At 65.7% G+C, this 55832-nt stretch carries 53 protein-coding genes (1 of these 53 only partly in view); 24 read left to right on the top strand and 29 right to left on the bottom strand.

Annotation, left to right across the window (positions count from 1 at the left end):
• The 8 genes from AC25M7_RS18390 to AC25M7_RS18355 form a co-directional block, all read right to left on the bottom strand.
• Positions 1–526, bottom strand: partial view of a sulfotransferase gene (locus AC25M7_RS18390; protein ID WP_028692048.1) — the 5' portion only. The gene continues 458 nt to the left of window position 1, outside the view; 526 of the gene's 984 nt are visible here — the first part of the coding sequence; its start codon is at positions 524–526; its stop codon lies beyond the left edge, outside the window.
• On the bottom strand, positions 514–1314 hold the full coding sequence (locus tag AC25M7_RS18385; protein WP_028692049.1) for an aspartyl/asparaginyl beta-hydroxylase domain-containing protein: 801 nt from the start codon (positions 1312–1314) through the stop codon (positions 514–516). Before AC25M7_RS18385 ends, AC25M7_RS18390 begins: the two co-directional genes overlap by 13 nt.
• Before the next feature lie 25 nt (positions 1315–1339).
• Positions 1340–3436: a site-2 protease family protein gene (locus tag AC25M7_RS18380; RefSeq protein WP_486971344.1), complete on the bottom strand. Its 2097-nt coding sequence runs from the start codon at positions 3434–3436 to the stop codon at positions 1340–1342.
• Positions 3433–4752: an efflux RND transporter periplasmic adaptor subunit gene (locus AC25M7_RS18375; protein WP_486971343.1), complete on the bottom strand. Its 1320-nt coding sequence runs from the start codon at positions 4750–4752 to the stop codon at positions 3433–3435. The genes AC25M7_RS18380 and AC25M7_RS18375 overlap by 4 nt, the downstream gene beginning before the upstream one ends.
• Positions 4749–5525, bottom strand: a complete 777-nt coding sequence (locus tag AC25M7_RS18370) for an efflux RND transporter periplasmic adaptor subunit (RefSeq protein WP_182323797.1) — start codon at positions 5523–5525, stop codon at positions 4749–4751. Before AC25M7_RS18370 ends, AC25M7_RS18375 begins: the two co-directional genes overlap by 4 nt.
• A gap of 141 nt (positions 5526–5666) precedes the next feature.
• A complete protein-coding gene (gene gabP, locus AC25M7_RS18365; protein WP_028692053.1) occupies positions 5667–7061 on the bottom strand; it encodes a GABA permease in 1395 nt (464 codons plus the stop codon).
• A gap of 352 nt (positions 7062–7413) precedes the next feature.
• Positions 7414–8430 carry a magnesium transporter CorA family protein gene (locus AC25M7_RS18360; protein WP_028692054.1) on the bottom strand — a complete coding sequence of 339 codons (1017 nt, stop codon included), beginning with the start codon at positions 8428–8430 and terminating at the stop codon, positions 7414–7416.
• Positions 8431–8442: 12 nt separating this feature from the next.
• Positions 8443–10029: a RimK family protein gene (locus AC25M7_RS18355; RefSeq protein WP_028692055.1), complete on the bottom strand. Its 1587-nt coding sequence runs from the start codon at positions 10027–10029 to the stop codon at positions 8443–8445.
• Between the two features lie 92 nt (positions 10030–10121).
• Between AC25M7_RS18355 and rimI the strand changes: the two genes are divergently transcribed.
• Positions 10122–11228, top strand: coding sequence for a ribosomal protein S18-alanine N-acetyltransferase (gene rimI, locus AC25M7_RS18350; RefSeq protein ID WP_028692056.1), 1107 nt, complete (start codon positions 10122–10124; stop codon positions 11226–11228).
• 139 nt (positions 11229–11367) lie between these two features.
• Positions 11368–12261, top strand: a complete 894-nt coding sequence (locus tag AC25M7_RS18345) for a GNAT family N-acetyltransferase (RefSeq protein ID WP_158216157.1) — start codon at positions 11368–11370, stop codon at positions 12259–12261.
• 90 nt (positions 12262–12351) lie between these two features.
• On the opposite strand, the gene AC25M7_RS18340 is transcribed toward AC25M7_RS18345, so the two are convergent.
• From AC25M7_RS18340 to AC25M7_RS18325, 4 genes are all read right to left on the bottom strand, one after another.
• A complete protein-coding gene (locus tag AC25M7_RS18340) occupies positions 12352–13362 on the bottom strand; it encodes a zinc-dependent alcohol dehydrogenase family protein (protein ID WP_486971342.1) in 1011 nt (336 codons plus the stop codon).
• A 94-nt stretch (positions 13363–13456) separates the two neighbouring features.
• Complete coding sequence (locus AC25M7_RS18335; protein ID WP_028692059.1) at positions 13457–14047, bottom strand: HAD family hydrolase; 591 nt, start codon at positions 14045–14047, stop codon at positions 13457–13459.
• Entirely contained in the window at positions 14044–14913 is an 870-nt protein-coding gene (gene tesB / locus AC25M7_RS18330; RefSeq protein ID WP_062361994.1) for an acyl-CoA thioesterase II, read from the bottom strand. The genes AC25M7_RS18335 and tesB overlap by 4 nt, the downstream gene beginning before the upstream one ends.
• A 91-nt stretch (positions 14914–15004) precedes the next feature.
• The gene (locus AC25M7_RS18325; RefSeq protein ID WP_028692061.1) at positions 15005–15574 is read right to left on the bottom strand and encodes a GNAT family N-acetyltransferase; all 570 of its coding nucleotides are present in this window, start codon (positions 15572–15574) and stop codon (positions 15005–15007) included.
• A 167-nt stretch (positions 15575–15741) separates the two neighbouring features.
• On the opposite strand from AC25M7_RS18325, the gene pmrG reads away from it, so the two are divergent.
• The 3 genes from pmrG (at position 15742) to AC25M7_RS18310 (ending at position 18816) form a co-directional block, all read left to right on the top strand.
• Positions 15742–16428 carry a lipopolysaccharide core heptose(II)-phosphate phosphatase PmrG gene (gene pmrG / locus AC25M7_RS18320; RefSeq protein WP_062361992.1) on the top strand — a complete coding sequence of 229 codons (687 nt, stop codon included), beginning with the start codon at positions 15742–15744 and terminating at the stop codon, positions 16426–16428.
• 82 nt (positions 16429–16510) lie between these two features.
• Positions 16511–17425, top strand: coding sequence for a histone deacetylase family protein (locus AC25M7_RS18315; protein WP_028692063.1), 915 nt, complete (start codon positions 16511–16513; stop codon positions 17423–17425).
• Between the two features lie 149 nt (positions 17426–17574).
• Positions 17575–18816 carry a TIGR03862 family flavoprotein gene (locus tag AC25M7_RS18310; protein ID WP_241411447.1) on the top strand — a complete coding sequence of 414 codons (1242 nt, stop codon included), beginning with the start codon at positions 17575–17577 and terminating at the stop codon, positions 18814–18816.
• Positions 18817–18850: 34 nt separating this feature from the next.
• Here the strand turns inward: AC25M7_RS18310 and rhlE1 are convergent, their stop codons facing one another.
• Together rhlE1 and yedA are read right to left on the bottom strand one after the other, a co-directional pair.
• Positions 18851–20182 carry an RNA helicase RhlE1 gene (gene rhlE1, locus AC25M7_RS18305; protein WP_062361989.1) on the bottom strand — a complete coding sequence of 444 codons (1332 nt, stop codon included), beginning with the start codon at positions 20180–20182 and terminating at the stop codon, positions 18851–18853.
• Between the two features lie 64 nt (positions 20183–20246).
• Positions 20247–21167, bottom strand: coding sequence for a drug/metabolite exporter YedA (yedA, locus tag AC25M7_RS18300; protein WP_028692066.1), 921 nt, complete (start codon positions 21165–21167; stop codon positions 20247–20249).
• A gap of 153 nt (positions 21168–21320) precedes the next feature.
• On the opposite strand from yedA, the gene AC25M7_RS18295 reads away from it, so the two are divergent.
• Positions 21321–21779: an Lrp/AsnC family transcriptional regulator gene (locus AC25M7_RS18295; protein WP_028692067.1), complete on the top strand. Its 459-nt coding sequence runs from the start codon at positions 21321–21323 to the stop codon at positions 21777–21779.
• 41 nt (positions 21780–21820) lie between these two features.
• Here the strand turns inward: AC25M7_RS18295 and AC25M7_RS18290 are convergent, their stop codons facing one another.
• Both AC25M7_RS18290 and AC25M7_RS18285 read right to left on the bottom strand, forming a co-directional pair.
• Positions 21821–22300 carry an NYN domain-containing protein gene (locus tag AC25M7_RS18290; protein WP_028692068.1) on the bottom strand — a complete coding sequence of 160 codons (480 nt, stop codon included), beginning with the start codon at positions 22298–22300 and terminating at the stop codon, positions 21821–21823.
• Between the two features lie 108 nt (positions 22301–22408).
• On the bottom strand, positions 22409–23134 hold the full coding sequence (locus AC25M7_RS18285; RefSeq protein ID WP_028692069.1) for a DUF2076 domain-containing protein: 726 nt from the start codon (positions 23132–23134) through the stop codon (positions 22409–22411).
• Positions 23135–23291: 157 nt separating this feature from the next.
• Here AC25M7_RS18285 and AC25M7_RS18280 point away from each other — a divergent pair, with 157 nt between their 5' ends.
• Positions 23292–23948, top strand: a complete 657-nt coding sequence (locus tag AC25M7_RS18280; protein ID WP_028692070.1) for a YciC family protein — start codon at positions 23292–23294, stop codon at positions 23946–23948.
• 19 nt (positions 23949–23967) lie between these two features.
• Here the strand turns inward: AC25M7_RS18280 and hrpB are convergent, their stop codons facing one another.
• Complete coding sequence (gene hrpB, locus AC25M7_RS18275) at positions 23968–26496, bottom strand: ATP-dependent helicase HrpB (protein WP_486971341.1); 2529 nt, start codon at positions 26494–26496, stop codon at positions 23968–23970.
• A gap of 119 nt (positions 26497–26615) precedes the next feature.
• Here hrpB and AC25M7_RS18270 point away from each other — a divergent pair, with 119 nt between their 5' ends.
• Together AC25M7_RS18270 and AC25M7_RS18265 are read left to right on the top strand one after the other, a co-directional pair.
• Positions 26616–27035 (top strand): hypothetical protein, encoded by a 420-nt coding sequence (locus AC25M7_RS18270; protein WP_028690416.1) that lies wholly within the window; start codon positions 26616–26618, stop codon positions 27033–27035.
• 24 nt (positions 27036–27059) lie between these two features.
• Positions 27060–27929: a cation diffusion facilitator family transporter gene (locus AC25M7_RS18265; protein ID WP_486971340.1), complete on the top strand. Its 870-nt coding sequence runs from the start codon at positions 27060–27062 to the stop codon at positions 27927–27929.
• Positions 27930–27950: 21 nt separating this feature from the next.
• Here AC25M7_RS18265 and AC25M7_RS18260 read toward each other — a convergent pair whose 3' ends face one another.
• On the bottom strand, positions 27951–28787 hold the full coding sequence (locus AC25M7_RS18260; RefSeq protein ID WP_028690414.1) for a DUF6515 family protein: 837 nt from the start codon (positions 28785–28787) through the stop codon (positions 27951–27953).
• Between the two features lie 471 nt (positions 28788–29258).
• Between AC25M7_RS18260 and AC25M7_RS18255 the strand changes: the two genes are divergently transcribed.
• Both AC25M7_RS18255 and AC25M7_RS18250 read left to right on the top strand, forming a co-directional pair.
• A complete protein-coding gene (locus AC25M7_RS18255) occupies positions 29259–29735 on the top strand; it encodes an Lrp/AsnC family transcriptional regulator (RefSeq protein WP_011535815.1) in 477 nt (158 codons plus the stop codon).
• 52 nt (positions 29736–29787) lie between these two features.
• Positions 29788–29991 (top strand): DUF2788 domain-containing protein, encoded by a 204-nt coding sequence (locus tag AC25M7_RS18250; RefSeq protein WP_028690413.1) that lies wholly within the window; start codon positions 29788–29790, stop codon positions 29989–29991.
• 109 nt (positions 29992–30100) lie between these two features.
• Here the strand turns inward: AC25M7_RS18250 and AC25M7_RS18245 are convergent, their stop codons facing one another.
• The 4 genes from AC25M7_RS18245 to AC25M7_RS18230 form a co-directional block, all read right to left on the bottom strand.
• Positions 30101–30730, bottom strand: a complete 630-nt coding sequence (locus tag AC25M7_RS18245) for a pseudouridine synthase (RefSeq protein ID WP_069016277.1) — start codon at positions 30728–30730, stop codon at positions 30101–30103.
• Positions 30731–30736: 6 nt separating this feature from the next.
• A complete protein-coding gene (gene amn / locus AC25M7_RS18240) occupies positions 30737–32200 on the bottom strand; it encodes an AMP nucleosidase (RefSeq protein WP_028690411.1) in 1464 nt (487 codons plus the stop codon).
• 77 nt (positions 32201–32277) lie between these two features.
• The gene (locus tag AC25M7_RS18235) at positions 32278–33930 is read right to left on the bottom strand and encodes an acyl-CoA dehydrogenase family protein (RefSeq protein ID WP_486971339.1); all 1653 of its coding nucleotides are present in this window, start codon (positions 33928–33930) and stop codon (positions 32278–32280) included.
• A 138-nt stretch (positions 33931–34068) separates the two neighbouring features.
• Positions 34069–36060: a sensor histidine kinase gene (locus AC25M7_RS18230; RefSeq protein WP_486971338.1), complete on the bottom strand. Its 1992-nt coding sequence runs from the start codon at positions 36058–36060 to the stop codon at positions 34069–34071.
• Positions 36061–36325: 265 nt separating this feature from the next.
• Here AC25M7_RS18230 and AC25M7_RS18225 point away from each other — a divergent pair, with 265 nt between their 5' ends.
• From AC25M7_RS18225 to lnt, 8 genes are all read left to right on the top strand, one after another.
• Complete coding sequence (locus tag AC25M7_RS18225; RefSeq protein WP_028690408.1) at positions 36326–37123, top strand: hydroxymethylpyrimidine/phosphomethylpyrimidine kinase; 798 nt, start codon at positions 36326–36328, stop codon at positions 37121–37123.
• A gap of 14 nt (positions 37124–37137) precedes the next feature.
• Positions 37138–37761: a thiamine phosphate synthase gene (thiE, locus tag AC25M7_RS18220; protein WP_028690407.1), complete on the top strand. Its 624-nt coding sequence runs from the start codon at positions 37138–37140 to the stop codon at positions 37759–37761.
• A 17-nt stretch (positions 37762–37778) separates the two neighbouring features.
• The gene (gene hemL / locus AC25M7_RS18215) at positions 37779–39062 is read left to right on the top strand and encodes a glutamate-1-semialdehyde 2,1-aminomutase (protein WP_028690406.1); all 1284 of its coding nucleotides are present in this window, start codon (positions 37779–37781) and stop codon (positions 39060–39062) included.
• Positions 39063–39259: 197 nt separating this feature from the next.
• Positions 39260–39805, top strand: a complete 546-nt coding sequence (locus AC25M7_RS18210) for a tetratricopeptide repeat protein (RefSeq protein ID WP_050707046.1) — start codon at positions 39260–39262, stop codon at positions 39803–39805.
• 179 nt (positions 39806–39984) lie between these two features.
• Complete coding sequence (locus tag AC25M7_RS18205) at positions 39985–40983, top strand: PhoH family protein (protein WP_028690404.1); 999 nt, start codon at positions 39985–39987, stop codon at positions 40981–40983.
• The gene (gene ybeY / locus AC25M7_RS18200; protein ID WP_069016282.1) at positions 40976–41449 is read left to right on the top strand and encodes an rRNA maturation RNase YbeY; all 474 of its coding nucleotides are present in this window, start codon (positions 40976–40978) and stop codon (positions 41447–41449) included. The genes AC25M7_RS18205 and ybeY overlap by 8 nt, the downstream gene beginning before the upstream one ends.
• A gap of 26 nt (positions 41450–41475) precedes the next feature.
• Positions 41476–42315 (top strand): CorC family transporter, encoded by an 840-nt coding sequence (locus AC25M7_RS18195; protein WP_028690402.1) that lies wholly within the window; start codon positions 41476–41478, stop codon positions 42313–42315.
• 8 nt (positions 42316–42323) lie between these two features.
• Positions 42324–43841, top strand: coding sequence for an apolipoprotein N-acyltransferase (lnt, locus tag AC25M7_RS18190; RefSeq protein WP_486971337.1), 1518 nt, complete (start codon positions 42324–42326; stop codon positions 43839–43841).
• A gap of 145 nt (positions 43842–43986) precedes the next feature.
• Here lnt and AC25M7_RS18185 read toward each other — a convergent pair whose 3' ends face one another.
• Positions 43987–44748 carry a YdcF family protein gene (locus AC25M7_RS18185; RefSeq protein WP_236180008.1) on the bottom strand — a complete coding sequence of 254 codons (762 nt, stop codon included), beginning with the start codon at positions 44746–44748 and terminating at the stop codon, positions 43987–43989.
• A gap of 126 nt (positions 44749–44874) precedes the next feature.
• Positions 44875–45189: a hypothetical protein gene (locus AC25M7_RS18180; protein WP_028690399.1), complete on the bottom strand. Its 315-nt coding sequence runs from the start codon at positions 45187–45189 to the stop codon at positions 44875–44877.
• A gap of 240 nt (positions 45190–45429) precedes the next feature.
• On the opposite strand from AC25M7_RS18180, the gene leuS reads away from it, so the two are divergent.
• From leuS to AC25M7_RS18155, 5 genes are all read left to right on the top strand, one after another.
• The gene (gene leuS / locus AC25M7_RS18175) at positions 45430–48036 is read left to right on the top strand and encodes a leucine--tRNA ligase (RefSeq protein WP_028690398.1); all 2607 of its coding nucleotides are present in this window, start codon (positions 45430–45432) and stop codon (positions 48034–48036) included.
• A 62-nt stretch (positions 48037–48098) separates the two neighbouring features.
• Positions 48099–48704 (top strand): LPS-assembly lipoprotein LptE, encoded by a 606-nt coding sequence (locus AC25M7_RS18170; RefSeq protein ID WP_069016288.1) that lies wholly within the window; start codon positions 48099–48101, stop codon positions 48702–48704.
• A gap of 37 nt (positions 48705–48741) precedes the next feature.
• Complete coding sequence (gene holA / locus AC25M7_RS18165; protein WP_486971336.1) at positions 48742–49779, top strand: DNA polymerase III subunit delta; 1038 nt, start codon at positions 48742–48744, stop codon at positions 49777–49779.
• A gap of 102 nt (positions 49780–49881) precedes the next feature.
• Positions 49882–50046 (top strand): alternative ribosome rescue factor ArfA, encoded by a 165-nt coding sequence (arfA, locus tag AC25M7_RS18160; protein ID WP_028690395.1) that lies wholly within the window; start codon positions 49882–49884, stop codon positions 50044–50046.
• Positions 50047–50107: 61 nt separating this feature from the next.
• The gene (locus AC25M7_RS18155) at positions 50108–51421 is read left to right on the top strand and encodes a lytic murein transglycosylase (RefSeq protein WP_028690394.1); all 1314 of its coding nucleotides are present in this window, start codon (positions 50108–50110) and stop codon (positions 51419–51421) included.
• A 72-nt stretch (positions 51422–51493) separates the two neighbouring features.
• Here the strand turns inward: AC25M7_RS18155 and AC25M7_RS18150 are convergent, their stop codons facing one another.
• From AC25M7_RS18150 to AC25M7_RS18130, 5 genes are all read right to left on the bottom strand, one after another.
• On the bottom strand, positions 51494–52432 hold the full coding sequence (locus AC25M7_RS18150) for a S66 peptidase family protein (protein ID WP_028690393.1): 939 nt from the start codon (positions 52430–52432) through the stop codon (positions 51494–51496).
• A gap of 102 nt (positions 52433–52534) precedes the next feature.
• A complete protein-coding gene (gene lipA / locus AC25M7_RS18145; RefSeq protein ID WP_028690392.1) occupies positions 52535–53551 on the bottom strand; it encodes a lipoyl synthase in 1017 nt (338 codons plus the stop codon).
• A 2-nt stretch (positions 53552–53553) separates the two neighbouring features.
• Positions 53554–54201, bottom strand: a complete 648-nt coding sequence (gene lipB / locus AC25M7_RS18140; RefSeq protein ID WP_028690391.1) for a lipoyl(octanoyl) transferase LipB — start codon at positions 54199–54201, stop codon at positions 53554–53556.
• Entirely contained in the window at positions 54201–54476 is a 276-nt protein-coding gene (locus tag AC25M7_RS18135; protein ID WP_011535839.1) for a DUF493 domain-containing protein, read from the bottom strand. Before AC25M7_RS18135 ends, lipB begins: the two co-directional genes overlap by 1 nt.
• A gap of 73 nt (positions 54477–54549) precedes the next feature.
• Positions 54550–55710: a D-alanyl-D-alanine carboxypeptidase family protein gene (locus AC25M7_RS18130; RefSeq protein ID WP_062361950.1), complete on the bottom strand. Its 1161-nt coding sequence runs from the start codon at positions 55708–55710 to the stop codon at positions 54550–54552.
• Positions 55711–55832 lie beyond the last annotated feature (122 nt).

Below are 55832 nucleotides of genomic sequence, written 5' to 3'. Positions count from 1 at the left end.
GGGCCGCATCGGGATACAGCGCCGTCAGCAGCGGTGCGTCGAAGATGTTCCAGGCGTCGAGCTTGATCAGCAGTTGCTGCTCGTCACCCTGGCGGCGTTGGCCATAGGCCGAGCACAGTGCGCGCAGGGCCTCGGCTTGCCAGCTTGCAGCGGCTGGATCCTGGCGCGCGGCGCGCAGCAGGTTGTCCAGCGGCGCAGGTTCGGACAGCACGATGTTACGGGGCTGGCTGGCCAGCAACTGAGCGACCAGGGTCGAACCACAACGTGAAGCGTGGAACAGCAGGGCCGTGGGGCTCAGGCCCGGACTGCGTGCATACCCGTCGAGCAGCGCCTGGACATCGGTTTCACGGCGCATCGCCTGGTTGAACGGCAGGCGCAGCGCCAGGTCGACATCGTCGCGGAAGAATGGCCGGGTCAGGCGCCGCTCGCCAAACCAGCACCAGTCCACCCGCCAGCCGGCGTCGCCTTGCCAGAGGCGAATGGGCAGCCAGCCCTGGAAGTCCAGCGGAGTATTCATACGCGCCATTGATCGCTCCATGCCTGCTTGCCCCGGCGCATGGCGGCCAAGACCTCTGCGTCGGAAAAAAACTGCCCATGCTCGGCGCCCAATCGCACGGCCTCGGCGACGAATGCTCGAGGGTCCTCAAGTGCCTGCAGGCGTGCGGCCAACGCCGCAGACTCGGCCACCTGCTGACGGAACCGTTCGAATGCCTGCCCCGCCCTGCCCACCTGCAACGTTGGCGTGCGCGCCAGCCCCTCCTCGATCAGTGCCAGCAGCCAAGGGGCTGGCGTGCAGTCGAGCACCAGGTGGATGCGTTCGCCGGGCCCGGGGTTGTTGACTCGGTGAGGTCGCGACAGGTCGATGAACCAGCATTCGCCGGGGCACATCGGCACCTGCAGGTCGTCCACCAGAAATTCAACGCCGGGCGGGCTGATCAAAGGAATGTGCAGGCGCAGGCAGCCGCCGGGGCGCCCCAGGTCGGGGTCGCGGTGCTCGTGGATCCTGGCACCCTCCCCCAGGCGCAGCAGACGGGCGGCGCGCAGCGAGGACTGGAACGGCGCCAGCACTGCTTGCCAGGCTGCTTCGCCCTGCCACCAGATCAGGTCTTTAGGAGCGCCCAGGCCAGGAGCCAGTGGCACCGAGGCATCCTCGGCGGTGACCAAGGCCACACCACTCCAGTCCCCCTCGTGATACCCCCTGTTGAAATGCGCCTGCCAGGCCTCGGCCCGTACCCGGGCCAATGCCTGCAGCAATGCCGGCAAGTCCGTGGCCAAAGCCAGTCGGGAACAACGCGGCAACGTGACCTCACTCATGCAGCGCCCTCGCAGTGAATGCTTACTAGAAACCGCTCTCGCGCACGCCCAATGCCGCCAGCCGACGCCAGGCGCTGCCCAGCAGCGACTCCCGGGCCCCATCGAGCACCACCACCCCGCGCAGTGGCTGGTTCACGTCGGGCATCTCGGCCAGCGGGCTCAAGCGTACGCCGTATTGCGCCTGCACCGGCTCCGCGCGCTGCTGGGCATCGCGACGCACGGCCACCGGCCCATGGCGATCGGACGCCAGCGCCTCAAGCTCCAGCACCGCCACGCCAGTGGCATCGACCTGCTCGACGCGCACCGGCAACGCCGGCCGCCCCGGGTCATCGGCGATGAAACGTCCCTCGCTGCCAACCGCCACGCGCCACAGATCGGCCTCGGCCAGATAGCCCCGCAGGCGCAGGCCTGGCTCGACCACACGGCCGAGTGTCTGTGCCGGGCTGACCCATTGTCCTGGGGCCAGGTCGGTCGGCAGGTCACGCAGTACCCCCGCACGCGGCGCCCGCAGCTGTAGGCGCTCACGCTGGGCCGCCAGCCCGCGGTATTCGGCTACGGCCTCGGCCAACTGCTGCTCAAGCACGCCGGCATCGCCCGCCGTCTCGCTGCGGCCGGCCTGACGCCGCAACAGCAACTGCAGGATGTCGATCTCGCGACGCACGATGGACTGGCGCGAAGCCAGGTCGGGTGACTCCAGCTCCAGTAGTAACTCCCCCTGGGCGACCACCTGCCCTTCACGCACCGGCAGACGCTTCACCCGAGCCGCCACGGGCGCGTGCAAGGCGCTGACCCGGGACGCCTCGAGCATCGCCGGCACGTCCACCGCGCCGCGCCAGGGCACCACCAGCACGGCCAGTAGCAGCGCCAGCACGGCGGCGCCCCGCAATGCCTTGCCCGGCGCCGCCTGACCACGGCGCAGCCACCACTGCTGCAGCTCCTTCCACACTGGCAGGCCGATGAACCACACCAGTTCCACCAGCATCAGGAAGATGCCCAACACCTTGAAGAACAGGTGATACACCGCCAGGGCGATACCGAAGAACAAGACCGCGCGCCATAGCCAGGCGCCATACCCCCAGACCAGCAATCGCCGGCGCATCACCGGCGGCCAGGCTTCTGGAGCCGGCTCGCCATAGCCGAACAGGGCCTCGCGCAGACGCCAGCGACACAGGGCGAAGGCGCGCTGCTGCAGGTTCTCGACACCCCACAGGTCACTCACCAGGAAGTAGCCATCGAAGCGCATGAACGGGTTGAGGTTGACCAGCAAGGTGGTGATCCAGGTGGCACTGGCCAGCATGAATGCCGCCGTACGCGCCGGGCCGTCGGGCAACAGCGACCAGGCCAGCAGCGCCAAAACCGCCAGCACCAGCTCGGCGAACACCCCGCCGGCGTCGATCAGCAGCCGCGAACGGCGGTCACGCACCCGCCAGGCATCGCTGACATCGGTATAGAACATCGGCAGCAGCACCATGAACGCCAGCCCCATGCTCTGCACCCGGCAGCCGGCACGCTTGGCCATGAACGCATGGCCGAACTCGTGGCAGAGCTTGGCGAACCCCAGCGCCACGCCGAAGGCGAGGATGCCGCCCAGGCTGAATAGGTGCGGGAAGGTGGCGATGAAGCGCGACCAGTCGCGCGCCACCAGGAACACGCCCAACGCCAGCAGCAGCGGCAGGGCCACGCGCACCATCCAGCCGCCGTGACGTTCGAGTACCGGCCAGGCACGATTGAGGAAAGCATCCGGACGCCACAACGGAATCCGGAAGAACAGGTACTGGTGCAGCACGCGCGTCCACAGGCTCTGGCGGGTCGCGGCGGCCTTGGTCGCATAGCTGTCGCGCTGGCGGGCGTCCTCGGCGCTGATCAGATCGTGCTGGCCGAGGAACAGCAACAGTTCTTCCAGCGCCTGCTGGTCGACGGCCAGGCCGGGTTCGGCATTGGCCGCCGCCAGCACATGCTGCGGGTCGCCCAGACGCCAGTGTTGCAGCAAGCGCACGGCATTGGCACCGAGTTTGAAGTAGCGCCCGCGCAACGGGTCGGCGAGGGTCCACTGGGGCGCGCCATCGTGGCCGGGCGCCGCCGCGGACAGTTGCAGGTCGGCCCGCAGCGGCGGCAGGTTCATAGCCCTAGCCCCTGGCGCAATGCCGCCAGTGGTCGACGCAGCAGGTAGTAGACCAGCGGCGCGCGCTCGCCATACAGCTTGGCGGTCCCGCGCAGGCCGATCCGCGGCGGCGCCTCCTCGAAACCGGCATCAAGCCGGTAGGCGAGCTGTCCGGCGGCAGTCGCCTGGGCCTCGTAGGCGGCGCGCTGCAGACGAGCACCATGGCGATGCAGCGGATCGCTGTCGAGAAACAGCGCCACCTCGGCGCCAGGCTGCAAGGCGATGGCATCGCCCACCGGCAGTTCCAGGCGCAGCTCGGCCTGCTGCGGATCAGCCAGTTGCATCAGCCGCTCGCCGGTCTGCACCGGCTTGCCGGTCCAGCGCTCGGCATCGGCGAACACCGCGATCCCCGCGCGCTCGGCGCGGATCTCGCTGCGGCCGAGGAGCTGGCGGGCGTAATCCAGCTCGGCACGCTTCTGCTCCACACGAGCAGCCAGCAGATCAAGGCGTGCGTTGGACTCGGCGTCGCTGAAGGCGCGCTGGGTGCTGGCCTTGAGCTCAGCCTCGGCCACGCCAAGGGCGCGCCCGGCGACGTCGGCCTGGGCCTTGAGCGTGGTGGCATCGAAACGCACCAGCACGTCGCCAACGGCGACCGTCTGGTTGGGCTTGACCAGAAAATCGGCGATCACCCCGTCCAGCGGCGCGGCGACCACCCGTCCCGCCCGTGGCACGACCTCGGCCGGTGCCAGCACCGACTGGCGCACCGGCACCAGCAATACCAGCAACAGTGCTGCGGCCACCGTCAGCAGACGCCGCCGTGGCCAGCGCAGGCGCCAGGGGCGGACCGGGTGCAGGGCCAGCCAGGCATGGGCGTAGGTATCGCCCAACTGGTTGAGCAGGGCCTGCTCGGCGGGGGTGAAGGCTTGATCACGGGCCAGCCACAGGCCACCGAACACGTCGCCGTTGCGGTCGAGCAGCGGCAACCAATAGGCATGAGCGGCCGACAATGATTGCCAGTCGGCCAGCGCCTGGTCATCCAGCCTGGCCGGGTCTACCACGGCGGCCTGAGCAGCCAATCCAGCCCTTTGCAAACGGTGAGCGGCGCGCTCGACGAACGCCACGAACGGCGCATGGGGCTCCACCACGCTGATGCCGGTCAGCGCCCGAACCTTGCCAGCGATCAGCAGCGCGGCATGACGAAAGCCGAACAACGCCTGGCCGTCATTGACCATGCTGTAAGCCAACTGCTCGGTGCTGGCGGCCTGGCGCGCCTGGCGCTGCAAACCGAGAAAGTGGGCGAAGGCATGCTCGGCCACACCTGCGGCAGCGGCGGTCATGGCTGTTGCGCGAAGTGGGCGGTACCGCTCATGCCGGCCAGCAGCCCTTGGCTGTCGCTGGGCAGTTCACCGATCAGTTGCAGGGTCTGGCTGCCTTCGTCGATCCGCGCGCCGACACGCTTGACCTGCGCCTGCAGCGGCCTGCCGGTTTCATCCGGAACGAATTCGAACGGCTGACCGGGCTTGAGCCGCCCCAACCACCGTGAGGGTACCAGCAGGTGGATTTCCAGCGAGCGATTGTCCACCACCTCGATCAACGGCGCACCGCTGGGCACGCTTTCATGGGGCTGGGCTCGGCGCTGCACAACCCGCCCGTCGAACGGCGCGCTGACCACGCAGCGTTTGATCTGCACCTGGTACACCTGAGCTTCGGCCTGGGCCTGGGCCTGCTTGGCCTCGGCCAGCGACACTTCGAACTGGCCGACTGACTTCAGGGCAGCCAACTGGCGGTTGTGCCTGAGTTCCTCACTGGCGGCACGCACGGCGGCCTGGGCGGCGTTGAGCTGGGCTTGATAGGCGCTGCAATCGAAGCGGGCCAGGGTGCTGCCCTTTTTGAAGTCCTGGCCATCGGCGAAAGGCATTTCGACGATGCGCCCGGCCAGTTCACTGGACAACACGGCCTGGTCACGGGCCCGCAGCACGCCACGGGGATTCTGTTCGGCGCTGCTGCTGGAGGCGGTGTCGAGCAAGGGGTCGGCAGGCGACTCGTCGGCATGCGCCAGCGGCAGGTGCAACACACACAAGATCAAAGCCAGACGGATACCGTGAAGCATGTTGCGCACTCCCTTGCGAGCTGGTTGCCGGGAGTGTAAGGCAAAAAATGATGGCACGGATACATCACCTGGATGAAGAACCGGGCGACTCGAAGGATCCGGCAAATCCTCCGAGTGGCGGTCAACGCCGTCGCAATGACCTCAACCCAGCGAACGCGCTCCCACGGCCCTGCGGGAATGTCCACGGGTGGTGACGATCCCCAGGAACGAGATCACGATCGCCAGGCTCAAGGTGGCGGTCACCTCGGCGCGGTGCTCCTCGGTGAACATCATCACGGCCAGGGCACCGCTGATGAACAGGATCACCGCCCAGGTCAGCCAGGGGAACAGCCACATGCGGAACTTGAGGTTGGCGTTCTCGCGCTCCAGCCGACCACGCATGCGCAGTTGTGAAATGGCGATCACCAGGTACACCAGCAGCGCGATGGCGCCGGAGCTGGCGAGCAGGAACTCGAACACGCCCTTGGGTGCAAAGTAGTTGAGGATGGCGATGGCTGCGCCGATCAGGGTGCTGCCGAATACCGCGGCGCGCGGTACACCCACCTTGGACGTGTGCTTCAGCAAGGCAGGGGCATCGCCACGCTTGGCCAGCGAGTACATCATCCGCGAAGCGATATAGATCGATGAGTTCATGCAGCTGGTCACCGCGATCAATACCACGATGTCGACCATCAGCGCCGCGTTCGGGATGTTCATGATTTCCAGCGCACGCTGGTAGGAACCCACTACCGCCAGTTGCGGGTCATTCCACGGCACCACCGAGATGATCACGAAGATCGACAATATATAGAACGTACTGATACGCCAGATCACCGAACGGGTGGCCTTGGCGATGTTGCGTGCCGGGTCGCTGGACTCGGAGGCGGCGATGGTCACCGCCTCGGTGCCGATGAAGCTGAACATCACGGTGATGAAGGCACCGACCACCGCGGACCAGCCCTTGGGCGCGAAACCGCCGTGCTCGTCCATCAGCGTGCTCAGCCCACTGACCTCGCGCTCAGGCAACCAGCCCAGCAGCGCGGCGAAGCCCAGGCCGATGAAGCCGAGGATGGCGGTGACCTTGAGAATGGCGAACCAGAACTCGAACTCACCGTACTTGGCCACGCTGAACAGGTTGGTGCAGGCCAGCAGCAGCACCGAGGCCAGGGCGAAGATCCAGCTGTCCACCTGGGGGAACCAGGCGTTGAGCACATGCCCGGCGGCCAGCGCCTCGATGGGGATCACCAGTACCCAGAACCACCAGTACAGCCAGCCGATGGTGTAGCCGGCCCAACGACCGATGGCCTGGTCGGCGTAGGTGGAAAACGAGCCGGTGTCGGGGTGGGCCACGGCCATTTCGCCGAGCATGCGCATGACCAGCACCACCAGGGTGCCGGCCACGAAATAGGAGAGGATGGTGGCCGGGCCGGCCGCCGCGATGGCGTGCCCGGAGCCGACGAAGAGCCCCGCGCCGATGATGCCGGCGATGGACAGCATCGTTACGTGACGTGGCTTGAAACCTTGAGCAAGGTTGCCATCAGTTCCCACGGTGTTCATTGGTCTTGTTCTCTTTTTGCTGACACAAGGAAGGGACGGGCAGGGGCAGGCGAAACGGTCTCCTCGGCAAAGGGCGAAGTACGTTGCGCACGCTCTGTTACGGCCTTCTCACGCGCCCGGGCAACGCACCGTGGGGATGCGGGCTTCACTTTAAGCCGGGCGCGGCGCGAGCAAAATGCTCGAAAACGTCAGACAACTGTTCGATCACGACACCGCGTGCCCACGCACGTCAGTCAAGCCCCCGGACGTGCCTGTTTGCGTCAGTCGCGGTCACGCCGGTAGTGCCAGTAGAAGTTCACCACCGCGAACACCACGATCACCGTGACGATCATCAGGCCGATCTGCAGATTGCTCATGGTGTTCTCCAACTGGCGATTCCAGGGAATGAAGGGGTGGGCCGCACAGCAGGGCGCTCGGTTTGCGCAGGGGACGCGACAGGGCGACGCCCCCGGGCCAGACGCTTGAGCGCCAGCACCATGAGCACGCCCAGCAGCACCATCGCCAGCACCAGCAAGGCATAGGCCAGCCACCAGGGCACGCCCGCGGTCATCATGCTGAACTCGGACATGCCGCCAATGCTGGCGATCAGGTTCAGCGGCAGGAACACCACGTTGATCAGGGTGAGCTTGCGCAGAGTCTCGTTCATCGCGTTGTTGGCCAGGTTGCCCCGGGCGTCCATCAAGCCCGCGAACACCGTCGAGTAGATCTCGGCCTGCTTGTGGCACTGGTCGTTCTCGATGACCAGGTCGTCGATCAGCGCCAGCACCTCAGGGTTGAAATGGCGCTTCTCGCCATGGGCGCGCAGGCGCGAAAGCACCGCGCCATTGCTGTGGATGGCGTTGATGTAGTGAATCAGGCTCTCGCTGAGGTTGAACATCTGCATCAGGTGGTGGTTCTCCAGCGATTGCTCGAAGCGTTGCTGCAGCTCGCGGGCGACCATCTTGATCACCTTCAGGTGCCCCAGGTAGTGATGCAGGTTGTCCAGCAGGATGGCCAGCAGCACATCCATCGGATCGTGCAGCGCATGGCGCTGCCCGAGGCCATCGAGCAGGGAGGCATCCGGGGCGATCAGCACCAGGTGGCCGTCGACCATCAGCATGCCGAACGAGGACACCTGGAAGGCGAAGCTGTCGCCACCGGTGTAGCTCTGCGGACGCTTCCAGATCAGGAACAGGCCATCGCGATGCAATTCGATGCGCGACACCTCGTCCGGATCCAGCGCCGAAGCCAGGGCATGGGCATCCAGGTGGAACCAGGCCTGCAGCAGCTCACGCTCGGCACTGTCCGGTTCGACGAACAGCAGCACCTCGCGATCGAGCCCCTCGCGCTTGCGCAACTGACCATGGGCCAGGCTGTAGCTTTCGATCATGCCAGCACCTCGTTACCAGGCTTGCCCCCGGCGCTTCTGCTCCAGGCGGCGGATGAATTCCTCCAGCACCAGGGTGTAGAGGTCGTCGTGCAGGTAGGCGTCCTCGATGCCGGCGTCGAGGTTGGGGTTGTCGTTGACCTCGATCACCACCACCCGGTCACCGACCTGCTTGAGGTCGACGCCGTACAGGCCATCGCCGATCAGATTGGCGGCCTTCACCGCCAGATCCACCACCGCGCGTGGCGCTTCGTGCACAGCCAGAGTGCGGCATTCGCCGTTGACCTCGTCGCGCTGGGCCTGATGGTTGAAGATCTGCCAGTGGCCCTTGGACATGAAGTACTGGCAGGCGAAGATCGGCTTGCGGTTGAGCACGCCGATGCGCCAGTCGTATTCGGTGTAGAGGTATTCCTGGGCCAGTAGCAGCACCGAGTGCTCGAACAGTTCGGCGGTGGCGGCCTGAAGTTCGGCGGCGTCCTTGACCTTGATCACGCCCCGCGAGAAACAGCCGTCAGGGATCTTCAGCACCAGTGGAAAGCCCAGCCGCTCGCCAATACCTTCCAGCGCCTGGGGGTTGTCGCGGTAGAGGATTTCGCTGGCCGGCATGGCCAGGCGATGACTGCGCAACAGGTCGGTCAGGTAGACCTTGTTGGTGCAGCGCAGGATCGACGCCGGGTCGTCCATCACCACCAGCCCTTCGCTCTCGGCCTTCTTGGCAAAGCGATAGGTGTGGTTGTCGACGCTGGTGGTCTCGCGGATCAGCAGCGCGTCGTATTCGGCCAGGCGGGCGTAGTCCTTCTTGCCGATCAGCTCGACGTCGACCCCGAGCTGGCGACCGGCGCGAATGAAGTGCTCCAGCGCCTTGGGGTTCGACGGCGGCAGCGCCTCATCAGGGTCGTGGAGGATCGCCAGGTCGTAGCGCGCCACCCGCCGCGAGCGCGGTTGACGCCAGATCCGCCGGCTGAAGCCATCGAGGGCATTGGCGAAGGGGTCCTGCTGGTCTTCACGCAACTTGTGCAGCGCGCCGACCTTGACCCCGGCGATATGCCAGGTGCTGGTCTTGCGGAACTCCACCAGCAGGATCGGGCACGGGAAGCTTTCGAACAGCTGGCGGGCAATGTCTTGCAGCGGTTCCAGATCGGTACGGCCGAAATACAGGGTCAGGGTGAACCCTTCGGTTTCGCCGTAGGGGTGATTGGCCAGGGCACTTTCCAAGCTGCGCGCCATGTCGTCCAGGGCCAATCCATATAACGACTTGCGGGTCAATTCACTGATACTTCTGACCGAAGGAATGACTTTATGTCCGCGCGCCTCGGCCAACAACGAACAATAATAACCGTGGCCTAGATACTTATAATTACGGCATAGGTTTATTACCTGGACACGCTTGCCGTTATCGGCTTCGCGTGGCGCCTCCAGGTATTCCTGGGCCGTCACGACATCCTCGCTGGGCAGGTACGAAGCCCAGTCCTCACGCCGCTCCACGATGATAACCAGCTGACTTGACTTGTTATCCAGGGTCAGTGGATAAATAACACCAGCCGTACGTGAGTGTGAACTTTCCCCGGGCCAGCCAGGTAAGGGTTCCTGAAACGATGACATATTTGAAGCCCTGTGTTGGGTAGACACGGTTTCTATTAAGCACGAAGTTTTTCGAATGTCCCGTTTCATTACGCAACTTTTACGGCGGCCCTATGCACATCGAATTTCGCCTGGCAACTGTTGACGACCTGCCGGCCCTGCTGGCGCTGGAGAACCAGTGCTTCGCGCTCGACCGGCTGACCCCGCGCAGCTTTCGCTGGATGCTGTCCCACGCCAACGCCAGCCTGCTGGTGGCGCAACGCGACGGCCAGTTGATGGGTTATGCGCTGTTACTCTTCCACCGTGGCACCTCGCTGGCCCGGCTGTATTCCATCGCCATTGCCGAACAGGCGCGTGGCCATGGCCTTGGTGCCAGGCTGCTGGAACAGGCCGAGCGCTGCGCCCTGGAGCATGACCGTGCCTACCTGCGTCTTGAGGTACGCACCGACAACCCCAAGGCCATCGCCCTGTATGAACGCCATGGCTATCGCCGCTTTGCCCTGGTCGATGACTACTACGAGGACCACACCAGCGCCCTGCGTTACGAGAAGCGCATCCTCCCGCACCCGGCGGGCGAGACGCGCTTGGTCCCCTACTACGCCCAGACCACCGACTTCACCTGCGGCCCGGCCTGCCTGCTGATGGCCATGGCCGCCCTGCAACCGCTGCGCCCGCCAAGCCGGCGCGAGGAACTGCGCCTGTGGCGCGAGGCGACCACCGTGTTCATGACCTCCGGTCACGGCGGTTGCAGCCCCCATGGCCTGGCCCTGGCCGCCTGGCGCCGGGGCTTTCGCGTACGGCTGCTGCTCAATACCGAAGGGCCGCTGTTTCTCGACGGTGTGCGCCAGCCCGGCAAGAAGGAGGTCATGCGCCTGGTCCATGAGGACTTCTGCGCCGAGTTGCAGGACAGCGACGTGGTCATCGCGCGGCAGGCGCCCAACCTGCCTCGGGTGCTGGCCGAAGGCGGCCTGGCGCTGGTGCTGATCAGCAACTACCGGCTGACCGGCAGCAAGGCACCGCACTGGGTGCTGGTCACCGCCTGCGACGACGACTTCGTCTACCTGCACGATCCCGACACCGACCACGCTCGTCACCGCCAGGCCCTGGACTGCCAGCACCTGCCGGTCAGCCACCAGGCGTTCCAGCGCATGAGCCTGTTCGGCGGGCGCAAGTTGCGGGCGGCGGTGGTGGTGTATGCAGGGGGTGAAACTGCGGTGTAAACAGAGACCACCCCCTGACCTCGGTGCGGGCGGCCACCTTTCCGCGCCTGCCGCCGACCGCGATGGCACAAACCCTTACAACTTTTCATCCGCGCAACGGTTAACGTTCACCCTCAAATTACGGACAGGTATGGACGCCATGGCACTCCTCGCCGACGACCCCTCCCTCGCGCAAGTCGAGCACTATCGCGACGACCCGCACCTGCGCGCCGAACTCAATGCCCTCACCCGTCAGACCTACGGCTTCGACTTCGAAGATTGGTACCAGGCTGGCTTCTGGCAAGAAGACAACCAGCCGTGCTCACTGGTTCGCAGCGGGAAAATGCTGGCCAACGCCTCGGCCAACCTGCTCGACTTCACCCTCGATGGCCAGCCTCTGCGTTGTGTCCAGATCGGCACGGTGATGACAGCGCCTGCGGCACAAGGCCGTGGCTACAGCCGCTACCTGATGGAAGTGCTTGTAGAGCGCTGGGCAGGTAAATGTGACCTGTTGTACCTGTTCGCCAATAGCACCGTGCTGGATCTCTATCCCCGGTTCGGCTTCCGCCGGGTGATCGAACACGAATATTTCCAAGCCAGGTCGACGCCCCCTGAAGTCAGCACGTTCCATCCTGTGGATCTTGGCGACAGCACACAACGTGAACACTTCATGGCAGCGGTAATGAAGAGTTGCCCACAGGCACGGTTGAGCCTCGTGCCGAATGTACCGTTGACAATGTTCTACTGTGACGGCCCCTACCGAGAAGCCTTGTTCCATTCCTCAAGACACGAGGCATACGTGGTGGTGGAGCACGACGGCGAGCGGATGGTGCTGGTGGATGTATTCTGCGAGCGCGAACTGGTGCTGGCCGATGTGGTGGCCGAACTGGTCAGGGCAACGACCCGGGAGGTGCTGCTGGGGTTTGCGCCGCTGAGCAGCGAGGGCTTCGCGGCGCGGGTTGTGGATAACGATGATGCACTGTTCGTCTGGGGTGCATCGAAAACCTATGTCGATGGACAGGTGCTGATGTTTCCGCTGCTGTCCCACACCTGAATGGGTACTGGGGCTGCGTGGGAGCATCGGCGCGCCCCCGCCCCCACACCAAACCAGGCGCTTGCTCACTCCAACACCTTGGGGAGAGCGTCACCAGGTGAGGCAGATCTTGCCGAAATGCCTGTTGCTCTCCTGGTACTTGAAGGCCTCGACCATCTGCTCCAGCTCGAAATGCTTGTCCACCACCGGCCGCAGGCCATTGGCGTCGATAGCGCGAACCATCGCCTGCTGCTGAGCGCGGCTGCCTACCAGCACGCCCTGCAGGCGAATCTGCCGCACCAGCGCCTGCACCAGCGGCAACTGCCCGGCCACGCCGGTGAGGATGCCGATCAGCGACACATGCCCGCCGATCCGGGCGGCAACCATCGACTGCTCCAGCGTGGCCGGGCCGCCGACTTCGATCACATGGTCCACACCGCGTCCGCCGGTCAGCGCACGAACCTTCTCGCCCCAGGCGGGCGTGGTCTTGTAGTTGATCAGGTGATCCGCGCCCAGCGCCTTGAGACGCTCCAGCTTGGCATCGCTGGACGAGGTGGCGATCACCATGGCGCCGGCCAGCTTGGCGAATTGCAGGGCGAAGATCGACACGCCGCCGGTACCCTGCACCAGCACGCTGTCGCCGGGCTTGAGGTGGTCATCGCCCATCAGGGCGCGCCAGGCGGTGAGGCCGGCGGTGGTCAGGGTCGCCGACTCGGCATGGCTGTAGCCCCTGGGCGCAAGGGTGAAGGAGCTGGCCCGGGCGGTCACCTGTTCACGGGCATAGCCGTCGATGCCGTCGCCCGGCACGCTGGCAAAACCCTCGACCAGTGCCTGACCATCGAGCCAGTCGGGGAAGAAGGTGCTGACCACTGCATCGCCGACCTGAAACTCGCTGACCCCGGCGCCCACCGCGACCACTTCGCCGGCACCGTCAGCCATGGGAATGCGCCGCTCGCTCGGCCCCCACATGCCGCTGACCACGGCGAAATCGTGATAGTTGAGGGAGCTGGCATGCAGGCGCACGGAGATCTCGCCGGCCTTGGGCGCGGCGGTTTCGCAAGTGCCGACCTGGACCTTGTCGTAGCCGCCGCCGGGCAGGACATAAAGGGCCTTGGTGTTCATGGGTGAGGTCTCCATCGTGGCAAAAGGTGCAGTGCAGCTTAGCCCTTTCGCGGCACAAGGCCGCTCAGAGGGAGCGCGCAGGGCATGAGGGATGTCAGCCGAGCAACGCCCTCAGCGCCCGGCAATCGGCCGCATGCCAGTCGGCCAACTGCGGCCATGGGTTGTCCGGCAGGTTGACCAATACAGTGCGGGTGCCTGCGGCCCGGCCGCAGTCCAGGTCGAAGCGGTAGTCACCGACCATCACCATCTCAGCGGGGCTCACGCCCCAGGCCCTGGCGATCTGCAGCAGCCCGTCAGGGCTGGGCTTGGGCGCCGCCTCGTCGCGCCCCAGAATATGCTCGACCGGGAAGCAGTCAGCCAGGCCGATGGCCTCGAGGGTGACATGGGCCAGTTCGCGGGCATTGCGGGTGAGGATGGCCAGCCGGCAGTCACGCCCGGCCAACTCACGCACCAACTCCACCGCGCCGTGCGCGGCCTTGGAGGCGATCGCCAGATCGCGTTCGTGCTCCAGCAGCCAGGCATGCTTGGCCGCCGCCTCCTCCGCCGGCAAGGCGGCCAGGTGGGTGAGGATGTCGTGGTCGGACGGAATGTCGAGCGCCTCGCGGATGGCCGCGAAGTCATGCACGGCGACCGTCAGGGTGCCATCCATGTCGAATACCCAGTGGCGAATATCCCGGAGGCTCATGCCCAGTCCTTGCGATGGCGGATCAGGCCTTCCTGGGTGGACGAGGCCACCAGTTGCCCGGCGCGGTTGAAGATGCTGCCACGGCAGAAGCCACGGGCATTGCCGGCCCAAGGGCTGTCGGTGGCGTACAGCAGCCACTCGTCGGCGCGCAGGTTGCGGTGGAACCACAGCGAATGGTCGAGGCTGGCGATCTGCATGTCCTTGCGCCACACCGACTTGCCATGGGGCAGCAGGGAGGTGGTCAGCAGGCCGAAGTCCGAGGCGTAGGCCAGCAGGTACTTGTGCAGCGCCGGGATGTCCGGGAGGTTGCCGTCGGCACGGAACCAGGCGTACTTGATCGGCTCGCCGGGCTTGGGATCGAACGGATCGCGCTCGGTGACCGGGCGGATCTCGATGGGCTTGGCGCACAGCACCTTTTCGCGGATGCGCTCGGGCAGCTTGTCGGCCATGGCGCTGGCCAGCTCGACTTCGCTGGGCAGGTTTTCCGGGCCTACAACGTCCGGCATCTGCGCCTGATGCTCGAAACCCTCCTCGTCGTACTGGAACGACGCGCTGCAGGTGAAGATCGGCTGGCCCTTCTGGATCGCCGTGACCCGCCGGGTGCTGAAGCTGCCGCCGTCGCGCACACGGTCCACCGAATAGACCACCGGCATGCTGGCATCGCCCGGGCGCAGGAAGTAACCGTGCAGCGAATGCACATGGCGGGCGTCCTCGACCGTCTGGCTGGCCGCCGACAGCGACTGGCCGAGCACCTGGCCACCGTACAGCTGGCGGAAGCCCAGGTCCTGGCTGCGTCCGCGGAACAGGTTCTCCTCGATGGACTCGAGGCTCAGCAAGTCGACCAGATCGTCGAGTACATGGCTCATGGGGTTCTCCTGGCAAGGCAATACGGCGCGGTTATACCGGCGAATGATACAGGGTTTTGCCGTTCGTCCCGTCGTACGAATGGCGACCTATTCAGCCGCGCAGGTTCTGTTGCCAGCGATCACGGTCGATGCGGTACAGCACATGGGGGCGCAGTGGATCGCCGACGGGCAGGCGCGGATGCTCGAAGCTGCCCGCCAGGTCCTGGACCATGCCAATGGCTTGCATCACCTTCTGCGACGGCAGATTGCCCTCGGTGGTGAACGACACCACCTCGTCCAGGTGCAACTGGGCGAAGGCACAGCGCAGGCAGGCCCAGGCCGCCTCGCTGGCGAAGCCCAGCCCCCAGTGGCGGCGGGCCAGGCGCCAGCCGATCTCGACCGCCGGGCCGAACGGGGCGTCGAAGTTGACGTGGAGCAGGCCGGTCATGCCGATGAAGGCGCCGCTGTCCTTGCGCTCCAGGGCCCACAGGCCAAAGCCGTACTCGTTGAAATGGCCACGGATCCGGCCAATCAGCGCCGCCGCCTCGACCCGGGTCATCGGCGCGGGGAAGTAGCGCATCACCTGCGGGTCGGCGCACAGGGCAGCGAACTCGCGCAGGTCGTCGTCCTGCCATTGGCGCAACACCAGGCGCGGACTTTCCAGTTCGAGAAGGGGGGTCATGGGCACGGCTCCGAAATCACGGTCTGGCAGTGTACAGCGTAGGCCGCGCGCATCAGTCAACCGATGCTTTTTTCACATCGGCTTCACCGCCCCCCGACAGGCCGCTTCGCACAATGCCGGCACATACCGCGGCCTTCGTCGACGCCGCACTGCCATCGGAGTGACGCATGCACCCCAGCAACACCCTGCACAATCCGGCCCTGCTGGCCCCCCGCAAACGCCGCCGCTCGCGCACCGCGGTCGGCGCCGCCATCGGCCTGCTCCTGGCACTGGCCGGGGCCAGCACCTGGCTAGCGACGAGGACGCACATCGTGAACCTTGGCAACGAGCAACAGTTGAGCGACAGCGGCCTGCTGCAGGATTGGAAGGAAGGTGCGGTGATCGTGATGATCCGCCACGCCGAACGCTGCGACAGTGCCCCTGGGCCGTGCCTGGACGATCCGACCGGCATCACCGTGTCCGGCAGCCAGGCGGCGCAACGGGTCGGCCAGGGCCTGCAGCAACTGGGGTTGGCCGGCGCCGACCTGCTTAGCAGCCCGAAGCTGCGCACCCGCCAGACCGCGCACTTCATCCTCGGCCAGGCCGTGACCAGCGAAGACTGGCTGGAGCGCTGCGAGCACCCGTTCCCGGCCGAGGCCATGGCCCGCAAACGGCCCGGGCACAACCTGGTGCTGGTGACTCACAACGGTTGCATCGATCACTTCGCCCGCCAGCAGCATGTACCGGGCGGCGAACGGGAGAGCGGCTACGTCAGTGCGCTGTTCGTGTCGGTGGATGGCAACGGCAAGGCGCGGATCCTCGGGCGGATGAACGAGCCGGACTGGCAGAGGGTGCTGGCATCGGCAGGTCAATGAGCGAATAGCAGGCCCAGATTCGGTTGGCATCGGAGCCACCAAAGCTGGCAAGATCGGTGCTCGCCCCCATCGCGTCGACACCATGCCCCTGCCGCTGATCTACCACGACGACTACAGCCCGGAGTTCCCGCCGGACCATCGCTTCCCGATGGACAAGTTCCGCCTGTTGCGCGACCACTTGGTGGACAGCGGCCTGACCACCGACGCCGCCTTGCTGCGCCCGGAGATCTGCCCCAACGACATCCTCGCCCTGGCCCATGACCGCGACTACATCGAGCGCTACATGAACGGCGAATTGTCCCGCGAGGACCAGCGCCGCCTCGGCCTGCCCTGGAGCGAAGCCCTGGCCCGGCGCACCGTGCGCGCCGTGGGCGGTTCGCTGTTGACCGCCGAGCAGGCGCTGCAACACGGCATCGCCTGCCACCTGGCCGGCGGCACCCATCACGCCCACTATGACCACCCGGCCGGTTTCTGCATCTTCAACGACCTGGCGGTGATCAGCCGTTATTTGCTGGAGGCCGGTCGCGTGCACCGGGTGCTGATCTTCGACTGCGACGTGCACCAGGGCGACGGTACCGCGCGCATGCTCCAGGACACCCCGGAAGCGATCACCGTGTCGCTGCACTGCGAGCAGAACTTCCCGGCACGCAAGGCCCAGAGCGACTGGGACATCCCCCTGCCCCGCGGCATGCACGACAGCGCCTACCTCAAGGTGGTCGAGGACGCGCTGAACTACCTGCTGCCGCTGTACCAGCCCGACCTGGTGCTGTACGACGCCGGCGTCGATGTGCACAAGGACGACGCCCTGGGCTATCTGAACCTGACCGACGCAGGCCTGGCCGCCCGCGACGAACACGTGTTGCGCCAGTGCCTGGGCCGCGACATCCCGGTGGTGGGCGTGATCGGCGGCGGCTACAGCAAGGACCGCGAAGCCCTCGCCCGGCGCCACGGTATCCTCCACCACAGCGCGGCGCGGGTGCTCGGTTGTTCACAATGACTGTGGAACCGCTTGTGGATAACCTGCGGGAAAGCCGCTCCAGCCCTTTAGCTTCCTGAGCTGCAGAGAATTGATCGTTTTTTGAGCTGTGTCGTGGCAGGCCCCGCTGAGGTAGAATGCGCGGCCTTTTCCACAGCCTGTCGCCCGCCATGAACGATCCCCGCCCCGCTTCCAGCCCCCTTGTCGCCGTGATCGGCGGCGGCCCTGCCGGCCTGATGGCCGCCGAGACCCTGGCCCGGCGCGGGATGGCGGTGCAAGTGTTCGACGCCATGCCCTCGGTGGGCCGCAAGTTCCTGCTGGCCGGCGTCGGTGGCATGAACATCACCCATTCCGAGCCCTACCCCGCCTTCGTCGGCCGCTACGGCGCGCGCCAGGGCGAGATCGACACCCTCCTGCGCGACTTCGATGGCCAGGCCCTGCGCCAGTGGATTCACGGCCTGGGCATCGAAACCTTCGTCGGCACCTCGGGCCGCGTGTTCCCTCGCGACATGAAGGCCGCGCCACTGCTGCGCGCCTGGCTCAAGCGCCTGCGCGAGTCCCGCGTGGTTATCCACACCCGGCACCGCTGGCTGGGCTGGACAGCCGAAGGCGCCCTGCGGATGAGTTATCCACAAGGCGAGCTGCAGGTACGGGCCGATGCCGTGATACTGGCCCTGGGTGGCGGCAGCTGGGCGCGCCTGGGCTCGGACGGCGCCTGGGTGCCGCTGCTGGCTGAGCGGGGTGTGGATATCTCTGCGCTGCGGGCGAGCAACTGCGGTTTCGAGGTCGAGGGTTGGAGCGATCTGCTCAAGGACAAGTTCGCCGGCGCCCCGCTGAAGAACATCGCCCTCGGCATGCCCGGCACCGCCTCGCGCAAGGGCGAATTCATCCTCACCGCCCAAGGGGTGGAGGGCAGCCTGGTGTATGCCTGGTCGGCGGCGCTGCGCGAAGCGATCGAACGCGACGGGCGGGCGACGCTGCTGCTCGACCTGCTGCCGGACCGGCCTGTGGACAAGATTGCACAGGCCCTGGCCAAGCCCAGGGGATCGCGCTCGATGGCCAAGCACCTGCACGGCCAGCTGGGGATCGACGGTGTAAAGGCGGCCTTGTTGCGCGAGCTGACCGACCAGGCGACCTTTGCCGACCCCGAGCGCCTGGCGGCGGCGATCAAGGCGTTGCCGATCATGCTGGTGCGGACCCGGCCATTGGACGAGGCGATCAGCAGTGCCGGTGGCGTGCGCTTCGAAGGGTTGGATGAAGGGCTGATGGTGCGCAACCTGCCTGGGGTCTTCTGCGCGGGCGAGATGCTGGATTGGGAAGCGCCGACGGGTGGCTACCTGCTGACGGCGTGTTTCGCCAGTGGTTTGCGGGCGGGAAATGCGGCGGCGGATTGGCTGGCGCGCCTGGCCTGAGCAATGCCGGGGCTGCTACGCAGCCCCGGTGACTTCAAGGTTTGCGCTTGCCAGGCTTGCCGCCAAAGCTCGGCACCTTGCGCACCGCCTTGACCGCCGGAGCCGAAGCCCCCGCCTCCTCGCTGTCCATCCAACGCCCCAGGCCGCGCTTGGCACTGTTCTCTTTCGGCTTCTTGGGTTTCTTCGGTTTCTTCAGCACCTGGCCACTGGCGTCGGTCACCGGCACCCGGTGATCGGGGATGAAGTCCGGCTCCTCATGGCGCGGCAGCACCTGGCGGATCAGGGTCTCTATCGATGCCAGCAGTTGCACCTCGTCGGCACACACCAGCGAGATCGCCTCGCCCTTGTTGCCCGCGCGGCCGGTGCGACCGATACGGTGCACATAGTCCTCGGCGACGATCGGCAGGTCGAGGTTGACCACCAGTGGCAAGTCATCGATATCCAGGCCGCGGGCGGCCACGTCGGTGGCCACCAGCACCTGGACCTCACGGGCCTTGAAGCTGTCCAGGGCGCGCTGGCGGGTAGCCTGCGGGCGATCGCCGTGGATGCCGTCGGCGTTCACGCCTTCGGCTAGCAGGCGCTCGACCAGTTGGTCCACGCCATTGCGGGTCTTGGCGAACACCAGCACCTGCTTCCAGCGCTGCTTGCGCAGCAGATGGCAGAACAAGTCGGCCTTGCGCTTCTTGTCCACCGGCACCAGCCATTGCTTGACCGTGTTGGCAGCGGCATTTCGCGGGCTGACTTCGATGCTCAGCGGGTCGTTCAGCGCCAGGCCCGCGAGCAGGCGGATCTGGTCGGAGAAAGTGGCGGAGAACAGCAGCGTCTGGCGCTTGCGCGGCAACGCCGCATACACCGCCTGCAGCTCCTCGGCGAAGCCCAGGTCGAGCATGCGGTCGGCTTCGTCGAGCACCAGGGTCTGCACCTGGCCGAACTTGATGGCGTTCTGGCGGAACAGGTCGAGCAGACGGCCCGGGGTGGCCACCAGCAGGTCGACGCCGCGGCGCAGGCGCATCATCTGCGGGTTGATGCTGACGCCGCCGTACACCGCGTAGGTGGACAGTGGCAGGTTCTCGGCGTACTCACGCACGTTGGCGTGGACCTGCTCGGCCAGTTCGCGGGTCGGCACCAGCACAAGCGCACGCACCGAGTTGCTGGCGACCTTCTCCCCTTCCAGCGCCAGGCGCTGCAGCACCGGCAGGGCGAAGCCGGCGGTCTTGCCGGTGCCGGTCTGGGCGGCGGCCATCAGGTCGCGGCCGGCGAGCACGGCGGGGATGGCCTTGGCCTGGACCGGGGTGGGCGTGGTGTAGTCCAGCGTCTGCAGGGTGCGCAGCAGCGGTTCAATCAGGCCGAGTTGGGCGAAATTCATGGCAATACCGTCAGGGGGTTCAGCGAAGGCGGCAAGTTTACCCCAGTGCCACGGTGGCCGGTATTTACTTGCACACCCCTTCTTTAAGCGGCACGGGCGACTCCGGCGCCTTGCGCCACTGCGGCAGGCCGATCAGCACTACCGCGCCGATGATCACCGCCATCGCCACGCATTCCTCGGCGCCGATCTGCTCGCCGGCGAAGACGATCCCCAGCAGCACCGCCACCGCAGGGTTAACGTAGGCATAGCTGGTGGCCGCCGCCGGACGCACGTGCTTGAGCAGGTACATGTAGGAACTGAACGCCAGGATCGAGCCAAAGAACACCAGGTAAGCCAGCGCGCCCCAGCCAGCGGCGGTGGGCATCTGGGTCAGGCGCTCGCCGCTGACGGCGCTGCCGATCAGCAGCGCGGCACCGCCCACCAGCATTTCAGCGGCACTGGCCATCGGGCCCTGGGGCAGTGGCAGGCTCTTGCTCCACACCGAACCGAAGGCCCAGGCCGCCGCGGCGAACAGGATCAGCGCCGCGCCCATGGGGCTGGCCTGCAGGTTCGAACCCATGTTGAGCATGCCGATGCCGACCAGCCCAAGAGCGATCCCCGCCCACTCCAGGCGCGAGTTGCGATGGCCGAAGAACAGGCCGAACACCAGGGTGAACAGCGGCACCGTGGCCACCGCCAGTGCCGCCACGCCCGAGGCGACCCCGGCGTGCTCGGCCAAGGTCACCCCGCCGTTGCCGCAACTGAGCAGCAGGAAACCGATCGCTCCGGCCGCACGCCACTGAGGCCAGGTCGGCGCAGGCGCGCCGCGCCAGCGCAGAAAGCCATACAACAGGCTGCCGGCAATTAGGAAACGCACCCCGGCCATCAGCATTGGCGGCCAGGACTCCACGCCGATGCGGATAAACAGATAGGTCGAGCCCCAGACCAGGTACAGGGCGAGAAAGGCGCCGACAAGCAACAACGGGAAGCGACGGGAGGAGGACATGGCAAGGGCTCGAAATCCGTTTACGGGTGGATTAGTTTAGAAAGGCCCAGGCGCAAACTTAAGTTACAAAACACGTTTAAAATACCGAAACACTTTGTAATGCATGGTTATGTGGCGCCTTTCCAATCGATTACAAAGTCAGCAGGAGTCCCCATGGACAAGTACGACCGCATGCTCCTCGCCGCCCTGCTGGAAAACGGGCGGGCCACATACGCGCAGTTGGCGCGCCAGGTCAATCTCTCGGCCCCGGCAGTGGCCGAGCGGGTGGCCAAGCTTGAGGCCTGCGGCGTGATCAGCGGCTACACGGCCAAGGTCGACCTGGAGAAGATCGGCCTGCCGATCCAGTGCGTGATGGAACTGCGCCTGGCCAGCCATGGCAATCAGCAGGCCTACGAGGCCCTGGAGAAAATCCCCGAACTCACCGAATGCCATCGGGTGACCGGCGATCCGTGCGTGATCATGCAGGCGGCCGTCACCTCGATGGGCGAGCTGGAGGCGCTGATCAACCGCGTATCTCAGTTGGGCTTCACAAAGACGTCGATCATCCTGTCGAGCGCGGTGGCGCGACGGGTGCCGCTGGGGCATCTGGACAGCAACGGCAAGAAAGGCTGAAGCCCACTCCCTTGTACGTGCGCGGCTCGCAGCATCACAGATCAGTGGCGCAGCAGTAGCCGGCCTTCGATAGGCACGTAACGGTTTGCGGCGCGGATCACCGACAACGCGGTCAAGCCCGGCACACCGTATACGACGGTTTCCACGCCATGGCGTTGCATCGCTCGCTCCAGCAACAAGTCAAAATCACCGTCGCCCGAGGCCAGCACCACTTGGTCGACCCGCGCCGCCGCCTCGATGACATCGAGGGTGATGCCCACGTCCCAATCGCCCTTGGCCGAGCCATCGGCGCGTTGGATGAAGGGTTTCAGGCGCACCTCGAACCCCAGGTTGCGCAGGATCTGCTGGAACTGCTGCTGCTTGCTGTCGCCACGGTCGATGGCATAGGCCACGGCTTCGACGATCTGCCCTTCGCGGCTGACCTCGGCCCACAGCGCGGCGTAGTTGAAGTGGCAGCCATGACCTTGGCGAACCGTGTAGTAGAGGTTCTGCACATCGGCGAACAGCGCGATTTTCTTCACCTGGAGCCTCTCACTGGCAGTGGTAAACGCTCGCGGGGCAAGCCCGCTCCCACGCCATGGTGGGAGCGGGCTTGCCCCGCGATAGGAAGCAGCAGTATGCCAGAGCCCTCAGACGTAATCGTCGTCCGAGAAGAAGCCGCCGTCGTCACCGCTGTAATCGGCATCGGCATAACCACCCTGGTCATTGCCCCAGCCACCGTTGTCCGCCACCTGACGCTGGCTGTCCTGGTCGTTCCAGCCGCCAGCGTCGCTGGCTGGCGCCGGCTCCTCCTTGATCACCTCGACGATTTCTTCAGGCTGCGAGTGATGGTTGAACAGGCTGCTGATGCCCTGGGCCAGCAACACGCCACCGGCCACGCCCGCGGCGGTCTGCATGGCGCCACCGAGGAAGCTGCTGGCGCCGCTGCGCGCCGGCGCGGGTGGCGCACCGAAACCCTGCTGCTGCGGTGGCGGGGCATACGCCTGGGGCGCCGGTTCACGCCAGCCTCCCGAGGAAGTAGGCGGCGCGGCCGGGCGCTGCGGCTCTGGATTGCGGGCTCCCGCGCCGAAGATACTGGAGAGGAAACCACCGCCACTGCTGGGGCGGCTCGCATCCACTTGCGCACGCGCCTGGCGCAGCTCGGCCTCGAGCTGCTTGTTCTGCTCGTCCAGGCGCTTGATCGCCGCCTCCTGGACCAGGATCGCCTGGGCCATGTAGTAAGGCGCCGCCGGCTGCTGGCGCAGGTGCTCCTCGATGCGCGCCTGGGCCTGGGCATCGCGCGGCTGGGCCGGGTCCTCGGCTTGCTTGAGACGGCCGAACAGGCCGTCGATCAGGGTTTGTTCTTCAGTGTTCATCGGGGCAACCTCGTGCGCTGAACAGGACATCGGACAGCGTCAAAGATGGAGGCCCGGGTGTCGCGATTCAATTGTCCGGGCCATGAAACTTTTTTCAGCAAGCGGGCCGACTGGGCTAAAGTTACGCCCTGCTTTTTCTGCCATGCGATGTTGACCGATGAATCCGCTGAGCGTTCTGCGCGACTCCCTGTACTTCTTCCGCCGTCACCTGACGAGCATCCTGCAACTGTGCCTGCCGTTGGTCGTGCTTGAGGCCCTCGGCACCCAATTGCTCTACAGCCAGCTGGGCGAGCAGGCCTCGCCGGTCTACGGCATGCTTGTCAGCCTGCTGTTCTACCCGCTGTATAGCGCCGCACTGATCCTTTACCTCGACACCCGCAGCAACGGCCAGGACACCGCCAAGCGCGACCTGTTCGCCCGCGCGCTGCAGCTTTGGCCGATGCTGGCCCTGCTGATCGTGATCAGCTCGCTGCTGATCATGGCGGGCCTGGCGCTGCTGATCTTCCCCGGCGTGTGGATCATGGTGAACCTGGTGTTCGCCGAGTACCTGCTGGTGCTGCGCGGCCTGCCGGTGATCGAGTCGATGCGCACCAGTGCGCGCATGACCACTGGGCATTTCCTGCGCATCATGGTCTGCATGCTTTCGGTGCTGGCGCCATTGTGGTTGATCGACGGTCTGCTGCTGCAGTTGTTCCCCGAGCCGCAGCCTGGCGTGCAACTGGCCCTGGACAGTCTCAGCGGCTTCCTGCAGCTGTTCAGCACCGTGGTGCTGTACCGCCTGTTCATGCTGCTCGAAGGTGAAGCCGGCGCTTGAGACCGGCATTCACCAAGCGTCAGGCTTTCCTTGGCTTGGCCCTGGCCGTGGCTTCCGCCACCAGCGGATCGTCCGGCCAGTAGTGCTTGGGATAGCGCCCTTTCAGGTCCTTCTTCACTTCGGCATAGGTGGTCCGCCAGAAGTTGGCCAGGTCCTGGGTCACCTGCACCGGCCGGCGCGCCGGTGACAGCAGGTGCAGTTTGACCTGCTGGCGGCCATTGGCAATGCGCGGGGTGTCGGCCAGGCCGAACAGCTCCTGCAGGCGCACGGCAAGGATCGGTGGCTGCTCGCTGTAATCCAGGCGAATGCTGGAGCCCGAGGGCACGGCCAGGTGCGATGGCGCCATCTCGTCCAGACGCTGGGGCAGCGGCCAGGGCAGCAGGTTGCGCAGCATCGAGGGCAGGTCCAGGTTGGCGAAGTGGCTCAGCCGCGACACCTTGCCCAGATAAGGTTGCAACCAGTCTTCCAGGCTGGCGAGCAAGGCGTCGTCGCCCAGATCGGGCCACTCGCTGCGACCGTCCTTTTCCAGATCCAGCTGACGCAGCAGCGCGACGCGGGCCTGCCACTGGCGCAGTTCCGGGGTCCAGGTCAGCAGGTTCAGGCCCTTGCGCCGCACCAACCCCAGCAATGCCCTGGCCCGTGCGTCGTCATCCAGCCCCGGCAACGGTTCACGGCTGAGCACCAGCTCACCGACCTTGCGCTGGCGCTCGGCGCGCAGCACCTGTTCACGTTCGTCCCAGTCGAGCAGGTCGAGTTGCTCCACCTGCTCGGCCAGCACACCGTCGAACAGCGCCGGATCGAATTCGGCGGCCAGGTAGATGCGTTCCTCACGCTGTCCCTGGCGGCTGCCCAGGTCGGCAATCACCAACCACGGGCTTTTCATCAGCGCATCGGCTTCGGCGAACAACGCCGCCCGGCCATTGGCCAGGCGGTACTCGGCGCCGCCTTCGCGACGCTGCTGCGCCACCCGGTCGGGGTAGGCCAGCGCCAGCACGGCGCCCAGCCAGCGGGGATGGTCGGGGTCGGCGACCGGGCTGCGCGGTTTGCCACGCAACTGGCCGCGGTACTGCCGAGCCAGTTGCCGGGCGCGCTGCACGCCGCCCTGCCCGCCACGGGAGGCGCGGCTTTCACCGCTGAGCAGCGCCAGCCGGCTGTGCAGGTCGGCACCGCCGCCACGCAGGATGTCGCGCTCGCCCAGCAGCGCGGCGACATCGCAGGCCATGTCGGCCAATCCGAGGTCCTGGCCGCGCAGCAGCAGGTGGGCGATGCGCGGATGCGCAGGCAGCTCGGCCATGGCCTGGCCATGTGAACTCAAGTTGTCGCGGCAACCGGGCTTGAAGGCACCGAGCCGGGCCAGCAGGTCCTGGGCCTGGCCGTAAGCAGCGGCCGGTGGCTGGTCGAGCCAGCTGAGCTGCTCCGGTGGCACACCCCAGCGCGCCAGCTGCAGGGCCAGCCCGGCCAAGTCGGCCTGGAGGATCTCGGCGCTGCCATGGGCCGCCAACTGATCGTGCTGCGCCTCAGACCACAGTCGATAGCACACGCCGGGCTCGAGGCGACCGGCACGCCCAGCACGCTGGGTGGCACTGGCGCGGGAAATGCGCTGGGTGTCCAGGCGGGTCATGCCGCTGCCGGGATCGAAGCGCGGCACCCGCGCCAGACCTGCGTCGATCACCACGCGCACACCGTCGATGGTCAGGCTGGTTTCCGCGATATTGGTGGCCAGCACCACCTTGCGTTGGCCCTTGGGCGCCGGCTCGATGGCGGCACGCTGGGCGCTCAGTTCAAGCTCGCCGTGCAGCGGACAGAGCAGGACGTCCGGACGCTCGCCCACGGCCTCCTGCAGGGCCTGGTGCACACGGCGGATCTCGGCCTGCCCGGGGAGGAACACCAGCAGGCTGCCGGACTCGTCGGCCAGGGCCTGGAGCACGCAGTCGACCACACGCGGCTCGACGAACTCGCCAGGCTGCCAGGGCCGGCTCCAGCGGATCTCCACCGGATGCATGCGTCCCTGGCTGCTGATGATTGGCGCCTCGTCGAGCAGGCGCGAGAGTCGCTCGCCCTCCAGGGTCGCCGACATCAACAGGATCTTCAGCGGCGGCTCGTCGCGCAGCAGCGCCCGGCCGTTGAGGCTCAGGGCCAGGGCCAGGTCGGCATCCAGGCTGCGTTCGTGGAACTCGTCGAAGATCAGCAGCCCCACCCCCTCCAGCGCCGGATCCGCCTGCAGGCGGCGGGTGAGGATGCCCTCGGTGACCACTTCGATGCGCGTGTTCGGGCCGACCTTGCTGTCCAGGCGGATGCGGTAGCCCACGGTTTCACCGACCTTCTCGCCCAATTCGCTGGCCAGGCGCTCGGCAGCGGCACGGGCGGCCAGGCGCCGGGGCTCGAGCATGAGGATGCTCTGTCCTTGCAGCCAGGGCTCATCAAGCAGGGCCAGGGGCACGCGGGTGGTCTTGCCGGCGCCGGGAGGCGCCTCGAGCACCGCTTCGTCACGTTGGGCCATGGCCTGGCGCAGGTCGGACAGTACGGCATCGATCGGTAATGAAATCATGGTGGTCCTCGAACAATCGACCGAGTATAACGGCGAACCGAGGCTGCCCTATCATGGTCTTAACCTCAGGCGTGCACGATTGCCGCGCCCTTGTTTGTCGTTATCTTCCGGAGATTCACATGCGCATCCCTTCCCGCGTCATCGGTGGCGCCCTGATCGCCACCTTGCTGACCCAGCTGACGGCCTGCGGCACCCTGTTCTACCCTGACCGTCGCGGCCAGATCGAAGGCAAGATCGACCCCGTGGTCGCGGCCATGGACGCCATCGGTATCCTGTTCTACGTGATTCCCGGCCTGATCGCCTTCGGCATCGATTTTGCCACCGGCGCCATCTACTACCCTGGCGGCAAGAGCGCGCAGATCGACCCGGCCAAGCTCAAGCCGGCGATCAATGCCGACGGACAGGTCGACCGGACCAAGCTGCAGGCTATCCTTGAAAGCGAACTGGGCCAGCGCCTGCCGCTGAACGACCCGCGGCTGATCCAGCACCGCGGCAGCGTCGAGCAACTGGCCAGCTACGGCCTGGTACCCGCGGCCTGACCTGATCCGGACGATCTCCTGCGCATGACCGCCACCGCCGAACACCAACGCCTGCTGCGCCTGGCCACCCGCGCCTCGCTGAGCGTCGCCTGTATCCTGGTGCTGAGCAAGGCCGTGGCCTGGTGGCTGAGCGGCTCGGTCAGCCTGCTGGCCGGGCTGACCGACTCGGCGCTGGATGCCGCCGTCTCCTTCCTCAACCTGCTGGCGGTGCATTACGCGCTGCGCCCGGCCGATGACGACCACCGTTTCGGCCATGGCAAGGCCGAAGCCCTGGCCGGCATGGCCCAGGCGCTGTTCATCGGGGTCAGCGCGGTGCTGATCGGGGCGCAGGCGGTGGAGCGGCTGAAGTCGCCGGAGCCCCTGGGCGATACCGCGGTCGGCATCGCGGTGATGTTGCTTTCCCTGGCGCTGACCGTGGCGCTGCTGGCGCTCCAGCGCAAGGTCATCCGCCTGACCGGCTCCACCGCCGTGCGCGCGGACTCGCTGCACTACCGCTCCGACCTGCTGCTCAATGCCAGCATCCTGTTGGCGCTGCTCCTGGCCCGCTACGGCTGGCCTCAGCTCGACGCCCTGTTCGGCCTGGGGATCGCCCTGTACATCTTGTGGAGCGCGCTGCAGATCGCCCGCGAGAGCACGGCGATCCTGATGGACAAGGAACTGCCCGCCGATATCGGCGAGCGCATGCTCGAAGTGGTGCTGGCGATCCCCGGGGTAAGGGGGGTGCATGACCTGCGCACACGGGTCTCCGGCAGCCAGTGGTTCGTGCAACTGCATCTGGAGCTGCCCGGCGACATGCCGCTGCATGCCGCTCATGAACTGTGCGTGCAGGCCTCGCAGGTCATTCGCCAGCGCTATCCACGGGCCGATGTGATGGTCCACGCCGACCCGGTGTAGCCGGTTATCGCAAAAGCGCCATCAATTGATGCTGTAGCCACGCCCGCTCAGGCACGCCCCCAAGGCCCGTCGATAGTTGTCCGCCACATTGGCCGGCGGCGCATAGGTGGCGGTCGCCGGATCAAATCCCGACTGGCTCACCGCCCAGCGATGGCATTGATAGCGGTCCTGCTCCTGCTGCTCCGGCCCCTGGCCATACATCGGATAGGCGATCACATCGTAGCCGCCGCCCTGCTGCGGTATTGGCGCAGGCGCCACAGCGGGCGGGTTGACCACCACGTACTCGCGGCTGTCGGCCAGGTACTGGTAGTAGGTGTCGGCCACCAGGAAGAACAGCGCACCGCTCAGCCACACTTCACGGGCGTAGGGCGGCAGGTAGCCGACCCGCACGCCGTAGGGCGGTGTGACCACCACGTAGCCGCCGCCATGGGGGCGGTACCAGTAGCCGCCGGAGTAGAAGTAGTCCTGTCCGCGGTACGGCACCTTCCAATAGCGATCCGGAAAGCGGTCGACGGTATGCCCGGGATGGTACTGCGGCCCTGGCCCCCAGCCATTGCCATGACCATCGGGCCGACCTGACCAGTCGCCACCGGGACGCTGACCCGGACCGCCCGCTTCCCAGTGACGGTTATCGCCGTAGCGACGGGGAATGTCCTGGTAATAGCCCTGGCGTGGCGGTTGCGTCTGACGCACTTCGTCACGCGAATTGAGCGGCGAGCCACGCCGTTCGCCACCGCCCTGCTCCTGCTGGCCACCATGACCGTCATGCCCTTCTCCAGGCCCTTCGGCCAGGGCGCCCAGGCTGATGCCCAGGCCCAGCAAACCAACACCTGCCAACCGCCAGATGCGCGAACTCATGTTGTTCCTCTCGATGCAAACACCCGCCATTATCGTCGGCAGTCTACTCCGCAGAACGCGACCAGCAGATTAAATTAGCCGACATTCTGGTGCGCCAATTGCTCAAAGGCCTGAATGGGTTGCTCGCTGGCCTGGCAAGCGTAGCCTGCGGCGCAATAAAAAAGGGAGGCCTTGCGGCCTCCCTTCGGGAATTGTCGTCCGTGCTCGGCGCTTGTGGCACCGGCTCACCTCGCGCCGTCTTCTGGACAGTGCGTAGCCCGGGGGCCTGGCGGATCCTGTTGGATGGCTGGCCGCGACCGCCCGCCTAGGGCGCGTCGCCGTGGACTGATGTCCGGGCAGTGATTCTGGTGATAAAGATAGGCCAGACGCCGGGGCAGAGGATTGCGAAGATTGCTCTGATAAATAGCGCTTGCGCAATTTTTCACTCAGGATCGATAATTCGCAGCAATCCGAACAGAAAAGGCCTTTTCCATGAGCAAGCTCGACCGCTACGACCTGAGCATCCTCGCCGAATTGCAGCGCGATGCGCGCATCTCCAACCAGGAACTGGCCGAACGCATCGGCCTGTCGCCTTCCCCGTGCTCACGTCGGGTCAAGCAGCTCGAGGACGACGGCTACATCTCGCGCCAGGTGGCCCTGCTGGACCGCAAGAAGCTCGGCCTGAGCCTGACCGCCTATGTGCTGATCGGCATGGACCGGCACACGCCCGAGCGCTTCGAGACCTTCGAGGCGGCGATTCGCAGCCTGCCTCAGGTACTCGAGTGCAGCCTGGTCACCGGGATGGACGCCGACTACCAGCTCAAGGTGGTGGTGCCGGACATGGACCACTACCAAAAGCTGCTGCTGGGCAGCCTGACCCGTATCGAAGGGGTGACCAGCGTGCGCTCGAGCTTCGTGCTCAACCAGGTGCTGGCCAGCACCGAACTGCCATTGACCCACCTGCGTTGAATCCTCGCGCGTGCAGCGTATGATCGGGGCTCAACCTGCCTGGAGTGAACCGATGGATCCCGCAGTATTCGAAGAATGGATGATGATCGTCCTGGTCACCGTGCTGATCGGTTTCATGGGCTTCATCGTCTGGGACCTGGCGAAGAAGTCCAAGGCCGGGCGCTTTGGCACGCTGATCCTGTTCTTTGTGCTGGGCCTTGGCGTGCTGGCGTTCATCATCAAGAGCGTGGTGGTGGGGTTTATCGAAGGGGTGTAGCGGCCTGACGCCCCCCTTCCTTGTAGGAGCGGCCTTGTGTCGCGAAAGGGCTGCAAAGCAGCCCCAGATTGCCGCATCAAGGCAGAAACTGCCGGGGGACGCGTGCGGCTCAAAGCTTCGCTGGCACTTCGCGCCAGCAGCCCTGCTCCAGCCCCTCGATCGTCCAGTCGCCAATCCGCACTCGCACCAGGCGCAAGGTGGGCAATCCCACCGCCGCCGTCATCCGCCGCACCTGGCGATTGCGTCCTTCACGGATCACCAGCTCCAGCCAGGCGGTCGGCACACTCTTGCGAAAACGTACCGGCGGATTGCGCGGCCACAGCTCGGGCTCCTCGAGCAGACGCGCCTGGGCCGGCAACGTGGGCCCGTCGTTGAGCTCGACGCCATCACGCAGGCGCTTTAGCTGCTCCTCGCTCGGCTCACCCTCAACCTGCACCCAGTAGGTCTTGGCCAGCTTGTGCTTCGGATCGGCGATGCGCGCCTGCAGGCGCCCGTCGTTGGTCAGCAGCAGCAGGCCTTCGCTGTCCCGGTCCAGGCGCCCGGCCGGATAGATGCCGGGGATGTCGATGAAGTCCTTGAGCGTGGCCCGCCCCTCGCCGTCGCTGAACTGGGTGAGCACATCGAACGGTTTGTTGAACAGGATCAAGCGCGGCTCGGCCGGCGGCGCCTTGGGCTGGCGACGCGGGCCGGTGGGCCGCGCCGCAGGGCGGCGCGGTGTGCTACGGGGTGGCAGGGACATGGATCCTCAGCGGAACGGCGGCTCATCGAAGCTGCGCAGTTTACGCGAGTGCAGCGAGTTGAGCTCGGTACGCAGCAGATCAAGGGCGGCGATGCCGATCTTCAGGTGCTGGCTGACCGCGCGGTTGTAGAAGGCGTTGGCCGACCCCGGCAGCTTGATCTCGCTGTGCAGCGGCTTGTCGGAGACACACAGCAAGGTGCCGTACGGCACGCGCAGGCGGTAGCCCTGGGCCGCGATGGTGCCGCTTTCCATGTCCACCGCCACGGCGCGGGACAGGTTGATCAACGGACGTTCCTGGGCCCAGCGCAGTTCCCAGTTGCGGTCGTCATAGGTGAGCACGGTGCCGGTGCGCAGGCGCTTCTTGAGCTGCTCGCCACGCTCGCCGGTGACCTGCGCGGCCGCCTCCTGCAACGCCAGTTGCACCTCGGCCAGGGCCGGAATCGGGATGTTCGGCGGCACCACGCGGTCGAGGATGCCGTCGCGACGCATGTAGGCGTGGGCCAGCACGTAGTCGCCGATGGTCTGCGACTGGCGCAGGCCGCCGCAGTGGCCGATCATCAGCCAGCAGTGCGGGCGCAGCACCGCCAGGTGGTCGGTGATGTTCTTGGCGTTGGACGGGCCGACGCCGATGTTGACCAGGGTCACGCCATCGCCGTCGGCGGCGATCAGGTGGTAGGCCGGCATCTGGTAGCGGTGCCAGACCACGCTGGCGACCAGGGCCTGGGCCTCGCCGTTGTCCATGCCCTTCTCGATGACCACGTTGCCCGGCAGGACCATGCGCACGAAGCGTGGGTCCTCGCGCAACTGCTCAAGGCCATGGGCGATGAACTGGTCGACGTAGCGGTGGTAGTTGGTCAGCAGGATCCACGGCTGCATGTGCCGCCAGTCGCTGCCGGTGTAGTGCACCAGGCGGCGCAGGGAGAAGTCCACGCGGGCGGCGTCGAACAGCGCCAGCGGCAGGGTCTCGGCGCTTTCCCAGTCGTACAGGCCATCGGCGATGTTGTCGGTGGCCGCCGACAGGTCGGTGCTGGGGAACACCCGCGCCAGTTGCGCGGCGGTGATACCGCTGCCGGCCAGTTCGTCGCCCTGGTCGACCACGTAGGGGTAAGGGATGTTCTGCTCGCTGACGCCGACTTCCACGGTCACGGTGTAGTCGTGCATCAGCGGGCGCAGTTGCTCGAGCAGGTAGCCACGGAACGCCGCGGGCTGGGTGACGGTGACGCTGTAGGTGCCGTCCACCTGGACCTTGGCGTAGGCGCGGGTGGTGGCGGCGACTTCGCCCTGGCTGGAGTAGGTCAGGCGCAGTGCCGGGTAGCGGAACAACGCACGCTCCTCGTCGCCCGGCTCGGTGCGGTCCTTGAGGTAGCGCTTGAGGGCCTGGCTCAAGGCCCCGGTGGCCTGTTCATGCAGGGCCGCCAGACGGTCGACGGCCTGTTCGGGGGTATCAACGACTACAAACGCTTGGCTCACACTGGGCTTCCTGTCTTAGGGGATGCATGACAGCCATCTTGCCTGCGTTGCCGGGCAAATACACCCCCACGAGGGCGTTACCCGGCCCACGCCGGCGTGGCCCTGGCCACCAGCGCCTCGGCGTCCACGCCGCGTGGCAACGCGCCATACACCCGCCCGCCGCCGCCCAGGCGACTGCCGATGAACGCATCGCTCACCGTGGCATTGCCCGCCTCGAGCAGCAGCTTGGCCTGCAGCGCCACGGCGATGTCCTCGGTCAGTTGCCGGGCGCGGTACTGGATATCACCGGTATCGGCGAAGGCACCCTTGAGGTTGCCGATGAACGCCGCCAGCCGCGGATCGCCATGGCCGTCTCCCAACTCACAGAACAGCACCTCGAGCACGCCTGGCTCCTTCGACAAGGCCCGCAGCACGTCCAGGCACTGCACGTTGCCCGAACCCTCCCAGGTCGAGTTGACCGGCGCCTCGCGGTACAGCCGCGGCAGGATGCTGTCCTCGACATAGCCGGCGCCGCCCAGGCACTCGGCGGCCTCGTTGATCATCCCGGGGGCGCGCTTGCAGATCCAGTACTTGCCCACGGCCGTGACCAGGCGGGCAAAGTGCGCCTGCTGCGGGTCGTCGAGGCGGTCCAGGGCCTGGCCCATGCGCAGGCTCAGGGCCAGGGCGGCCTCGCTCTCCAGGGCCAGGTCAGCGAGCACGTTCTGCATCAGCGGCTGCTCGGCCAGCACGCGACCGCCGACCTTGCGGTGGGCGCAGTGGTGCGCGGCCTGGGTCAGGGCCTGGCGCATCAGGGCGCTGGAGCCGACCATGCAGTCGAAGCGGGTCATGGCCACCATCTCGATGATGGTCGGCACGCCACGCCCCTCCTCGCCGATCATCCAGGCCAGGGCACCGCGGAACTCCACCTCGCTGGAGGCGTTGGAACAGTTGCCCAGCTTGTTCTTCAGGCGCTGGATGTAGAACTGGTTGCGGTTGTCGTCGGGCCGGTGGCGCGGCAGCAGGAAGCAGCTCAGGCCCTTGTCGGTCTGGGCCAGGGTGAGGAAGGCGTCGCACATGGGCGCCGAACAGAACCACTTGTGCCCCACCAGCTCATAGGGCTGGCCCGGGCCGGGCGTGCCCACCGGGTAGGCGCGGGTGGTGTTGGCGCGAACATCGGTGCCGCCCTGTTTCTCGGTCATGGCCATGCCGATGGTGACACCGGCCTTGTGCCGGTCGCCGACGTTGCGCGGGTCGTATTCGCGGGCCAGGACCTTCGGCAGCCAGTAGCCGGCAAGCTCGGGTTGCAAGCGCAGGGCCGGCACGGCGGCGAAGGTCATGGTCAGCGGGCAGCCGGTACCGGCTTCGGCCTGGCTGTGCAGGTAGGTCATCGAGGCCCGCGCCACATGGGCGCCGTCCCTTGGCTCGGCCCAGGGTAGCGAGGGCAGGCCGTGCTCGACGGCGGTGCGCATCAGCTGATGATAGGCGGGATGAAACTCCACCAGGTCGATACGGTGGCCATAGCGGTCATGGCTGCTGAACTCGGGTTTGTGGGCATTGGCCAGGAAACCCGCAGCCATCAGCGGACCACCGGCCAGGGCGCCGTAGGCGTCGATCCGCGATTCGGCCCAGCCGGCGCCGAACCGGCGCGACCACTCCTGCAAGGGCTGATCGAGGCGATACAGGTTGGCGCCGTCCAGGGACGGCGGCTGGTTGGTGACTTCGTGGGTTTCAGCGAACTGGTGCAGGTTCATCGGCGGCCTCCTGGATCGGGTCATGCCTGGATAACCCAGTGAAGCACCGCAGGCCCTCGAGTCAAAGTGACAAAACGGACTACATGGGGGCGCTTCGCGCCCTCAAACCCTGCGCAGTCCCTGTAACCAACGGACTCGTCAGAAGCGCTCCAGCCCCGAAACGGCACGCGTCGGCGGTATCTGCACCTGCGCCACCGCGAGGGCCAGGGTCAGCTCGAAGCGGCTGCCCAGCCCCGGCGTCGACTCATGGGACAGCTGCGCACCGATCAACTCGCCCAGTTGCCGGCAGATCGACAGGCCGATGCCCAGCCCGCCGTAACTCCGGGTCATCGAGCCGTCCACCTGCGAAAAGCGCTGGTACAGCACCGCCTGGTCCAGGTCGTCGAAGCCGATGCCGCTGTCGCTGACCGTCAGGCTCAGGACCAAGCTGTCCGGCCCGGTGCGCCGGCCACGGGCCTGCACGGTGACACCGCCCTGATGGGTGAACTTCAGCCCGTTATCCACCAGGCAGGCGAGGCAGCGGGCGAGCTTCTGCGCATCGCCGACCAGGCTGTCGGGCAGGTCGGCGGGGATGTCCAGGCTCAGGTACAGGCCCTTGGCCAGCGCCTGGCTGGCATAGCCGGCGCGCAGTTCCTGGAGCAGGCGTCGCAGGCTGAACGCCATGCCCTGGTTGCGCAGGCGCCCGGCCTGCAGTTCGGTGAGGATCAGGATGTCGTCGACCATCGCCATCATGTCCTGGGCGGAACCTGTGGCGGTGCGATGGTACTGGGCCTGCTCGGCGCTCATGGGCAAGGTATGCAGCAGCTCCAGCGATCCAATCACGCCGTTCATCGGCGTGCGCAGTTCATGGGTCACGGTGGCCAGGAACTCGTCCTTGAGCCGGTTGCTACGCGCCAGTTGCAGGTTCAGTTGCTCCAGGGTGCGCCCGGTCTCGCGCAGGGTCTGTGCCTGCTGCTCGCGCAGGCTGTTGATGCGGTCGGCCAGGGCCAGCGACAGCAGCGCTACCTCCAGTGCCGAGCCGAGCTGGCTGGCGTACATGGTAATGAACACGTTGGGCAGGTAGCCCAACACCATCAGGGTGTTGACCAACCCGCCAACGAGGAAGGCGGTCCAGGCGATGATGAACCAGCGCGCCACGCGCAAACCGCGCCACCAGGCATAGAGCCCGGCGCTGAAGATACTGACGGTGAACAACAGCGCCAACACCGTGGCCATGCGCAGCGCCACACCGTAACGCAAGCTCACTGCCAGCACCATGACCAGCGCGCCGCCGGCCATCAACCTCTTGAGCAGGCGGTCGAAGCCCCGGCTGAGGCTGCCAAGTTGCAGGAAGTGGCGGGCGAACTGGCAGCCGAACAGCCCGGCGGCACCGATGAACAACGGAGTGGCGGCGTTGGCCCACCACGGGCTGTCGGGCCAGAAATAGGCGATGCCAGCGCCGTTGACCGACACCTGGTAGAGACCGAACGAAGCGATATAAAGGATGTAGTACAGGTAGCTGACATCACGCACGCTGAGGTAGATGAACAGGTTGTACACCAGCATCACCAGCAGCACGCCGTAAATCATGCCCAGCACGTAAAGGCGTGTGGGCTGGTCTTCCAGGTAGGCCTCGGCCGACCACAAAGTCAGCGGCGCCTGGATCGAGCCTTGGCTGTGCAGGCGCAGGTAGGCGGTGGTCGCCTGGCCGGGCTGCAGCGGCAATTCGAACAGGTAGTTGTTCTGGCGAATCTCCCGGCTGGCATAGGGCAGCGCGTCACCGGTGCGCCGGGCCAGGTGATAGGTGCCCTGAGCATCCGGCAGGTAGAGTTCCAGGTGATCCAGCGGCGGATAGGCGAGTTCCAGAAGCCACTGGCGTGGCGCAGCCGAAGGGGCGGCGGCATAGGCAAGATCGACCCGCAGCCAGAACACCGACGTGGAGTAGCCCGCATTGAGCACGTCGTCCTGATGCGCCTGGAAGCGCCCGGCGAACGCCGCGGAACTGACCTGGGCGATGCTGGCGCTGCCATCGTGGTCTTCATAGACCTGCATGTACCGACCCAGCGGCAGGCGTCCGGTGGCGTCGTCGAATTCGACCGCTCCGGCCAGCACGGGCAAGCAGCCCAGAAGCACAATCAGCAAATAGCGCATACAGCCCCAGCATGGCCTGTCCGGTCGCGTCGCGGTTGCCTCCCATCCCTTTGAGACGACGTGATCCAGCAGAACCCATTTATCGAGTTATCCGAGCACTCTAGCATAGCCTCCAGCACTGGCAATGAGCCACCCAGAATTTGAATGCAGAGGCTCTAGAATGCATATTTCAGAATATACAGCCAGGCCAAACTGACCACTTGATCAGCAATTCTCTCGCCGCGAGCGAACCGCAGAAAAAGGTTTGGTGATAAGCTCGCCGACCATGAATACCTACAGCTCCCGCCCCGTTGTCCTCTGTCTCTCCGGCCACGACCCCAGTGGTGGCGCCGGGCTGCAGGCAGATATCGAAGCCCTGATCGCCCAGGGCTGTCACGCCGCGCCCGCCGTGACCGCCCTGACCGTGCAGGATACCGTCAACGTTTCCGACTTCCGCGTGCTCGACCGCGAGTGGGTCCTGGCCCAGGCCAACGCCGTGCTGGCCGATTCCACGGTGGCCGCGGTGAAGCTGGGCATGCTCGGCTCTATCGAGATGGTCGACACCGTCGCCGAACTGCTCGGCGCCCATCCGCACCTGCCACTGGTCTGCGACCCGGTGCTGCGCGCCGGCGGCGGCGGTCGCCTGGGCAAGGACGAGGTCGGCTACGCGCTGCGCGAACGCCTGCTGCCGCTGGCCACCATTGCCACGCCGAACCTGCCGGAGGCGCGTATCCTGGCGGAACTGCCTGAAGGCACCGCGGACGAATGCGCCGAAAAGCTGCTGCCGTTCTGTAGACACCTGCTGATCACCGGCGGTCACGGCGACGAAGTGGAAATTCACAACCGCTTGTATAGCCGCGACGACCAGCAGCACACCTGGACTTGCCAGCGCCTGCCTGGCAGCTACCACGGCTCGGGCTGCACCCTGGCCAGCGCCCTGGCCGGCCGCCTGGCCCTGGGCGAAAATTTGACCAGCGCCGTGCGCAGCGCCCTGGACTACACCTGGCGAACCCTGCGCGACGCCGAACAACTGGGCAAGGGCCAGTACGTGCCGCGCCGCCTGCCCCTGGATTTCTGTTCCTGACTCGAGGCTACCCGATGACGCTCCGCGGTCTGTATGCCATCACCGACAGCCAGCTGCTCGCCGGCCGTTTTCTGAGCCATGTCGAGGCAGCACTCGAAGGCGGTGTCTGCCTGCTGCAGTACCGCGACAAGAGCGAAGACGCCGGACGTCGCCTGCGCGAAGCTGAAGCGCTGACCAAGCTTTGCGAACGCTACGGCACCCAGTTGATCATCAACGACGACGCCGAACTGGCCGCGCGCCTGGGCGTCGGCGTGCACCTGGGCCAGACCGACGGCCCGCTCACCCCGGCACGCGCCCTGCTCGGCCGCCAGGCGATCATCGGCTCGACCTGCCACGCCAGCCTCGACCTCGCGCAGCAGGCCGCCAGCGAAGGCGCCAGCTATGTCGCCTTCGGTCGCTTCTTCAATTCCGTCACCAAACCGGGCGCGCCCGCCGCCAGCGTCGAACTGCTGGAACAAGCCCGCGCCCAGGTCAAGCTGCCGATCGCCGTCATCGGCGGCATCACCCTCGACAACGCCGCCCCGCTGGTCGCCCATGGCGCCGACCTGCTGGCGGTGATCCACGGCCTGTTCGGTGCCGACAGCGCGCAGGAAGTCACCCGCCGCGCCCGCGCCTTCAACGCCCTGTTCGTTTCCTGATTTCGAGAGAAGACTCCATGTCCCGTTCCGAAGCCCTGTTCGCCCAAGCCCAGAAACACATCCCCGGCGGCGTCAACTCGCCGGTGCGCGCCTTCAAGAGCGTCGGCGGCACCCCGTTGTTCTTCAAGCACGCCGAAGGCGCCTACGTCATCGACGAGGACGACAAGCGTTATGTCGACTATGTCGGTTCCTGGGGCCCGATGATTCTCGGCCACGGCCACCCCGACGTGCTGGATGCCGTGCGCAGACAACTCGAGCACGGCCTGTCCTACGGCGCGCCGACCGCCATGGAAACCGAGATGGCCGACCTGGTCTGCTCGATCGTGCCGTCGATGGAGATGGTGCGCATGGTCAGCTCCGGCACCGAGGCGACCATGAGCGCCATCCGCCTGGCCCGTGGCTACACCGGCCGCGACGCCATCATCAAGTTCGAGGGCTGCTACCACGGTCACTCCGACAGCCTGCTGGTCAAGGCCGGTTCCGGCCTGCTGACCCAAGGCGTGCCAAGCTCGGCCGGGGTGCCGGCGGACTTCGCCAAGCACACCCTGACCCTGCCGTTCAACGACATCGCCGCCGTCGAGAAGACCCTGGCCGACGTCGGCCAGAGCGTCGCCTGCATCATCGTCGAGCCCGTGGCCGGCAACATGAACTGCGTCCCCCCGGCGCCGGGCTTCCTCGAAGGCCTGCGTACGCTGTGCGACCAGCATGGCGTGGTACTGATCTTCGATGAAGTGATGACCGGCTTCCGTGTGTCGCTGGGTGGCGCCCAGGGCCACTACGGCATCACCCCGGACCTGTCGACCTTCGGCAAGATCGTCGGCGGCGGCATGCCGGTCGGCTGCTTCGGCGGCAAGCGTGAAATCATGGGTTGCATCGCCCCGCTGGGTCCGGTCTACCAGGCCGGCACCCTGTCGGGCAACCCGCTGGCGATGGCCGCGGGCCTGACCACCCTGAAGCTGATCAGCCGCCCGGGCTTCCATGACGAGCTGAGCGCCTTCACCAGCCGCATGCTCGATGGCCTGCAACAACGCGCCGATGCCGCCGGCATCCCATTCGTCACCACCCAGGCGGGCGCCATGTTCGGCCTGTACTTCAGCGGTGCCGACGACATCGTCACCTTCGACGACGTGATGGCCAGCGATGCCGAGCGTTTCAAGCGTTTCTTCCACCTGATGCTCGACGGCGGCGTGTACCTGGCGCCAAGCGCCTTCGAGGCGGGCTTCACCTCCATCGCCCATGGCGACAAGGAACTGCAGATCACCCTGGACGCCGCCGAAAAGGCCTTCGCTGCCCTGAAGTAAATAGCTGCCCCCCCTTTGTGGGAGCTGCCTTGCCGCTCCCGCAAAGGTCAGTACCATCAATAAATCCCCATGCGCAATCAGTTGGCTCCCTCAACCCAGTAGAAATCTGAGTAAAACTTTGTAAGGTAGGCGCTGCTTATCCCATAATGTGCCACCAGAGACATTGGCCGTAGCTTTGCAGAGGTAAGTCGATCCCCATGAACCGCACCGGCCGCGCCCTGACCCTGGGCTGCCTGTTGCTTCTTCAGCCTCTGCTGGCCTTGGCGGAGGGCGGAAACTCGTTGCTGATTCCAACGACGGGCCGCTGCACGCTCGATACCGCACCCGAAGACCTGCAGAACGCCCTGAAGGCCTGCGAGCAGACGGCGGAATCCGGGGATGCCGAAGCGCAGTACGAGCTGGGCGAGTTCTACTACAGCGGCACGCCGCGCCATCTCGACAAGGCGCTCAAGTGGTTCGAAAAGGCCTCGCTGCAGGGCCAGGGCCAGGCCCAGTACCGCCTGGGCTCGATGTTCTTCCATGGCGAAGGGGTCAAGGCCAATAACGTGCAGGCCTACATCCTGCTCAAGATCGCCGCGGTCAACGGCGCCGAAGACGCCCTGGACATGGCCGACGAAGTTACCGAGCAGATGCCCCGCGACGAGCTCGAGCACGCCACCCAGGTGCTCGGCCAGATCTTCCGCAAATACCTGCTGGAACTGCAGAACGCCGAAGGTCGCACGCCTTTCTCGCCCCTGCCCTGAGCCGCCCCGGCCCCTGCACGGCCCACCGGCATCACCGTTTCGTCAACTTGCCCTGCCATGATCGGCACGCGGATCGGAAGCGTCGCACCGACCCTTGATCGTTTCAGTGCTTTCGCCACTGCCACTCAAGGGTTATTCTTGAGTTCACATTCATTGCCGTCGAGCGGCTAAAAACGACCTTGAACGCACCCATACAACCCCATCGTTTCATCCTCGAACCCTTCGAGGCCCATCGTTTCGCCAACCTGTGCGGCCAGTTCGACGAGCACCTGCGCCTGATCGAACAACGCCTGGCCATCGAGATCCGCAACCGCGGCAATCAATTCGAACTGATTGGCGAACCCAAGACCACCTTCGCCGCCGAACAGTTGCTGCGCCGCCTCTATCGCGAGGCCAAGGCCACCGACCTGTCGCCGGAAACGGTCCATCTCTATCTCCAGGAGTCGACGGTCGAGACCCTCGAGAACCCGGCGGTCAACGAAGTCAGCGTTTCGCTGCGCACGCGCAAGGGCAACATCCGTCCGCGCGGCGTCAACCAGCAGCGCTACGTCAAAGAGATCCTGGCCAACGACATCAACTTCGGCATTGGCCCGGCCGGTACCGGCAAGACCTACCTGGCCGTGGCCTGCGCGGTCGATGCGCTGGAGCGCGAACAGGTGCGCCGCATCCTGCTGGTGCGCCCGGCGGTCGAGGCCGGCGAAAAGCTCGGCTTCCTGCCCGGCGATCTCGCCCAGAAGATCGACCCGTACCTGCGCCCTCTCTACGACGCGCTCTACGAAATGCTCGGCTTCGAGCACGTGGCCAAGCTCATCGAGCGCCAGGTGATCGAGATCGCGCCATTGGCCTACATGCGCGGCCGTACCCTGAACAACAGCTTCATCATCCTCGACGAGAGCCAGAACACTACCCTCGAGCAGATGAAGATGTTCCTCACCCGCATCGGCTTCGGCTCGACCGCGGTGATCACCGGCGACATCACCCAGGTCGACCTGCCCCGCGGCACCAAGTCGGGTCTGGCCCATGTGATCGAGGTGCTCAAGGACGTCCCGGGTATCAGCTTCACCCATTTCCAGCCCAAGGACGTGGTACGCCACCCGTTGGTGCAGCGTATCGTCGAAGCCTACGACCGCTTCGACGCCCGTCAGGCCAAGCCCGAGGCACCCGGCAAAGATGCTTGAACTCGACCTGCAACGGGCCACGGACGCCGCTACCCCCGATGACGCCGCCTTGCGCCGCTGGTGCGAACTTGCACTGCGCCAGCGCAGCGCCGACTCGGAAATGACCATTCGCCTGGTCGACGAAGCCGAAGGCCGCGAGCTGAACCACACCTATCGGCACAAGGACTACGCAACCAACGTGCTGTCCTTCCCCGCCGACGTGCCCGACGAGCTGCTCGACATCCCGCTGCTGGGCGACCTGGTGATCTGCGTGCCGGTGGTCGAGCGCGAGGCCGCCGAACAGGGCAAGGCCCTGGAGGCGCACTGGGCGCACCTGGTCATCCACGGCTGCCTGCACCTGCTCGGCTACGACCACATCGAAGAGGATGAAGCCGAGGAAATGGAAGCGCTGGAACGGCAATTGCTGGCGGAACTGGGTCATCCGGACCCTTACGCCGACGACGAAACCGAAACAATCACACACTGATACTGCAAGGATCACGAGTAACCGCCATGAGCGAAGACCGATCGAGCAACGGGCAGAAGTCCTGGCTGGGTAAACTGACCCAGGCTTTTGCCCATGAGCCGAAAAACCGCCAGGAGCTCCTCGAGCTGCTGCGCGAAGCCCATCAGAACAAGCTGCTCGACAGCGAAGCGCTGACCATCGTCGAAGGCGCCATTCAGGTCGCCGACCTGCAGGTGCGCGACATCATGGTGCCGCGCTCGCAGATGATCAGCATCAAGGCCAGCCAGTCGCCGCGCGAGTTCCTGCCGGCGGTGATCGACGCCGCGCACTCGCGCTACCCGGTGATCGGCGAGAGCCACGACGATGTGCTCGGCATCCTGCTCGCCAAGGACCTGCTGCCGCTGATCCTCAAGGAGAACGGCGACAGCTTCAACATCAAGGACCTGCTGCGCCCGGCCACCTTCGTGCCCGAGTCCAAGCGTCTGAACGTGCTGCTGCGCGAGTTCCGCGCCAACCACAACCACATGGCCATCGTCATCGACGAGTACGGCGGCGTGGCGGGCCTGGTGACCATCGAGGACGTGCTCGAGCAGATCGTCGGTGATATCGAGGACGAGCACGATGTCGAGGAAGACAGCTACATCAAGCCGCTGCCCAGCGGCGACTTCCTGGTCAAGGCGCTGACGCCGATCGAGAACTTCAACGGGTTCTTCGACAGCGAATTCTCCGATGACGAGTTCGACACCGTCGGCGGTTTGGTGATGAGCGCTTTCGGCCATCTGCCCAAGCGCAATGAAACCACCGAGATCGGCGGCTACCGCTTCCGTATTCTCAACGCAGACAGCCGGCGGGTACACCTGCTGCGCCTGACCCCGATCAACCGTTAAGGACGAAAATGCGCTGGATCACCCGCCCCGGCTGGCCCGGTAACCTGCTGGCCATGGCGGCCGGCGCTTCCACCCTGCTGGCCCTGGCACCGTTCGACGTCTGGCCGCTGGCCATCCTCTCCATCGCCCTGTTCTACGCCGGCCTGCGCGAACTGACGCCTCGCCAGGCCTTGGGTCGTGGCTGGTGCTTCGGCTTCGGCCTCTACGGCGCCGGCACCTGGTGGATCTACGTCAGCATGAACACCTACGGGGGCGCCTCGCCACTGCTGGCGATCGCCCTGCTGCTGGCGTTCTTCGCCTGCCTGGCGTTCTTCTTCGCCTTGCCCGCCTGGCTCTGGGCGCGCTGGCTGCGCCGCGACGAGGCGCCACTGGCCGATGCCCTGTGCTTCGCCGCCCTGTGGTTGCTGCAGGAGGCCTTCCGTGGCTGGTTCCTCACCGGCTTTCCCTGGCTGTACGCTGGCTACAGCCAGCTCGACGGTCCACTCGCCGGCCTCGCCCCGTTGGGCGGCGTCTGGCTGGTGTCCTTCGTCCTGGCCTTGAGCGCCGCCTTGCTGTGCAACCTGTACCGCCTGCGTGAACGCCGTTCGTTCCTGGCGGTCGGCGCGGTGTTGCTGGTGGCGCCGTGGATCCTCGGCCTGGCCCTCAAGGACCATGCCTGGACCGAGCCGGTGGGCGATCCGCTGAAGGTCGCCGCCCTGCAGGGCAATGTCGAGCAAGACTTGAAATGGGACCCGGCACACATCAATGCGCAACTGGCGCTGTACCGCGACATGAGCTTCAGCTCGAAACCCGTCGACCTGCTGGTCTGGCCGGAAACCGCCGTGCCGGTGCTCAAGGACCAGGCCCAGGGCTATATCGACATGATGGGCACCTTTGCCGCCGAACGGCACTCGGCGCTGATCACTGGGGTACCGGTGCGGCAGATGGTTCACCACCAACGCCGCTACTACAACGGCATCACCGTGACCGGCGAAGGCGACGGCACCTACCTCAAGCAGAAACTTGTGCCGTTCGGCGAGTACGTACCGCTGCAGGACATGCTGCGCGGCCTGATCGAGTTCTTCAATTTGCCGATGTCGGACTTCGCCCGCGGCCCCGAGGACCAGCCCCTGCTGCAGGCCAAGGGTTACCAGGTCGCCCCGTACATCTGCTACGAAGTGGTCTATCCCGAGTTCGCCGCCAGCCTTGCCGCACGCAGCGACCTGTTGCTGACCATCAGCAACGACACCTGGTTCGGTACCTCGATCGGCCCGCTGCAGCACCTACAGATGGCCCAGATGCGTGCCTTGGAGGCCGGTCGCTGGATGATCCGCGCCACCAACAACGGCGTGACGGCACTGATCGACCCGTTCGGCAGGATCACCGCGCAGATCCCGCAGTTCCAGCGGGGCGTGCTGTACGGCGAAGTGGTGCCGATGCAACAGCTGACGCCCTACCTGCAATGGCGCTCGTGGCCGCTGGCGATCGTCTGCGTGCTATTGCTGGGTTGGGCGCTGCTGGCCGGGCGGATTGCCAAGACAGTCTGATCGACGCCCCCCTGTAGGAGCGGCCTTGTGTCGCGAAAGGGCTGCGAAGCAGCCCCAGCGGTCTTTGCGTCGACAATGAGATCCTGGGGCCGCCTTGCGGCCCTTTCGCGACACAAGGCCGCTCAGAGGGTGTGTACGCTGGACATCAGTAGAACAACCGATACCCCAGCAACCCCACCGCCTCGTTCAGCAACTGCCCGCTCTGCCACATGGCCCGGCTTTCCGGCAGCAACCCGGCGAACGGTCGCGCATGATCGCGCCCGAGGAAGCCCACCGGCGCCGACACCACCTCGAACCCGGCCCGCTCGAAGCTCCAGCGCGAACGCTGCATGTGCCAGGCCTGGGTCACCACCACCACGCGCCTGATGCCCAGTGGCTGCAACACCTTGGCGCTGAACTCGGCGTTTTCCCAGGTGGTGCGGCTAGCCTCCTCCTTCCAGGTGACCTTCACAGCAAAGTCGGCCAGCAGCCGGTCAGCCATCAGCTGGGCTTCACTGGGCGGCGTGCCATAGTGCAAGCCACCGCTGGTCAGCACCGGCAACCCCGAGGCCTTGGCCAGCTGGGCGGCATAGCGCATGCGCTCCAGCGCGATGTAGGTCGGCTGGTCGGTGCCTTCCCACGCTGGATCACCGCGCTCGCGCCCGGCCCCCAGGATCACGATGGCATCGGCCCTGGTCGCCAGACTCGACCATTCATCGGCCCTCAACGCTGGCTCTGTTTCAAGGGCCCGGGCAACCTGCTCGACAGTCAACGGCAGGCTCATCAACCACAAGCCCCCCAAGCCCAGGGCAAAACAGACCACCGCCAGACGCGGACGGCGACGGCGCCACCACCAGGCAGCCAGCAACAGCAGGAACAGGATGCCGGGCGGCATCAGCCATTGTTTGATGAAAAAGCGCAGCGGCATCACACACCTCCATGGAAGGCGTGCAGCCTAAGAGGATCGGCACCGGGCCTCAAGGGCAACCGGCGCCGATCGATGCATGCATTGCGTAAAACCGGCGCGTCGATCCGCGCCTGCAACCCTGAACGGCTATCGGAACGGCAACGTCCTGGAGCTGGCTGGAGCGCCGGAGCGCTTGCGGTCCTTGAGCCAGACGATCCTGGCCGAGGAAGGCTCCGGTTGCGGGTAGGCACCGGCACTGGCAAAACGGCTCTCCGGAAGGGTTTCCAGATAGGCCTTGATGACCTCGAACTCGGCATGACTCAGGCCACGCAACTCCAGTTCGGCAGGCATCTCGTCGCGCAATCGCACCGAGGTCCTGGCCACTTCCAGTGCCAGGCCAAGGCGGTCGATCAGGCGTTCATATAGCTCCGGCTTGTTTGCGGTTAGTTGCGACTCTCCCATCCGTTCACCTCATTGAAGGTAAGAATATCTCCCCCCACAGATGAGCTTAGCGTCACTCGCAAAAGCGACCGGGCGCCGCGACCAACGGCCCGGGCGACGGGCAATGCAATCAGGGTTTCCCACGACGCGCGGCGCTCATGTATGCTACGGCGTTCACTCTCATAAGATACCGGAGTGCCGGACGCAGCGAGGTCGAGCTGCCTGGAACATGTCTCTTATTCCTCTCAATACAAAGTAGCCATGCACGAACAATACACGCCCCGTGATGTAGAAGCCGCCGCCCAGAATGCCTGGGACGAGCAACAATCGTTCGCTGTCACCGAACAGCCAGGCAAAGACACGTACTACTGCCTATCGATGTTCCCGTACCCGAGCGGCAAGCTACACATGGGCCACGTGCGCAACTACACCATCGGTGACGTGATCGCCCGCTACCAGCGCATGCTGGGCAAGAACGTCCTGCAACCGATGGGCTGGGACGCTTTCGGCATGCCGGCGGAAAACGCCGCGATGAAGAACAACGTCGCCCCGGCCAAGTGGACCTACGAGAACATCGACTACATGAAGACCCAGCTCAAGAGCCTGGGTCTGGCCATCGACTGGTCGCGTGAAGTCACCACCTGCAAGCCGGACTACTACCGCTGGGAGCAGTGGCTGTTCACCCGCCTGTTCGAGAAGGGCATCATCTACCGCAAGAACGGCACCGTGAACTGGGACCCGGCGGACCAGACCGTACTGGCCAACGAGCAGGTCATCGACGGCCGTGGTTGGCGTTCGGGCGCGCTGATCGAGAAGCGCGAAATCCCGATGTACTACTTCCGCATCACCGACTACGCCGACGAGTTGCTGGAAAGCCTCGATGAGCTGCCGGGCTGGCCCGAGCAGGTCAAGACCATGCAGCGCAACTGGATCGGCAAGTCCCGCGGCATGGAGGTGCAGTTCCCGTACGACCAGGCCAGCATCGGTCACCCGGGCACCCTGAAGGTCTTCACCACCCGCCCGGACACCCTGATGGGCGCGACCTACGTGGCCGTCGCCGCCGAACACCCGCTGGCCACCCAGGCCGCCCAGGGCAACCCGGCGCTGCAGGCGTTCATCGACGAGTGCAAGAGCGGCAGCGTCGCCGAGGCCGACATGGCCACGCAGGAGAAGAAAGGCATGGCCACTTCCCTGTTCGTCGAGCACCCGCTGACCGGCGAAAAACTGCCGGTGTGGGTCGCCAACTACGTATTGATGCACTACGGCGACGGCGCGGTCATGGCCGTGCCGGCCCATGACGAGCGCGACTTCGAGTTCGCCCACAAGTACAACCTGCCGGTCAAGGCAGTGGTGCGCACCAGCGTCGGCGACGAAGTCGGCAGCGAGTGGCTGGCCGCCTACGGCGAGCATGGCCAGCTGATCAACTCCGGCGAGTTCGACGGCCTGGACTTCCAGGGCGCCTTCGACGCCATCGAGGCCGCGCTGATCCGCAAGGACCTGGGCAAGTCGCGCACCCAGTTCCGCCTGCGCGACTGGGGCATCAGCCGCCAGCGCTACTGGGGCTGCCCGATCCCGATCATCCACTGCCCGTCCTGCGGCGACGTACCTGTGCCGGAAGACCAGCTGCCCGTCACCCTGCCGGAAAACGTTGTCCCAGACGGCGCCGGCTCGCCGCTGGCGCGTATGCCCGAATTCTATGAGTGCACCTGCCCGAAATGCGGCACCGCGGCCAAGCGCGAAACCGACACCATGGACACCTTCGTGGAGTCGTCCTGGTACTTCGCCCGCTACGCCTCGCCGAACTACGACAAGGGCCTGGTCGACCCCAAAGCCGCCAACCACTGGCTGCCGGTGGACCAGTATATCGGCGGTATCGAACACGCAATCCTGCACCTGCTGTACGCGCGCTTCTTCCACAAGCTGATGCGCGACGAAGGCCTGGTGACCTCCAACGAGCCGTTCAAGAACCTGCTGACCCAGGGCATGGTCGTCGCCGAAACCTACTACCGTGTCGCCAGCAACGGTGGCAAGGACTGGTTCAACCCGGCCGACGTCGAGGTCGAGCGTGACGCCAAGGCCAAGATCATCGGCGCGCGCCTGAAGACCGACGGCCTGCCGGTGGAAATCGGCGGCACCGAGAAGATGTCGAAGTCGAAGAACAACGGCGTCGACCCGCAATCGATGATCGAGCAGTACGGCGCCGATACCTGCCGCCTGTTCATGATGTTCGCCTCGCCGCCCGACATGAGCCTGGAGTGGTCCGACTCCGGCGTCGAGGGTGCCAGCCGCTTCCTGCGCCGCGTCTGGCGCCTGGCCCAGGCCCATGTGGCCCAGGGCCTGCCGGGCCCGCTGGACATCGCCGCCCTGAGCGACGAGCAGAAGGTCATCCGCCGCGCCATCCACGCCGCCATCAAGCAAGCCAGCACCGACGTGGGCCAGTACCACAAGTTCAATACCGCCATCGCCCAGGTGATGACCGTGATGAACGTGCTGGAAAAGGCCCCACAGGCCACCGCCCAGGACCGCGCGCTGCTGCACGAAGGCCTCGAGGCCGTCACCCTGCTGCTGGCACCGATCACCCCGCACATCTCCCACGAGCTGTGGAAGGCGCTGGGCCATGATCAGGCGGCGATCGACGCGGCCTGGCCGACCGTCGACGAAAGCGCCCTGGTGCAGGACACCGTGACCCTGGTGGTGCAGGTCAACGGCAAGCTGCGTGGCCAGGTCGAAATGCCGGCCGCCGCCAGTCGCGAGGACATCGAAGCCGCCGCCCGCAGCAACGAGAACGTCCTGCGCTTCACCGACGGCCTGACCATCCGCAAGGTCATCGTCGTACCGGGCAAACTGGTCAACATCGTCGCCAACTGATGGCAACGCCCGCCTGCACATCCTGCAGGCGGGCGTAATCGGTCCACGAGGGAGCAACACACATGATCAAACGCAATCTGCTGGTAATGGGCCTGGCTGTCCTGCTCAGCGCCTGCGGTTTCCAGCTGCGCGGCACCGGCACCAACGAGCTGAGCATCAAGGAACTGGATCTCAGCGCCCGCAACCAGTACGGCCCGACAGTCCTGCAACTGCGCCGCTCCCTGGAAAGCAGCGGGGTCAAGGTCTACTCCGGCGCGCCGTACAAGCTGGTGCTGACCAACGAGCAGGAAACCCAGCGCGCCGCCACCTACAGCGGTGGCAACCGTTCGGCCGAGTACGAACTGACCACCGTGCTGAACTATGCAATCGAAGGCCAGAACGACAGCCTGTTGCTGGAAGACAAACTGCAAGTACAGAAGTACTACGTCTACAACGGCAACAACGTCAACGGCTCCGGCCAGGAAGCAAACCAGGTTCGCGAGGAAATGCGCCGCGATCTGGTACAAAACATGATGGCCCGCCTGCAGCAGCTGACACCAGCACGCCTGGACGACCTTCAGCGCAAGGCTGACGAACGTGCCAAGGCCGAGGCCCGCGCCCTCCAGGAAGCCCAACGCATCCAGGACGAGACGCCCCAGCAATCGCCGCTGGAAGTCCCGGCTCCCTGAGCCTGAACGGGGCACCTGAGGTGCCCCGCCTCTCCTCATGAAGCTCGCTCCCGCCCAACTCAACAAGCACCTGCAAGGCCAGCTGGCGCCCGTCTACATCGTCAGCGGCGACGATCCGCTGCTGTGCCAGGAAGCCGCCGACGCCATCCGCAGCGCCGCGCGCCAGCAGGGTTACGACGAACGCCAGGTGTTCAGCGCCGACGCCAATTTCGACTGGGGCAACCTGCTGCTGGCCGGCGCCAGCCTGTCGCTCTTTGCCCAGCGCCGATTGCTGGAACTGCGCCTGCCCTCGGGCAAGCCCGGCGACAAGGGCGCCGCCGCGCTAATGGAATACTGCGCCAATCCGGCCGAAGACACACTGCTGCTGATCAGCCTGCCCAAGCTCGACGGCAGCGCGCAGAAGACCAAGTGGGGCAAGGCGCTGATCGAAGGCGCGCACTGCCAGTTCATACAGATCTGGCCGGTGGACGCCCAGCAGTTGCCGCAGTGGATCAACCAGCGCCTGTCACAGGCCGGCCTGTCAGCCCAGCGTGATGCTGTCGACCTGATTGCCGCTCGGGTCGAGGGCAACCTGCTGGCGGCCGCCCAGGAGATCGAAAAGCTCAAGCTGCTGGCCGAAGGCAACCAGATCACCGTGGAGACCGTCCAGGCCGCCGTCGCCGACAGTGCCCGTTTTGATGTCTTCGGTCTGGTTGACGCCATTCTCAACGGCGAGGCGGCCCATGCCTTGCGCATGCTCGAAGGGTTGCGCGGCGAAGGCGTGGAGCCGCCGGTGATTCTCTGGGCCCTGGCCCGCGAGCTGCGCCTGCTGGCGGGGCTTGCACAGCAGTTCAGCCAGGGCGTACCGCTGGACAAGGCATTCAGCCAGGCCCGCCCGCCGGTGTGGGACAAACGTCGTCCGTTGGTGAGCAAGGCCTTGCAGCGCCTCTCCGCGCAGCACTGGGCCATGCTGCTGCAGGATGCCCAGCGTATCGATGCGCAGATCAAGGGACAGGCCGAGGGCTCGCCGTGGACCAGCCTGGCTCGCTTGTCCCTGCTCATGGCCGGACAGCGCTTGGCACTGCCTGCCGAATAAAGCGCATCGCGGGCAGCCCGCCGCCATAAACACAATCAATTGGCTCACGTAGCGCGACAGGCCTAAAGTGCGCCCGCCACCCACCCAGACCGGGAACCCGCCATGAGCAAGAAGCCGAAAAAGCACGGCCCCAACAAGGCCAAGTCCATCGTCGCCCAACCGCTGTTCCGCTGCCGCCAGGAACGGCCGGAAAAAGGCAAAGGCAGCTACCGCCGCGAAGCCTTCCAATCGAGAGATTGGGAGGCTTCCTGCTTTATGGCGGCATGAAAGGCATGAAATGCGCAGGCATGGTATGGTCGGCACCTGACCTGCAATTCTGGATCCGTGCATGCCCTCTCGTCTCACTCTCCGCTGGCAACCCCGCCAGCTGATCGCGGCCACAAGCTTCATCCTGCTCGTCGCCTGCGCCGAGAAACCCACCGCCGCCGACGCCCTGCCGCTGGCGCCCGCCCAGCCCGCTCCCGTCGTCACCCTGCCCGGCACCGCGCCCGAGGCAAGCAGTGAAATCCAGCCCCTGCAGACCTTCGCCCAATGGCAGGCCGGCTTCCGCCAGCAAGCCCTGCAGGCCGGTATCAGTGCCAACCTGTTCGACCGCGCCTTCCTCGGCGTCACCCCGGACATGGACGTGATCAAGGCCGACCGCAGCCAGCCCGAGTTCACCCGCCCGGTCTGGGAATACCTGGACGGCGCCCTGTCGCCACTGCGCGTGCGCAACGGCAAGAAACTGCTCGAGCAAAATGCCGAGCTGCTGGCCCGCATCGAGCAGCGCTACGGTGTCGATCGCCAGGTCCTGGTCTCGGTATGGGGCATGGAAAGCAACTTCGGCCAGTTCCAGGGCAGCAAGTCGGTGATCCGCTCACTGGCCACCCTGGCCTATGAGGGCCGCCGCCCACAGTTCGCCCAGGACCAGCTGATCGCCGCCCTGCAGATCCTGCAGAACGGCGACATCCAGCCCGACGCGATGCGCGGCTCCTGGGCCGGCGCCATGGGTCAGACCCAGTTCATCCCGACCACCTATCTTACCCACGCGGTGGACTTCGACGGTGACGGCCGCCGCGACATCTGGAACAGCACCGCCGACGCCCTGGCATCCACCGCGCACTACCTGCAGGCGTCCGGCTGGAAGCGTGGCCAGCCTTGGGGCTTCGAAGTGCAGGTGCCCGCCGGCTTCGACTACTGGCTGGCCGATGGCAGCCAGCGCAAGAGTGTCAGCGAATGGCTGCAGCTGGGCGTGAAACTGCCTGCCGGTACCACGCTGCCCGCCGGCAGCAGCCAGCTGTCCGCCGCCCTGCTGCTGCCTGCGGGCGCCCGTGGGCCGGCGTTCCTGGTGCTGGACAACTTCCGCGCCATCCTCAAGTACAACAATTCGTCGTCCTACGCGCTGGCGGTCAGCCTGCTGGGAGATCGCTTCTACGGGTGGGGGTTCATTGCCGGCAGCTGGCCGAAAGAAGACCTGCCATTGAGCCGCAGCGAACGAATCGAGCTGCAGACCTTGCTCAATGCCAAGGGGCATGAAGCAGGCAATCCGGATGGGATCATCGGCGCCAATACCCGCAAGGCGATCCGCACTGCCCAGCAGGCGCAGGGTTGGCCAGCGGATGGGTATCCGACGCACAAGCTGCTCGATAGCCTGCGTCGCTAGAGGAACGCGGGGGCGCTCTGCGCCCCATTCGCGGTACAGACCGAATTGGGCTGCCAAGCAGCCCAAGCGATCTCAACCCCTGAACAGATCCTGCAACAGCACCAGACTCTGCTCTTCGGCATCCAGCCGCACTTTTGCACCCAACGGCAAGCACACATTCGGATCACAGTGCCCACTGCGCCACCCGGCCAGCACCGGCACCCCGAGCGGACCGAAGATATCCAACAGCAGCGGCGTCAACGCCGCCACCGTGATCCCGGCAAAGTCCCCCACCAGCACTCCTCGCACCCCTTCCAGCTTGCCGGCCAGGCGCAGCTGGGTCAGTAGCCGGTCGACACGATAGAGCGGCTCGTTGACGTCCTCGATAAACAGGATGCTGTCCTGGGTATCGACTTGCGCCAGCGTCCCCAGCGTGGCACCGAGCAGCGACAGGTTGCCACCCACCAGACGCCCGCTGGCAGCCCCGGGCACCACGCTGGTGAGCGGGAACTCGACAGGATGGCCAATAGCATCGCCCGCCCCCAGACGCCCCCGCAATTGCCCGAACAGTGAGCTGACGGTCGGCTCAAGCTTGCCCCCCAGCAGGTCGGCATTGAGCATGGCGCCATGGAAGGCCAGCATCCCGGCATGTCGGTTGAGCGCCGAATGCAGGGCGGTGATGTCGCTGTAACCTACCAACGGCTTGGGATGGCGACGGATCAGTTCGAAGTCGATGCGGTCCAGCAGGCGCATGCTGCCGTAACCGCCGCGCATGCACAGGATGGCGTCGATATCCGGGGCACTGAACGCATCGTGCAGGTCGCGCAGGCGCTGCTCGTCGCCGCCGGCAAGGTAACCGTCCGCCTGCAGCACTCCAGGGTAGATGCGGCATTGCTGACCACGCTCTTCGAACCATTGACGGGCCTTGTCGGTATCCAGCCGCGCCGGCCCAGCCGGTGCGACGATGGCGAAGCAGGCGTTGTCAGGCAAGGCCTTGGGCAACAGGTATTCAGCAGTTTCCAGGCAGTTCATCGCGCCACTCCTTGCAGCTTGTCGCTTGAAACAGATCGCTCAAAAACAAAAATGCCGATGCCGCCTTCCGGCGCGCATCGGCATGTCCCGCTCAAGCCCGGTTCAGAGCTTGATCTTGGCTTCGTGGGCCTGCTGATCGGCGTGGTACGACGAGCGCACCAGCGGGCCGGAGGCGACGTTCTTGAAGCCCATCTTGTAACCTTCCTCGGCGAACCAGGCGAAGGTGTCCGGGTGCACGAAGCGCTGTACCGGCAGGTGGTTGCGCGACGGCTGCAGGTACTGGCCGAGGGTCAGCATGTCGATGTCGTGCTCGCGCATCCGGTGCATGACCTCGATCACCTCGTCGTCGGTCTCGCCCAGGCCCAGCATCAGGCCGGACTTGGTCGGCACGTGCGGGACCATCTGCTTGAACTTCTGCAGCAGGTCCAGCGACCAGTCGTAGTCCGAGCCAGGACGCGCGGCCTTGTACAGGCGCGGCACGGTCTCGAGGTTGTGGTTGAACACGTCCGGCGGGGTCTGCGCGGTGATTTCCAGCGCCACGTCCATGCGCCCACGGTAGTCCGGTACCAGGGTTTCCAGCTGGACGCCCGGCGACAGCGCACGGATTTCGCGGATGCAGTCGGCGAAGTGCTGGGCACCGCCGTCACGCAGGTCGTCGCGGTCCACCGAGGTGATCACCACGTACTTCAGACGCAAGTCGGCGATGGCGATGGCCAGGTTCTTCGGCTCGTCCAGGTCCAGGGGCTTCGGACGGCCGTGGCCAACGTCGCAGAACGGGCAGCGGCGGGTGCAGATGTCGCCCATGATCATGAAGGTCGCGGTGCCGCCGGAGAAGCACTCGCCCAGGTTCGGGCAGGAGGCCTCTTCGCACACGCTGTGCAGCTTGTGCTTGCGCAGCAGTTGCTTGATGCGGTCGACCTCCGGCGAAACCGGGATGCGTACGCGAATCCAGTCGGGCTTTTTCGGCAGCTCTTCGGTGGGGATGATTTTCACCGGGATGCGCGCCACCTTCTCGGCGCCGCGCAGTTTCACGCCGGCCTCGACTTTTTTGGGCGCAGGGCGCGGAGTCACGTCTTGCGTGGGGATCAGGTTCGGCACGGCTTCTTGCACAGTTGTCATAATCAGTCGATTCCGCCCGTGAGGGTCGTCTGCTCAGCATAGTCGAGGTGCCTGACCAGCTGTCCGCGCAGCCTTGTCCTGACCTCGTCGAGTTCGATCGGGCCTGCCAGGTCACGCAGCTGGGTCATGGCCAGCCCCGCATACCCACAGGGGTTGATTCGGCGGAATGGCGCAAGGTCCATGTCCACGTTCAGGGCAAGGCCGTGGAAGGAACGACCGTTGCGAATTCGAAGGCCAAGGGACGCGATCTTCGCGCCATCGACGTAGACGCCCGGGGCATCGGGCTTGGCCGCGGCCTGCACACCGTAGCTGGCGAGCAGGTCGATGAGCGTCTGCTCGATGCGGCTGACCAGCTCGCGCACGCCGATGCTCAGGCGCCGCACATCCAACAGCAGGTAGGCCACCAGTTGGCCGGGGCCGTGGTAGGTGACCTGGCCGCCGCGGTCAGTCTGCACCACCGGGATTTCCCCCGGGATCAGCAGGTGCTCGGCCTTGCCGGCCTGGCCCTGGGTGAATACCGGCGGGTGCTCGACCAGCCAGACTTCGTCCTGGCTGTCCGGGCCGCGTTGCTCGGTAAAGCGGCGCATGGCCTCCAGCACCGGTTCATAGGGCTGCAGGCCAAGATCGCGAATACCGAGCACACCGGACATCACAGCACCATTTTCACGATGCCGGTGGCACGCAGGGCACTGTTGATGTCGTGCAGCTGGTTCTCGCTCTCGGCAACGATATGCAGTTGTACCGTGGTGTACTTGCCTTCCTTGCTCTGGCGCTCGGCCAGGGTCGACAGGTCGACCTTGGCGTGCTTGCTGAGGATCTCGATCACGGTGTCGCGGAAACCGACAACGGTGTCGCCGATCACCTTGATCGGGTAGTCCTCGCAGGGGAATTCGATCTTGTGCGACTTGACGTCTTCTTCGCTCATGGCGGAAACGGCCTCGTAAGCCGTGGCAGCAACATCGCCCCCGCCTGGTTCACGGGGGCGTGCAGGTCACGTATCAGTTGAACAAACCGTAGAAGAACAGGCGGATGCTATCCCACATACGGCCGAAGAAACCAGCTTCCTCCACGCCGTCGAGGGCGATGAGGTCAGCGCTGTGAACCACTTTCTCGTCCAGTTTGACTTCCACTTTGCCGATCACGTCACCTTTGGCGATTGGAGCGGTCAGTTGCGGATTCATGGTCATCGAAGCCTGGAGGCGTTTCAATTGGCCTTTAGGCATGGTCATGGTCAGGTCGTTGGCCAGGCCGGCTTTCACCTGATTGGTCGCGCCTTTCCATACCTGGGCCTGGGTCAGCTCGGTACCTTTCTGGTAGAAGGTCTGGGTTTCGAAGAAGCGGAAACCGTAGGTCAGCAGCTTCTGGGTCTCGGCGGCGCGGGACTGCTCGCTGTTGGTGCCGAACACCACGGCGATCAGGCGCTGGCCGTCACGCACGGCCGAGGCGACCATGCAGTAGCCGGCTTCGTCGGTGTGGCCAGTCTTCAGGCCATCGACGGTCTTGTCGCGCCACAGCAGCAGGTTGCGGTTAGGCTGCTTGATGTTGTTCCAGAAGAACTCTTTCTGCGAGTAGATGGCGTAGTGCGCCGGATCTTCGTTGATGATCGCGCGCGCCAGCAGGGCCATGTCGTGGGCCGAGGAGTAGTGCTCCGGGTTCGGCAGGCCGGTCGGGTTCATGAAGTGGCTGTTGGCCATGCCCAGGTCGGCGGCGGTCTTGTTCATCATGTCGGCGAAGGCGTCTTCGCTGCCGGCGATGTGCTCGGACAGGGCGACCGAGGCATCGTTGCCAGACTGGATGATGATGCCGTGCAGCAGGTCGCTGACGGTCACCTGGCTGCCGACCTTGATGAACATGCGCGAACCGCCGGTACGCCAGGCGTTCTCGCTGACGGTCACCGGGTCGTTCTCGCCGATCTGACCGCGACGGATGTCGAGGGTGGCGATGTAGGCGGTCATCAGCTTGGTCAGGCTGGCCGGCGGCAGGCGTTCGTCACCGTTGTTCTCGACCAGCACGTTGCCGCTGGACGCGTCCATCAGTACATAGGACTTGGCGGCCAGTTGCGGTGGTGCCGGCATCATCTGCTCCGCTGCGAACGCAGCGGGCATGATCATCAGCAGAACGGGCAGGCAAAGTCGTTTGGCAAGGTTGGTGATGTTCATCCGTCTCTCGTAAATCGCTAATGGTCTGATGTTCCGTGGGCAAGTTCGTTTGCCCAGCGCCCCGTCAGTCTAGTTTTATGGCCGATGGCCTGGCCCGACAGTGCGACGTAATGCCGCTGCGG

The organism is Pseudomonas sp. P106(2024), assembly GCF_057480815.1.
This window is presented reverse-complemented; position numbering and strand designations above follow the sequence as displayed.

Excerpts from the sequence above, each read along its gene's own strand:
- AC25M7_RS18195 (WP_028690402.1), top strand. The coding sequence starts at position 41,476 with ATGAGCGAAGACCGATCGAGCAACGGGCAGAAGTCCTGGCTGGGTAAA.
- AC25M7_RS18295 (WP_028692067.1), top strand. The coding sequence starts at position 21,321 with ATGGACAAGTACGACCGCATGCTCCTCGCCGCCCTGCTGGAAAACGGG.
- rimI (WP_028692056.1), top strand. The coding sequence starts at position 10,122 with ATGCACATCGAATTTCGCCTGGCAACTGTTGACGACCTGCCGGCCCTG.
- AC25M7_RS18315 (WP_028692063.1), top strand. The coding sequence starts at position 16,511 with ATGCCCCTGCCGCTGATCTACCACGACGACTACAGCCCGGAGTTCCCG.
- lnt (WP_486971337.1), top strand. The coding sequence starts at position 42,324 with ATGCGCTGGATCACCCGCCCCGGCTGGCCCGGTAACCTGCTGGCCATG.
- pmrG (WP_062361992.1), top strand. The coding sequence starts at position 15,742 with ATGCACCCCAGCAACACCCTGCACAATCCGGCCCTGCTGGCCCCCCGC.
- AC25M7_RS18380 (WP_486971344.1), bottom strand. The coding sequence starts at position 3,436 with ATGAACCTGCCGCCGCTGCGGGCCGACCTGCAACTGTCCGCGGCGGCG.
- AC25M7_RS18265 (WP_486971340.1), top strand. The coding sequence starts at position 27,060 with ATGACCGCCACCGCCGAACACCAACGCCTGCTGCGCCTGGCCACCCGC.
- AC25M7_RS18155 (WP_028690394.1), top strand. The coding sequence starts at position 50,108 with ATGCCCTCTCGTCTCACTCTCCGCTGGCAACCCCGCCAGCTGATCGCG.
- AC25M7_RS18245 (WP_069016277.1), bottom strand. The coding sequence starts at position 30,730 with ATGTCCCTGCCACCCCGTAGCACACCGCGCCGCCCTGCGGCGCGGCCC.
- tesB (WP_062361994.1), bottom strand. The coding sequence starts at position 14,913 with ATGAGCCATGTACTCGACGATCTGGTCGACTTGCTGAGCCTCGAGTCC.
- AC25M7_RS18180 (WP_028690399.1), bottom strand. The coding sequence starts at position 45,189 with ATGGGAGAGTCGCAACTAACCGCAAACAAGCCGGAGCTATATGAACGC.
- rhlE1 (WP_062361989.1), bottom strand. The coding sequence starts at position 20,182 with ATGAATTTCGCCCAACTCGGCCTGATTGAACCGCTGCTGCGCACCCTG.
- lipA (WP_028690392.1), bottom strand. The coding sequence starts at position 53,551 with ATGACAACTGTGCAAGAAGCCGTGCCGAACCTGATCCCCACGCAAGAC.
- AC25M7_RS18130 (WP_062361950.1), bottom strand. The coding sequence starts at position 55,710 with ATGAACATCACCAACCTTGCCAAACGACTTTGCCTGCCCGTTCTGCTG.
- AC25M7_RS18375 (WP_486971343.1), bottom strand. The coding sequence starts at position 4,752 with ATGACCGCCGCTGCCGCAGGTGTGGCCGAGCATGCCTTCGCCCACTTT.
- AC25M7_RS18285 (WP_028692069.1), bottom strand. The coding sequence starts at position 23,134 with ATGAACACTGAAGAACAAACCCTGATCGACGGCCTGTTCGGCCGTCTC.
- AC25M7_RS18345 (WP_158216157.1), top strand. The coding sequence starts at position 11,368 with ATGGCACTCCTCGCCGACGACCCCTCCCTCGCGCAAGTCGAGCACTAT.
- AC25M7_RS18370 (WP_182323797.1), bottom strand. The coding sequence starts at position 5,525 with ATGCTTCACGGTATCCGTCTGGCTTTGATCTTGTGTGTGTTGCACCTG.
- AC25M7_RS18360 (WP_028692054.1), bottom strand. The coding sequence starts at position 8,430 with ATGATCGAAAGCTACAGCCTGGCCCATGGTCAGTTGCGCAAGCGCGAG.
- yedA (WP_028692066.1), bottom strand. The coding sequence starts at position 21,167 with ATGTCCTCCTCCCGTCGCTTCCCGTTGTTGCTTGTCGGCGCCTTTCTC.
- AC25M7_RS18270 (WP_028690416.1), top strand. The coding sequence starts at position 26,616 with ATGCGCATCCCTTCCCGCGTCATCGGTGGCGCCCTGATCGCCACCTTG.
- AC25M7_RS18135 (WP_011535839.1), bottom strand. The coding sequence starts at position 54,476 with ATGAGCGAAGAAGACGTCAAGTCGCACAAGATCGAATTCCCCTGCGAG.
- AC25M7_RS18150 (WP_028690393.1), bottom strand. The coding sequence starts at position 52,432 with ATGAACTGCCTGGAAACTGCTGAATACCTGTTGCCCAAGGCCTTGCCT.
- arfA (WP_028690395.1), top strand. The coding sequence starts at position 49,882 with ATGAGCAAGAAGCCGAAAAAGCACGGCCCCAACAAGGCCAAGTCCATC.
- AC25M7_RS18225 (WP_028690408.1), top strand. The coding sequence starts at position 36,326 with ATGAATACCTACAGCTCCCGCCCCGTTGTCCTCTGTCTCTCCGGCCAC.
- AC25M7_RS18335 (WP_028692059.1), bottom strand. The coding sequence starts at position 14,047 with ATGAGCCTCCGGGATATTCGCCACTGGGTATTCGACATGGATGGCACC.
- AC25M7_RS18340 (WP_486971342.1), bottom strand. The coding sequence starts at position 13,362 with ATGAACACCAAGGCCCTTTATGTCCTGCCCGGCGGCGGCTACGACAAG.
- AC25M7_RS18255 (WP_011535815.1), top strand. The coding sequence starts at position 29,259 with ATGAGCAAGCTCGACCGCTACGACCTGAGCATCCTCGCCGAATTGCAG.
- AC25M7_RS18235 (WP_486971339.1), bottom strand. The coding sequence starts at position 33,930 with ATGAACCTGCACCAGTTCGCTGAAACCCACGAAGTCACCAACCAGCCG.
- AC25M7_RS18230 (WP_486971338.1), bottom strand. The coding sequence starts at position 36,060 with ATGCGCTATTTGCTGATTGTGCTTCTGGGCTGCTTGCCCGTGCTGGCC.
- AC25M7_RS18355 (WP_028692055.1), bottom strand. The coding sequence starts at position 10,029 with ATGTCATCGTTTCAGGAACCCTTACCTGGCTGGCCCGGGGAAAGTTCA.
- holA (WP_486971336.1), top strand. The coding sequence starts at position 48,742 with ATGAAGCTCGCTCCCGCCCAACTCAACAAGCACCTGCAAGGCCAGCTG.
- AC25M7_RS18250 (WP_028690413.1), top strand. The coding sequence starts at position 29,788 with ATGGATCCCGCAGTATTCGAAGAATGGATGATGATCGTCCTGGTCACC.
- hemL (WP_028690406.1), top strand. The coding sequence starts at position 37,779 with ATGTCCCGTTCCGAAGCCCTGTTCGCCCAAGCCCAGAAACACATCCCC.
- AC25M7_RS18280 (WP_028692070.1), top strand. The coding sequence starts at position 23,292 with ATGAATCCGCTGAGCGTTCTGCGCGACTCCCTGTACTTCTTCCGCCGT.
- lipB (WP_028690391.1), bottom strand. The coding sequence starts at position 54,201 with ATGTCCGGTGTGCTCGGTATTCGCGATCTTGGCCTGCAGCCCTATGAA.
- AC25M7_RS18185 (WP_236180008.1), bottom strand. The coding sequence starts at position 44,748 with ATGCCGCTGCGCTTTTTCATCAAACAATGGCTGATGCCGCCCGGCATC.
- ybeY (WP_069016282.1), top strand. The coding sequence starts at position 40,976 with ATGCTTGAACTCGACCTGCAACGGGCCACGGACGCCGCTACCCCCGAT.
- AC25M7_RS18210 (WP_050707046.1), top strand. The coding sequence starts at position 39,260 with ATGAACCGCACCGGCCGCGCCCTGACCCTGGGCTGCCTGTTGCTTCTT.
- AC25M7_RS18310 (WP_241411447.1), top strand. The coding sequence starts at position 17,575 with ATGAACGATCCCCGCCCCGCTTCCAGCCCCCTTGTCGCCGTGATCGGC.
- AC25M7_RS18170 (WP_069016288.1), top strand. The coding sequence starts at position 48,099 with ATGATCAAACGCAATCTGCTGGTAATGGGCCTGGCTGTCCTGCTCAGC.
- AC25M7_RS18385 (WP_028692049.1), bottom strand. The coding sequence starts at position 1,314 with ATGAGTGAGGTCACGTTGCCGCGTTGTTCCCGACTGGCTTTGGCCACG.
- gabP (WP_028692053.1), bottom strand. The coding sequence starts at position 7,061 with ATGAACACCGTGGGAACTGATGGCAACCTTGCTCAAGGTTTCAAGCCA.
- hrpB (WP_486971341.1), bottom strand. The coding sequence starts at position 26,496 with ATGATTTCATTACCGATCGATGCCGTACTGTCCGACCTGCGCCAGGCC.
- AC25M7_RS18325 (WP_028692061.1), bottom strand. The coding sequence starts at position 15,574 with ATGACCCCCCTTCTCGAACTGGAAAGTCCGCGCCTGGTGTTGCGCCAA.
- AC25M7_RS18260 (WP_028690414.1), bottom strand. The coding sequence starts at position 28,787 with ATGAGTTCGCGCATCTGGCGGTTGGCAGGTGTTGGTTTGCTGGGCCTG.
- leuS (WP_028690398.1), top strand. The coding sequence starts at position 45,430 with ATGCACGAACAATACACGCCCCGTGATGTAGAAGCCGCCGCCCAGAAT.
- thiE (WP_028690407.1), top strand. The coding sequence starts at position 37,138 with ATGACGCTCCGCGGTCTGTATGCCATCACCGACAGCCAGCTGCTCGCC.